The organism is uncultured Psychrobacter sp. (genome assembly GCF_947495825.1).
Taxonomy (GTDB): Bacteria; Pseudomonadota; Gammaproteobacteria; order Pseudomonadales; family Moraxellaceae; genus Psychrobacter.
The window spans coordinates 1-51951 of record NZ_CANMAH010000014.1; the positions used below are offsets into that span (position 1 = coordinate 1).

The window sequence follows — 51951 nt, forward strand, 5'->3', positions numbered from 1 at the left end:
TAACACCAAGCGAGAAAGAGAGACTTTATTTCAACAAAAACCTCTTAAGTACTGTCTAAAAATATTTGACCACTACATTTTGGTATAAAAGCTCGTAAACATGTACCTGTTGTTGGGCCTGGTTCGATAGGTAAAGATCCAGATAACTATGACAAAATATTCATCAAAGTGAAAGTAAAGAGTGGTTCTTTCAAAGATTTTAAATTAGTTGTAGTAGGAGAACAGCAACCCTTATCGTCTAAGTCTGGCACTTTTAATGAAGGTGATATTGTTATTTTAGAGTGGGATGGCTTTATTGGCGACATTTATGCTACTAGAGCTTTATTAGCTGGTGTAGATCTAAAAGTATATGCTACAGACTTAAACAGCGATGCTACAACTAGTGAGACTAAAAAGGTCGTATTTAAGTTTAAAAACAAAGATTGGATAGATATCAACATCGATAGAAAATCAAGAGAAATAGTTGTAAGTATAAGAGTGAGCGTTTCCGAATTAGATTGGAAGGTAATGGGTACTAAAGTAGTTGATAGTAAATCCTTACAAGAGGACGGACCTTTAATACGACAGAGTGATATTTCTAAGCACTTGACCAATAGTGAGGTCGAGAGCTTAGTTAAATAAAGTATGAGTCGCTATTGGAGCCGTCATCACAATACGATAAATAGTAAACCACTTGATATAGATATTAAAGGAAATAAGTATCAAGTATTTACTAAGTGTAAGATCACTGATAGCAATAGCATGCCAAAAGTAGACGTCACTTTTAATACCAATAGAGAGCCAGCACGGTCTAGAAACTGGGAGGCTTCAAGAATCGTTTATTATAATGTTGGACATCTACTATTTGAAGATGGGCAAGGTAATAAAAAATGGGGTTACAGAGACAAGAGTAGGGCTAATGAAGTTTTCAAAAGGGTATTTGCACATGAAGTAGGTCATGATTTATTACTGGGTAATGGGGGACATAGTTACTCTAAGACTCACAAAGGCTCATCTCATATTTGGCAGTCTCCCAATGGTAATCATAGTTTCACAGGAAGTGAATATGATTTAATGAAGTATGCTAATCAAAATCCACCTGATTTTTACGATAAAGTAGTAGCAAGCGAGGACGATGTGCGTGGTTTATTAGCGATAGCAAAGCTTACCCTATAAGAAGGTATATTGTTTATGAGCATATCTAGAAGACTCAATTGGTTAATTATTGGTACATTTTTTTCTTTAGGCCTCTTAAGTTGTTCATCGGAAGAACCTGTTACGTATGGTTATGCTTCCCCAGTTATTACTGGTCAAGTATTAGATAAGATAACGAATAAACCTATAAATAACGTATCTATTTCACAAATTAGTGAAGATGGCACAATGACTGATGATAATGGTTACTTTAGACTTCCTGCATATAAAGACTCTTACACTCCATCTGATAATGGTAGAGGACTAAACTTAATGAGTGAAGGCGCGTTCCGCTTATACAAAGAAGGTTATGTAAGAAAACGCTTTTGGAATTCTGGACTAAAGTTCTTAGAAGTTAAGTATACCGAGGAAGTTCCTTATCATATTCATTTGGGCAAGGTTTTTTTAGAGCCACTACCAGAGGGTGTTGGTATTAATGATGTTGAAGATGATGTCGTTGAGAAGATGACGTTTTGTAAAACTGATGAATCTCAAAAAGAAGTCAACTGTATGCCACTACCAGACGGGGTTGATTATGACACTCTATAGACAAATTATCGTTATTATCGGATTAACGATGTCTTTAAGCGCTTGCTTGACACCTGTGATTACAGATTACTACGTCACTCCAGCCTTGTCAGGTCAGCTACTAGATAGTGAAACCAAGCACCCTATCGTCAATATGAATGTCTATTTAACGGATGAATTTCAGACAAATTCTGACAGCGAAGGTAAGTTTAATTTGCCAGCTATGGTTGTATCAGACGATATGAATAAGAGGCGAAGTAAAGATAATCTTATGCAAATTTATCAGTATGCTGATGTTATGATTGAAGGCGACGGATATCAACGCCTATTGCTTAATATAGATGGTATAGCCTTGCCAACGCCAACATTTGATACAAACAATCCAGTATCTATAGATATGGGTAGAGTTTATCTCACACCGTTAGCAGAGGGTGAGCATGTCTATGATAGCGTTTATCAATATGTTGAAACGATAACATACTGCAAACCTAATGAGTCACAAAAGAAAGTCAATTGCATACCCGTACCAGAAGGCAAAACCTACGAGCAAGCGAGTCCAAATCAGCTGGCTCAATAAATAGTTTTTAATGAGAGTTTGTTGGTTTTTCATCCGCCATCTACAACCTTTCAATCGCCCGATAATAATACCTATCCAACCTAGGCAAATCATCGGTATGCACGGGTTGCTGCGCATTATAAAATCCAGCTTGAGCCAGCTTTTGGCTACCGGGACAGGCAAAATTACATAGCATGATATTTTGTAGATTGACACTGTCGTATTTGGTCAGCACGTAGGCGGTATCTCCAAATACTTCTTGCCAATTTTTGAGAATGGTTTGGGTATAGCCATGCTCCTTTCGTGGTATGCCGATGATGTTTGCCATGATATCGTTGCTGTTGGCTTTGAACTGTGTCAATGCTTCAAGCGTGTACAAATTACTCGCAACATGTTGACCTTGAAAGGCATCAATGAGCATAAAATCATAACGAGCTTGTTTATTTCGGGTCAAATAGCCTCGAGCATCATCACCTATAAACTCAATATTTGCCGCGATGGGTGCTTTTAAAAAGTGTTTTTCGATAATCTTTGGCAAGTCTTTGTCAATGTCGATAACGGTAAGCGCCATTTCAGGGTTGTAATGTGCCACTTCACTTGGTGTACCCATACCTGCACCGCCTAAAAACACCAAGGTGTCGGGCTTGGTTTGTCCAATGGCTTCTACGGCAATCTCACCATACCAATGGCAGTTTTTTTGAGTGGCGTATACCCAGCAGCTACTCGTCGACTGTCCTGGCTTGTCAGTGATAGTGACCGCCAAGTCTCGACCCGCCAGCGTATCTTTGATAAACCAAGCCCCTGTCGCGGTTTGATAGCCAGTATCCACTCTGTTCATCATAATAAACGCCACCGTCATGACGAGTGCCGAAGTAAACAGCAAATAGTTGGTGACATGAGCAGACGATTTGATAGGCTCGTCGCTCTCTATTTGGATGGCAAGCTTGGTACAGAGCCAGGCACTAAATGCCAATGATGCTATAAATAGCGCCAAGCTACTCATAAGCCCTATATAAGGCAACAAAAAAATCGGCGTCACGGTTGAGCCAAGCACGCTACCTACTGTGGTAATCGCTACCATCGTGCCAGCATTTTTGCCCGCATCAACACCGTCGTGATTTTTATATTTCAATGATAAAAACTGCGTAATAAGAGGAATGGCAGTCGAGCCAAACGCTAGCCCTACCCCGAACAGCAACCCAACACCGATGGCGGCGATGATAGGGCTGTCGGTACTGGATGTCATGGCTGCCAGTAGCGGCAACTGAATAATACAGGCGATGGCATGAGAGATGGCGGACAATGACAACACGTATCCGGCCTGCAATAGTGCTTGCCTTGGGGTTCGCGCCGCTTGCGATAAGCGCCCGCCATACCAATAGCCGACCGCGATGGCGATCAGTACCATCGCTAATATCACCCCAGTGATCGAGATGGAGGAGCCGATATAAGTCGCTGATATACGAATGGCATAAATCTCGATACCAAGACCAGCAAAGCCTTCAAGTAGTGCAATGACCAAGCATATCATTAGGACTTTTTTTTGCATAAATCTGACTCGTTATAGGTGTGAGCGTATATGCGAGGATTTTACACTATTCTTATTATTAGATGGGATGGTAGCTGTGGTTGATTATCTATGATGATTTATAAATAAAAAAAGCGAAATGTGAGGTTTAGCTTTTTGAAGTAAGGCATATGAGTTAAGAAAGATCAATTTAAATAGTCTTTATTATCATAACGACCAGATGAAGTGATACTTTAACAATGTCTAAAACGCATTCTATTTGTTGATAAATGGGCTAACGTAGTAAGTAAGATTCAGTATCTTGAAAAATAGCTAACTAACGAGCCTTTGTATTATTCAAAAAAAACCACCTAATGGCATGTGTTGTTAGGTGGTTTTTTAGTAATTACAGTATTATAAAGTGGATGTCAGTACCATATTCATTTGCTCTTCTGTCCAAGGACGCAGATCGACAATATCAAGTGGAATTCCTTTTTCATCAATAAACACAACCATGTGCTGCTGTTGACCCCATAGTGGCAACCAACCTGCTACGTTTGGATTCAAACTAACGTATTTATCAATCTCTGCTTTACTATTAGCAGCTTCTAATTCGATTAAATCGTAAGCTTTGGCTTCTATCTCAGCATAGGCTTGTTCGATTGGATAGTATAAAGCAGGCTGATGCGCTATCTTAGCACCTAATTTATTGCCAAATTTTAAGTCTTTAATTTGTTGAAACGTACCTGTAGGCTTGGCGGCGACCCATTTAGGTCCACTCCAAGAAAAACGAGTGTATTGTTCAGGAGCGTTCTCTAAATAACTTTTTTCTATATCATTGAGTTTGACGGTCTCAAACCTATTATTGTAAAACGTCAGCCACACAGGCCTTGCTTGCGATAGGCTGTAAATACCATAGGAAAGTGCTGCTATCTGAATAATCGCAATCGTAGCTAAGTCAAACACTAATGATTTTTTGTTTTTTTTATATACTATCAGGGTCAATAAAGGTCCAATGATTAAGTCTACAAAGAATACAATAGCAAATATGGCAAATACACCAGTCGCTTCGGCCAATGGTACAGGATACCAAAACTTAAACAATAAAATCGCTAAAGCACCCGCTATAAGGAAGCTCAAAGACAGGTGAATAGCAGCGGCTTTAAAGGAATCTGCCCAAATACGGATGGGTTGTGGTGACATCTAAATAGCTTCCTAATGGTATATAAACATGAGCAAAATATAGTTACTGGTAAGATGATAATATAAGCATTAGCATAGACCAGCAGCGATACACGTACCGCCTGCTTTCCAAGTCAACGTATCGTTATTTGCATTTGGCAATAGTGTATAGGTCGCACTATCTACGCTAGCTTCACCAGTGGCAGTCACTAGTGCTGTCACAGGAGTAATACTAATTGAGTTGACATTATTAGCATTGGTCACGCCTGACGCATTAATACTGACTTTAGCGATACTGTCGCAGTTGGTCAATGTGTGATTTCCTCTACCTTGATAACAGGCTTCAATATTACTTTTTACTGTAGCAGCAGCCAATATAACTTCGGTAAATTTAGCTTTTTTGGTATAGGCTTGATACGATGGCAAAGCAATAGCAGCCAAAATACCTATGATAGCGATAACAATCATTAGCTCTATCAAGGTAAATCCTTTCTGAGTATTCATAGATATTTCCTCATAGCTGTTTTGATAATCATCAATATATTTCAGACAAAAAACAGCCCTGCTATGTCTTAGCATGCAGGGCCATTTTTGATGTAGCTATAATCATACTAAACTGAAAATACAGTTTTTAGTCTAGCATAAGCCAGTAGCAACACAGGATCCAGTTTGTGCCCAAGTTAATGAACTATTGCTTTCACTAGGTGTAAGAATATAAGTTTCACCTTTAGTATCATTATCACCATCTAGAGTTGCTACACTAGTTGCAGTAACTGTAGCAGTATCGGTAGCTCCCGCAGTAATATCAACCTTAGCTACTTGTTCACCAGCAGAAGCCTGATCGGAGGTTCCACCAATTTCAGCATAGGTGTCACAATTTTCCAAGTCACCTTCACCGCGAGTCTGATAACAAACATCAATAGCACCTTTAACAGAAGATGCTGCTAAGACTACCTCTGAGAAGCGAGCTTTTTTAGTATAAGTTTGATAAGCGGGAATAGCGATCGCCGCCAAGATACCGATGATCGCGATAACAATCATTAGCTCGATTAGGGTAAAACCTTTTTGTGTAGTAGCGTTCATAAGAACTCCTTTAGATAATAGGTTGACAGCGTCGCCATATATTGGTTGGGCGTAGATACCTGCCGTCAGTGATATAAAATGCACGCTACCATATAGCGCATGCTGTCTTAATATGACTCTTAACAGGAATGTTGCAGGTACTGTGCCAACTTTTTGAAGGAGAGGGGTTGAGATTTAATTATTTTTCTCACATTTGGTGTGTCATTATCTGAGCTTAAGACAAGCGGTTTTATTTAACGATTAAACGGTAAAAACAACGTTAAATATTATTAGATTATAAAAACTACTTAAGATAGCTAACCGTTAAAAAACGAATGGTAAGCTAAATTGAAATAGGATTGATAGGTAAATTAGTATTAAGTAACGGTAACAATTTTTGTCACCGTTTTTATCTCTATAATAATGTTACTAAATTGTTGCAGTAAATTGTCACTCTCCAAAAAAGGTAAGTTGGTCTAAATTGGAGAGATGACATTTTGTGTCAGGAGGGTTTAATAGCGAGCGTATCAATTGTGGTATAAAGCCAGTGATAAGATTTAATTCCACTCATCACCCGTGCCGCAGGTCGTCGCTCGACATTTGGTGTTTTGATAATTAAGGCTTAATACACCGTCATTAGCCATCTGAGTACCAGCTTTTGGCGTGGCGGTAATACGCCATTTGGCGGTAAGCGGATTGGGCGTAATAGCGATGGTATAAAGGGCATCGCCTTGCTTAGGATAGTCGCCAGCCAAATCTGTATTGACACCACTACTGATGGCATTATAGCTGCCTTGTGCCAACTTGCGACTTTGAATCTCGGAGGCAATGTTTTGCATCTCGGTCATCATGTCTCCGCGTTTGGTCTTGGTGGTATAGCCTTGATAACTAGGCAAAGCGATGGCTGCAAGTATGCCGATGATAGCGACGACGATCATCAGCTCAATCAGGGTAAAGCCTTTATTACTATCTTTTGTTTGCATCACCAGCTCTCCGAATAGCTACCACAATCACTAGAGGCGAGAGTGATACTACTGTCATTATTTTTAGTTTTGCATTGTATGCCGTTGCTACTTAAGAGGATTTTTTTGGCAGACGCATAGTCGCTATTAGGCACCGCCATCATCTTCCAAGAGCGACCAACAGCATTGCTTACATTGCCGCCCGTCTGCGTAGCGACTAGGCTTTTGGTCGTATCAGTCCCATCGACCAGACTGATCTTGTAGCGATAATTGGTCGCATTGCTGTCCTTTGGCAGATAGATGGTCGTGTTGTCAGATTCATCAAACCCATAAGTCATCTCTCCGTTTGCATTGACGCTCTTTTTGGGAGTAAAGCCTTTATAAGTTAACGCCGAGGCTCGCCAGCGGTTCAGCTCTATTTCTAAGCGCTTCATTTGAGACTGTGTTTCAAGCTCGGCATTACGTATGACATATTGACGATAAGAAGGCACGGCAATCGCTGCTAAGACTCCGATAATCATGACCACAATCATAAGCTCAATCAGAGTAAAGCCTTGATTATGAGCGCCTCGAGGAGCGCTATTATTGGGTAGGATATACTTATGATGCATAATCGTTTTATCCTAGTCAGAGGACTTTCGATACCAGCGCTGGGTGTCAAGCACATAGCCGCTCGTATTACCGAATATACCTGCTGATCCCATACCATCTTTATCAGAGGGTCTGCCGCTGCCATTGACATTATGCGGTAAGACGTCGGGCGTGGTATCCAAAAAGTTTCGGTCACCGTAGCCACTACGATTTTGATCGACAGCTTGTTCGGAGAATGTTTGGTTGCCTATCAAGACTTGCACATTGGTAAAGTCTTTACTAAAAGCCCCTAATGATAGCTCTTGTATGCCTTTACCTGCACGTACAAACCCGCCTGTGCCATTTTTGGAAGTGTCATCTTCACAGACTCCCCACGGCAAGCAATATAATTGACGCTCAGAGCCGCCAACTACTTGAGCTGAGCAGGTATTGACGGTCGTGTCATACTGCATCTCAGGGCTATAGGCGGTCATATAGTAGATACTACCCATCGCTAAGCCATCTCCCATGCTTTTGACGTGTTTGATGTTTGAATAACCATCAAAATAGGTCAACGGATAGCTCCAGCCTTGCAAGACACCGTTTTTTAGAGCATTTATCACCCCAGACTTGGTTTTTGGTATTGGGGAAATAATGTCTAAAGGCGTCGTTATCTTATCGAAAGGTAATGATGCCAAGTCATTCAATGTCAGATCGTCTGCTTCTAAAGCGATATTATTACCATATAAGTTTTGATCGACGATATCTCTATCTATGATGCCAAATACTCGATTGGACTCTAATAGGCTATTACGATGACGTGATAGTGGATTGCTACGATCGCCCGATGCAATATTGACTACGGCGATGAGCTGTGTATTGGCACCATCAGGCTGAAAGAAGCTGACTGAAGGCTGAGCATAAAACCGGTATTGTAGTCCTTTATTGACCAATAATTTTGAGGTCAAATCACTGCTGCTATCACCACTGGTATTTAGCACTCGTACGACGCGGCGCACAAAGGTATTGAGACCTGTACTTGAGCTGATGCTTTGACCGTTCTGCAGATCGACGCGGTATAACTGACCGCCCAAATCTCCAAAGTATAAATGATCAATGAGTCCATCGTTGTCACGATCTAGCGTCGTAATTTCACTGACGATACTATGCTTCATAGAGGATACGCTGACGTTTTTGCCACCTGTTGTCGCGCCTGATATCGAAGCAATCAGCGCTCCTGTATCTGCATCGGCAATATATATCGCATTGCCTTTTGCTTGAGCAATACTGCTACAGCCTTCAATATTATTGGTAATAGAGTTTAGTTTAAAGGTAGGGTCTTCATAACATTTGTCATAGCCACCGCCGAAGATAATGACGTCTTTGATAGCGTTTTTACCAGCACCTATCTTGACTTTACCGACGACAGGCTTTGATATAATCATACCCATACGGCTATAGCCTGACGTTGTATCATTGATCGTAAACAGCTTGCTTGGCTTGGTCATCGTGCTTACGTCGAGCCCGTATAGGCCTACCCCACCTTTGCTCAAGCCGCCATATACTTTCATACTACTGGCAGAGACAGAACCACTACCATCAGCAGCGAAGCTATATTTGTACTCGCCCGTTGATATCCATGGCGCATCCACCCCAAATACTGGCGTTTTTGTCTTCGCATCGGTATTTACAGCCGCATCCTTTAAGGCTTTTAGTTGACTTTTTATGAGTACCTTTGGGACAAAAGCGAGGGCTTCTTCACCAGTTGCAGACTTTGCCAAATGCAGCGCGCCTTCCATAGAACCAAACATCACGTAGTCATTACGATCACTTGGGTCGGTGGAGATTTGACCTGCATCAGCATCGATGACGCCATTGCCATCGCTGTCTTTATCAGGTGAGTTGATATTGCCGCCATAGCTGACTACGGTTGGCTTGGAATGTAGTACCCCGCCCAAGACCTTAACGTCGCCGCTAGGAGAGGTAATCAGCTTTGCAAGCTCAGTTTCTTGATTGCCAGCTGCGTTTATCTTATTGATTAAAGCGGTATCAATATTGATGTCATAGCCCAAAAAGCTAAGTAGATATAGCTTCTCTGCTGCGCCATAGCTGCTATCTAATTCATCAAATCCTACTAACTTACCAGCAGTCACTGCTACTTTTTTAAGTCCAGTGCCACTCTCGACATAGACGGCGCGAGTAGTATTATTGGCGGCGGTTGGCGACTTTAGTTGTGCGTAAAACCCGCCTGCGGTGATGCGATCGTTGACATTGATCGTATTACCATTACTATCGACACTTTGATAGTTTTTGGTGCTCCATAGATCACGAGCATTCGGATTTAGATCTGCTGGGAACTTTTTCCCTGTTGTGTCGATATTACCGTCTTTATCGATGCTGACATATAGGCGCGTATCAGCAGTGGTGCCCTTTGCTGACTTGCCGTATAGCGTACCTTGATTGACTTCATACTTCTTTAGGTTGCCTGGCCATACCATAAGATTAGAGCCTACTTTGGGCTCAAGCATCGGCAGATAAGCATAAGGTTGGACGTTTTGTGCACTTAATGGATCTTGAGGAATGGTAATCGTGCCCGAGGGTATACTGGCTAACTCGTTATCGAGCTTGGTCACAAAGGACAACACACTATTAACGATGTCTTTTGAGTCTTTGGCATAATAAAAGCCACCCTCACCAAAGCCGCCAACACCAGCATAACCGTTAAAGCCTGTCTTGGTATCCTTAGATTCCATACCTAAATTACATGAATTCTGCGCATCTTTATTGGTTAATAGGTCACAGCGGTAGTACTTTTTTTCATAAGGCGTGCCATCATGCAGAGTTGCTTGTATTGACTGGTAATTATCAGAATTATTAAAAACATCAAAACTACTACCAAAACCTACCATAGCCGTTTTAATGCCTTTGTTGTTTAACGCTTTAGCATAGTCACCGATACAATCCCAGCGTGCGTTACTCCCAGCAGCAGCACCCGTATTGTTCATTAAACCGCTACATTGAAAACTTTGATTAGTCAGCGTTGCATTCATTATATATTGAGTATAGTTTGCTCCGTTGTTAGGCTCACCATCTGTCAACATGTATACACCAGTACCAGCACATTGTGAGCTTTCTGGCTTGATATAATTGTTGTTGTTACGAATAACACCATCGTTGGTCGTGTTCAAAAAACCGCTATAGGTACTTGTACCTGCAGCAGTAGAAGTACCCATTACATAAGCGCCTGCTTCTGCAAAGGCCCTAGCAATCGGTGTACCACCACTAGGAGATACATCTGCTACGTATTCTCTTATGTCCTCTTTTTGGTCATCATTTAAAGGCTTAGCAGCAACGCCTATCTTTCCATAGCGCGCATTATTGTAGCCATACGCGCCTGCACCCATACTGACACTACTGTCCATTCTCGGGTTACGAAGCAGTTTAAATACGGCGACCTTTAACGCACTCATTCTATCCAAGCGCCAGTTGGTTGGTACATCACGCGCAGCAATCTCAGTGACCGTGCGGGTATCTTCAGTACTGGTGTCTATACAATAATTGATGTTATAGCTCTCGCCATCATCGTTACGGGACTCACTAATAAAGTTTATCTCAACATTTGAGTTATTTGTTTCACGATAATAGCAAGGTTTATTGTTATCGCCTTTTAAATTAGGTGTTTGATAGTTGTAGGTTACATTGGTAGGCACAATAACAGTATAATCTCTGTAATACCCTCGAGTACATTTCCCTCGCCAGTTATATCTAGTACAAACAAACTCTGTTCTTGTTTGTTCTCTATTTTCTACTATTGTAAAAGGGTCGTATCGGTAATCTTTGCTACCATAGTCATCCCATAAGCTTCTACTGTCCATACTGCCTGACTTATCAAGCATCAGCATAACTGTGGGTTGAATCTCGCCCACAGGAGGTTGGTAGATCGACAGATCTCCCAAAGTGTTATAGCTTGCAACCCCTCTGGCGTCATAACTAACTGCCGCTTGAGACTTGGTAGCCATACCAATAGTAGATAGTGCCAACGTAAGCGCCGTGACTTTAAACAACGTCTGAGGAGTACAGGGTTGTACTGATAATGAATTGAGCTTTTTCATGTTGTACTCCTTGGAGTGTAAGTATTGTTACAAGACAGCATAGAGCTTCTTTGGCTTAGTTTTTTGAACCTGTTGCGCCAGCGGCTTTGGGCGTACCAGATGCAGTAACATTTAATAGCTTTTGACAAGCGTCGCTAAACGCATTGTTTGCAGTACCTTTGCCGTAGTCCAAGCATTTTTTAGAGGTCAGTATATTCTCAAGCTTGACATCCTCTACTAGGGTCGTCGCTGGGACCCCAATACGCGCTAAGCACTGCGTCAGTGTCTCATCGTAATACTTGGTGATGTCTTTATCGTCTTTGTCTTTAGCGCTATAGCCAAAGTCAGCAGCGTTTTGATTGGGTTTTTTTAGACATTCTAGGATGTCGCTCTCTTTTGCTTGCGTAAGTCCAGGTAAGAACGAGCTACTAAACAGACGAAAGTTCGGTGAGCTACTAGCAACGTTAGTCGTGGTTATGGTCTGCTCTAAGGGTACAAACTCAAAAGGCCCTGCCGCTACCATATCGCTACTAGGCCGAGTGACCGCTACTTGCGTCATCACGTTGTTGCGTGCGCTACTAAAATCTTCTGCTTTACTGACACGGCAAAACCCGCCCGTATTTGAAGCGCCTGTCGTCAGCTTACTACCACCGCTTGGATCAATTACGGTTGCTTCATTCATTCTAAAAAAGTAGTCGGCGCGCGGACGATAACAAAATACAATTTGATCCCCGCGATTCTCTTCTGCTCCAATGTTCATAAAGTAACCAAACATACCAGCTGAGCTAAGCGCTAGGTTTTTTTGAGTCACTGCGTCGGCATCAGTTGTGTCTACATTGATAAGCTGCTCGATACTTTTATTATTATTGTCTGCTGTGTTCAGTAGCAGTGCATCTGCTTGATCACTCGTTGCAAGCTTTAAGTCTGTCGTACTGCTTCTTACTGCTATAACGCCTGCTAGCGTAATAAGAACTAAAAATAATAAAACCACAATCAAGGCGACACCTTGCTGATGAGTAGGCATAGACAAATGCTTTTTCATAGTATTTCGCCTTATATTGAGGGTTTCTGTCTTGCGTTTCGCAGCGCAATTTCATTTTGAAAAATAAAGCGTAAGTATTTTTTTTCTACATCTGTTGCATCCGTTTTTAGAGCGACATCATTACCCAAAACGGTAAAATTATTAGATAGCTCTGAGGTTTGGACGACGTTGTTGGAGCGTATGATGCCGCCCACTTTTACTGATATAACATCTGGTTTGTCTGTCAGATCAGTGTATTGTTTGACCGTGTAATAGCGTATGTCATCAGCCTCTTTGGTGCCGAGCAAGATATCGAAGTAATCCATATTTTGGATAACGACGACGCCTTTATCGCCGAAGTCTTTTATCCGGTTTTTGGCGGTCAATACAGTAGCAGGCTTGTCTGCTCTACCTTGCTCTTTGTAGTCATCCATATCTTCGGTAATGTATTTGCCAGCGTCACAATATAAAGAGAGTTGATTGGGTTTGGAGGCATCTTGAGCATTTAAATAATAGCGCTCTATAATGATTTGGCCATCAATGACTTTTTTGACTTTATTAATATTAACTTCTCTTGGACCCAAAGCTGCCCTACCTTCACAGTCAAACATATTCTGCGGCGCTCTAAACTGTATCGTTAGCTGTCCGCTTGGTGTGTCTGTCGCAGTCATCGCTGACCATTGATTGCCTGAGCCTTTCGTTGTTACATCGCCAGTATTGGTTAGTAATGTCAGAGGTATCTCTTTATCACCATCCAACTTTATGTTTTTTAGGTTGCCAGCTTGGGTCAACACCACCCCTGCCCCAGCATTGGTATCATTGATAGTGTCTGCAAGCCCCAAGTTAGCCAGTCGTATATGCTCTTCTAGCACAGGGATGCCAAAGACGCTTGAATCAATAATGCTTGAGCCTGCTTCTTGTAGAGTGACCGATCTAACATTGGCAATATAGACTTGCATTACCGCTGCTGATATCAATAAACCCAATACTAAAGAGATCATCAGCTCCACCAAGGTAAAACCTTGCTGAGTTGGCGGTAGCGTATTGGTAGGCTGTTTGGATAAATAACGATGTATAGTAGACATCAATAAGCCTCCATAATAAAACATGAAGCGCTAGGCTTATAAGTGCCGTTGGCATCCGTACAAGAATACTTTTCGTCATTCATAGTCGGTTTAGTCTGACTCCACGCTGCAATGATACATTGGCGCTCATTCATGTCATTGGTATCTGTACAGACCTCCATATTCAGCGCGATTTCTTTTTCACAAGCAGCAATGAGAATGATGCCAACATTATGGTTGACCATCTCGTCGATACTACAGTTGTCCGTATTACAATCAGGAGCTGCAGTACTATAAGTTTTGACATCTTTACAGTAGGCGCTTATGTCGTAATCGCTATTCACTTTTTTACTGCTTTTATAAACACTATTTACCTGCTCTCTATAGATTGGGCCAGTATTTGGTAGTATGCGCATACTCTCTGACAAGGATTTCATAGTAGATATAGAGCGAGTACGCATCAGGCTCTCATCAGTCGCTTTTATAGCGCTCATTTGCATAGCACTAAAACCCAATACTGCTACCGTCAGTAGCAGCAGCGCTACCATAACCTCGATCAATCCCACGCCTGCCTGAGTCGTCTGTGTCTTCATTAGCAGCTCCCAACGGTCGTAATATTGATATTAGCGATACTGTTAAGACTGACCTGTGTAGGAGTTTCACTATTAGAAGCATCATCGCAAACGGTATAGATAACGCTGGCGCCACCAGCCATGACTTTATTAGGCTGAAAAGTAACCGCGGTGACCGTAGTAGGAGTAATTACTTGATTGATAGTGCTTTGAGAGGCGATGTTATAGGTAGATAAAACGGTATTGCTGTCGTCTTGTAAGGTGATGGTTTTAGGCGTGCTACTGTCGTATACCACTGTGATATTTTGCCGTCGTATAATGCTCTCAGCTTTTGCTTCTTTAAGCGCACTCTCTATGGTTGAGACAGTTGACTTTACTCGCTGATTGGCCAGCTGGTTGCTGATGTTAGGCGCGGCAATACTTACAATGATAGCCAGTACAGCTATCGTTATCATCAGCTCAATCAGAGTAAACCCTGCGTTGGATGCTGGTCGTTGGTAAGATAAGCTGTACAAAGATGCATTCACATCAATATCCTATTAATAACAATCACACATAATGACAACGGCCTATTTATCTACATCAAAAGACAGGTCATGAGTGCCCGATCTTTTGTTTATTTTTCAGAAAACTGTTGCAATATTCATTCCACCGTAACCCTATTTATAGACAGTGTCTTATAGCGCATAGCCTGATATTTAAGTAATGTAATCATTAAAATAGTAGTAAGAATCGACATACGAATAGACAATGTAACACAGATACATTTCTGTATCATTATCAATACAAAAAAATATTTTTCGTTAACATTGTCTAATTAGGCGTTGTGACTACCGTGAGCAAGTGCATAGGCAGATAGATGGTAAATATCAGAGACAGGCGTGTTTTTATCGTGAGATGTACTTTGATTGATAGGATATGTCTGATTGTGGGAGAAGGACTTGGCAGACAGTGTTCGAGCCAGTGCTTGTAGACTTGCTCCTGTGGTCGCCACATCATCAAATAGCAATATACGTTTGGCAGGAGGTAATGTCGTCATCGTAAAAGCATCGTTTAGGTTCGCTAAGCGCTCTGCACGCGTTAGACCTTGCTGGCTAACAGTATGATCAATGCGCTGGACACCTTGCCAGATAGGTATATTCCAATGCTTCGATAAATAGGCGGAAAGAATAGTCACGGGGTCAAAGCCGCGCTCAACTAGGCGACTGGCGGTGGTAGGCATGGGTAGGATGACGCTGTTTTGGCTGTGGCAGCCGATAGGTCTTGGTAGCTGACGCAATACATGTACCAATAAAGGCAGCTTGGTCATGTCCTCTGAATGTTTAAAAGCTCGAATGGCTTGGCGAATTGGATAATCGTAATAAGTAGCAGCTTGGATAGTAAGAGAAGCACCCGCTGCAATATCTACAGTAAACACCTTAGGAAGCCACGCGATATAATCATGACAGCGCGCGCACAAAAGACCTTTATGAAAATACTGCTGTATACGATTGTAAAGCGTCGGTGCAGTGCTGCTCGGTATGGAAGGTGTACTACGATAGACATGGCATAGCTGACAGCGTAAATTTATATACTCTGCCAGCCATAGGCCACTTTGATATGGTGCTAAGCGCTGCATAAGCCGTTATGACACTTATTGATAAGACTTAGCGAATTATAGTCCTTTCCAGTCATTAAGTACTATCCCAACCCCGACAGCGGTATTTTTATGGTTATAATCGATGATAGACTCACCATAACCATGGAACAGCTGAACATACCCATTGACGTTATTAGATAATGGATAGATATAATCGACTTGCGCTGCGCCTTTTTCTGTCTTTGGGTTATAACGCAAAGTACCGCTGACACTGTGTTTGTTTGGCAAGTCATATAAGAACTTCATATCGCCATAACCCAAGAAATCTTCGATATCTGGGTTATCATCCGTGTCGCCACTTTCGGTACTAACACGCGCCCACAGCCTTGGTACGATTGCAAATTTACCCCATTCGGCACCGCCCATCAGATATACCCGGTTCCATGAACGAGACAAGTTGTCAGACTGACCATTTGAATGGTGTGAGGCCCCTGCCCCTAGCATACGTAAGCGTCCGCCAAAGGGTAGGTTCGCTGTGACAGGCTGAGTTACAAACACCTCAGGCTCGTAGTCGGTTGCTCGAAACGGACGAGAATTGTCTTCGTTATAGACCTGCCAATGCGACTGCTGCGTATAGCCAAACCACATATCGGCATTGGTATCGAATAAGTCCTCTGCGACTTTAGTCTTAATAGATACCTGCAATTTCAGCTCAGGCACTCTTAGCTCATTGGGACTAAAAACCTCCTCATCTCGAGTCGGAGTATTTGGACTACGATTGGGCTTGGCATTTAAAAATAACGGCAATAAATACATAGGACGGTGTGGTCGCGCTGACCAAGTCCCGCGCTCACTGTTTTGGTCCAAATCATAGGCCAGACTCAAAGGCGTATATTTTTCGATATCGCTTTGAGTCACGCCTACATCATCTAATATCTCGGTTTGTGTCTTGTCTATCGCGGCCTTATTTGGTTCACTATTGGCAGATAACTGATTGGCAATGAGTACTGTATCAGCAGCTTCTACAGTATCGCCCTGCATTTTGGTCATATCTTCTGCAAGTACCACCTGCGGATCACCTGAAATGGTACTTTTAATAGTCCCTGCCAAATCCAATGGTTGCTTGGTCGTGGTATAGCTTGGCGTCTCGCCTTGCTCTGCAACCTTATCAAAACAAGCCAAACGTGCAGCGGCCGTTTTTACTTGTGTACATTCAAAAAACAATTGTGCTTGCTGTGCGACAAAAGCATCATTAGACAGTTTTTGGCGATCAACGTTTGGCGTCTTTAACTGCTCAACAGTAGCTTGCTGCACGTCTATAGCTAATTCATCATTTATCTGATTGTTATCTACAGCATGTACTTGCATGGTAAAACAGCTCAATACTGCACCAACTGCAATGCTTAAATGGGTTTTGGTTACTGTGCGCTTAGTAGCTTGAGAAACAGAAGCGAGGCCCATTATCTGACGCTGCAAAGTTGTATGAACAAACATAAGTGTCCCTTGTGTTAATTGACACTGCGGTCAATAATTTATCTACGATGACTAAAATCAAACTTGATAGGTAAATAGCGATTACGGGGTTTTATTAGTACAACTTAACTATTGTTGCTTTAGTGTAATAAATATACCCGCATTATACTAGAGTTATTCGTCTTTAGTACAATGTTAAATAGCGAGAGTTGGTGTTTAATAAGTTTTTGAGCGCACCCGTGACAAATAAAAAGATCCAGTAACTGTGTCATAACAGTATACTGGCTCTTTTATAATATCGACTTATAGTTGCGGCTTTATTTATTTAGCAATGTTAATGTCTCTTCAAACTCTGAGCGACCAATTTCACCAACTTGCTGATTTATCAATTGACCATCCTGATAATACAATAATGCTGGTGGACCAAATAGTTGATAGCGCGCCAAGATTGCCTTTGAGTCTGGTGTGGTTTCAGTGATATCAAGCCTGACCAACTGCCAATCTTGCATCTGCGCAGGACGGTTATGGAATAAGTTTTTATCCATAATGCGGCATTCAACACACCAATCAGCCGTTACATCCACGATTACTTTAGGCGTTTTGGCAGTGATTGCATCTAACTGTGCAAGCGTCGTGACATGCTCATCGTTTGCATTATCATTACCGACTGCTTGACCAGTCGCTGACTGTACCATCGTTGGCGCAGCACTTAGTGACGCCAATGGATGTAGACTGTCATCATTACCTAATGCCGCCCCAATGACCAAGCAGGCTGCCCAGATACCAGTCACCAAACCAAGCGCTTGAGTAAGCATCCGACCACGGCCCAGCCAGCTCCAAGCCCATGTCGCAACCACCATAAACCATAACGCCCATACTAGCAGCATTATAGGAGATACAAATACTCGCTCAATCAATAGTAGCGCCACTGCAAACAACAATAACGCAAAGCCTTGCTTGACCCAGTTCATCCACTCGCCAGCCTTCGGTATGATTTTGCCTTGAGTGGCACCAATCAAAATAAGCGGCGCTGATAAACCAAAACCAAGCATAAATAAGGCGATAAAACCAAGCAGCGGACTACCAATAGTCGAGACTGCAAGCAAGGCGCCAAATAGTGGCGCGGACACACAAGGCGATACGACTAGTGCGGATAAAAACCCAGCAACGAGGCTACCTCCTGTACTACCAAGCTTACTATCGCCCGCCTGACTCAAGCCTTGCAGCTTACTACTCACGGCTCGTGGCAAACGAATAGTAAATACACCCAGCATATACAGCGCTAATAGGACAAAAATAATAGCAAAGCTAATTAAGATAATCGGGTTTTGTAGCCAACCGATAATGCCCAATGACTCACCAAACACCGCGATGACTGCGCCTAAGATACCATAAGCAGTAGCAACCCCAATGGCATAACTGGTGGTCAGTATCACGCCTTTTTTGACGGTCGGGTTTTTCTCGCGTGCGACGATATTGGCAACGATAGGCAGCATCGGCAGCACACAGGGTGTCAGTGCCAAACCTAAGCCTGCCAAAAACAATAGACCTAAGGCCAACCATGGATGCGATGCCAGTCCAAACGGGTCGGTATCGACTAAACCATTGTCGTTGACAGTAGCGCTGCTGGCCCTACTGGTCATGTTAATGTTGCTATCGGTCATATTGCTATCGACCGTATCGCCACTGATGACATCGGTATCTGCACCAGAAATCATATTGGTAGCGACAAGCTCTTCTTCTAAAGCGTCCGCATCTAACAAGGCATAATCAATAACCTCATCATCTGCCTCTACTTGCTGTGCGGTAGGCGTAGCATTATCCGTATTAGTTGCATTCGCTGCGTCTGCTGTCGTTGCAGTACTCGCAGCAGCTTTGATGGTGGAGTCTGTCGTCTGATCTTGAGAAGACATACTACTGCCACTCGCTGCAGTCTGCGGGGTAGTCGCAGCGATATTGACAGTAGTATTTATTTTTTCAGGCGGGTAACACAGCCCTGCTTTGGCACAGCCTTGCCAGCCAATAACCACTGCTGCATCGTCCACGCTTTTGCCACTCGTACTACTTAGCGTCGTGGTCGCTACCATATTAGCTTGATCAAATACTGGCACACGACCAAAGGTGGGATCATCAATAAAAACAGCAGTCTGACTAAAAGTAAATGGCGCGGCAGTCACACCAGTAGGTAAAGTTAGCTTTATTTGATCTTTATAGACATAGTGTTCAGGAGTGATATCGAAGTTAATCGACAACTGCGTCCCTGTCGCGACAGGCTTACTGACACTACCCACCTGAAACGCTTGATCGACGGGTAAAAACTTTGGCTTCGCTGAGCTTTTATTATTACCAAACAAATCACCCAAGCTAACAGCTTGAGCTGTCATGGATGTGGCGGTCAGTCCAGTAGCGACCAATCCAGTAGGTAGCAGTCCTGTCAGCAATGAGCTACTGCTTAAAGCAAACGCCAACAGATAAGACTTTTTGGAAGAACGATTTTTATAGGAGGATGGAGGTTTTTCTGGTGTCTTAATGGACATAAAGGACTGCCTATTGATTACTAATGCTTACATCGACTCGGTCGATATTTACTTGCGTTGTGCTGCGATATCAACCGTGGTTTTGATTTTCTCTGGCGGATAGCATAGTCCAGCTTTGGCGCAGCCTTGCCAACCGATCACGAGCGGTGCATTCTTTGCCCCTTTACCATTGTTGGTCGTAAGCGTCGTGGTCGCTATCATATGCTTTTGGGTAAATACAGGAACCCTACCAAAAGTTGGATCATCAATTGAGACTGGAGACTGATTAAACGTAAACGGCGTTGCGCTTATCCCTTTAGGAAATTTTAAAGTAAGCTGGTTTTTGTAAACATAGTGTCCTGGGGTAATATCAAAGGTAATCGATAGACGCGTGCCTTTAGATGTTGCATTGGTAATGCTGTCAACTTGAAAGGCTTTATCTACTGGCAAAAACTTCGATTTTGTAGCGCTATTATTACCGAACAGCTCGCCTAAACTTGCCGCCTGAGCGCTCATAGAAACAGCACTCATAGAAACCATAGATAATCCCATTACCAACGAGGCATTTATGATAGCAAGTGCAAGTACATAAGGCTTTTTAGAATGGTATTTGTGTAACGCGATTGATTTTGTTGTTGGTTTTTTGATTGTCATGAATAACTACCTTTATTGCTTTTAATCACTGATGACATAGGTTTCACGTATTGATAAAAAATATCAACCAATAATGACTTATTGGTTGATATTAGTTACGAGCCAGTTATCCATTACTGGTCGTTAATACTGAGTACGCTGATACCTCTACTTATAGTTTTGCATAGATGTCAGCATCTTGACCTTCGCCGCCTTGTTGCCCATCTGCCCCCAACGAAAACAAATCGTAAGGACGACCTTCACTACCAGGAGAGACATACTGTAGCTCGTTTTCCCAACCATCGGTTGGATAGCCACCTTTAATATAGCCGCCTTCAGGATAGTTTTTTGCATTGGCAGGCGGTGTGATCAACGCTTCTAAACCTTGTGCTGTCGTCGGATAGCGTGAGTTATCTACCTTATACATATCGAGCGAATTTGACACGGTCGATAGCGCAGTCTCTGTCGTTTTGACGCGCGCTTTATCGCTTTGTCCCACGACTTTTGGCACGACCAATCCTGCCAAAATAGCTAGGATAACAATCACAACCATGATCTCAATAAGCGTAAAGCCTGATTGACTACGGCTCAATGCTGTCCGACTATTGACGATGTTTGTATCTTTTGTATGTGAAGGAGATTGTCTGCTTTTCATAAGATGCTGCTTTGTCGCGTTGGCTGAGGTTTTATCAATCATAATCATCGCTTTTATCATTACTGTTATACATAAATATCAAGACGACTGTCACTATAGACTATGATTGTACATTTATCTACTAGCGCACTTTGATTTTAAATTTCGATTGTAAATTTTGGATTATCGCTGTCGCTACTTACAGGTCCATAAACCTTTATATATTTATAAATCTCACCGCTTGTAAGTCACTATAGCTCAACGCTGCAATGAACGACAGTGTATTTGCCTTTCATTGATTAATATACAACAGTAAGCAAAATTTAAGAAACCTATTGTAAGGTTAAGGTGATACGGTCAGATAGTAAACTGCTCGAACTAACCCGCTAAGTCGTTCATATTCACAATCGGTAGCATGACTGCCATCACAATAATCATCACGACGACTCCCATCAGTACTAGCATTAGCGGCTCTAACAGCGACAGCAAGGTACTAATAAAGTTAGTCGCTTCCGTCTCTTGCATATTGGCTGCGCGACTAAGCATACTTTCAAGCTCGCCCGAGTTTTCACCGCTCTTAATCATCTGTACCATCATCGGTGGAAAATAAGACGCTTTTTCAAGCTGGCTTGACAAACTGGCGCCTTCTGTTACTCGATCTGCAGCAGTGATAATAGTCTGTTTAATGTGTAGGTTGGTTGTGACCGCAGCGCCGATATGCAAAGCTTCAATCAATGGCACACCCGAGCGCACCAATATCGACAGTGTGCTTGCAAAGCGAGCAGCATTGAGTCCTTTAGAGAGTCGCGCCAATATCGGTAACCGAAGAATGATGCTATCGATAGCAAGCTTGCCGGCCTGCGTTTGCGCAAACCGATAAAACAAAAAAGTGCCACTTATTAATATTAGTAGCATCAGCCACCACCACTGGGTAATGGCATTGGACAGCGTAAGTACTACTTGAGTTATCAGGGGCAGTGCTTGCTCAGACTGCTCAAATACTTTGACAATCTTGGGTACGACAAAGCTCATAAGTCCCATAATCACGCTGATCGCCATAACCATCAGCACAATAGGATACACCATCGCGCCTTGGATTTTCTTTTGTAAGGCAAAGCGGTTTTCGGTATAGTCAGCCAGCTGATTAAGAATCAGATCAAGATGACCTGACTTTTCACCAGCCGCGATAGTGGCAATATATAAAGGCGGAAAGCTCGCCGCTTGCTGTAACGCACGGGCAAAACTTAAGCCCTCTAAAACGTGCGAACGTACTGCCAGCATAAGAGATTTGATATGGGTTTTGGGAGATTGCTTGGCGACAGCTGCTAGGGTTTCTTCGAGTGGAATACCAGCTGCTAGCAGGACTGAGAGCTGACGGGTCAATAACGCTAACTCATAAGCAGACGGCTTTTTATAACGACTTCGCTGTCGGCCTTGTTTGTCATTGACGGCACTGACTTCTACCGGCGTCCACTGCTTGTCGCGAATTTGCTGACGTATTTGCCGCGCAGAGTCGCCTTCTAATAATCCTTTTTGAATACCGCCTTGTTCATCAAGCGCTTTATAATGATAAGCAGGCATAGCAGCGAATATCCTAAGGCAGTTGATAAAAAAAGAAGTGAGAAGTCATGTATCTAAAAAAGTGGCGTAGAGTCGTTACTCTCAGGCATCATGCCTTGTAATAGCAATACATCTAAATGCTGCTGCTGGAGCTTTTTATCAAAATCATTGACCTCAGCGATGAGCATTTTTTCGATTCGTTTATCAGACGCATAGACGCTGAGTCGTGCACAAATAACCGCCAATTGATAAATACGTTTTTTACAATAGCTGTCTAAGCCTTGCAATAAACGCACCATGTAGGGCGTCTCAAGGCTAGCATAGTCATAGCCTTCAACCACTTGTTCGCCAAGTGCTGTGACACCGTAGCTAATAGACAGATGCGCACAAAAATAACAGCTAAATAAATAACCAACCACATGACCGATATAATATCCACGGTCATAAGTAAAACTACTCACTCCAAAATGTCCAAGCACATAGCTATTTAGGCTGGCTTGATCCTCAATAGGCTTGGGGTGTTTTAGCTTACCGACAGTCGCAAGCCTTAGCGGATTGTGACCATCTTGCGCTGTCAGCTGCCATCCTACAGGCTGCTGAGCTGGCATATGACGTACAATATCAGCGATAATATCATCAACCACGTGCAACTGCTGCCACATGCGCTCAAGCGGACTGACATCAAGTAGGCCACGTTTATCAAGTTGCTGCGCAAGCTTATACTGCTGGTACTCTGCAAATTGACCCTTCAATGTCTGTACCAGATAAGTTGGACGTATATCTGCAGGCGCCAAGTACAGCAAGCGTGTTCGCTCATGCTGCGTGCGATAAAGTGCTAAGCGCAGCTCAGCCACACTAGACTCTGAGGTCTCAGTCGCGTGAATAGCAGATGTCTGAGAAGATGATGGTGTAAAAAGAGCAAGCAGCGCCGCTTTATCAGTCGCCATCGGTTCTTGTAACGATGACACAGCCTCATGGCTACTTTTACCATCAGGGATGGAGGCGCTACTATCGCTACTTATAGCAGTAGATTGTAGGATGTTGTTAAAAGTCGGTTGGGTCATAATGTACCATCACCAGCAAAAAATAAATGTGGTCTTCAGTATCATAATCATATATCTAAGCTATTTATTTAAATGTCATAACTAAAGGTAATAAATAGCCAAATATCGTAGTGACTGCGTTTGGACTACTGATTATTATATAGTACCTGAACGTACTTTGGTTGTCAGTGTTACGGCCGCTCTTTATCTGACTTTTTAAAGATGGGCGCTTATAAAATACTTACGCTGTCAGTTTACGTTGATACTGCTGACGATAAGCTTTTGGTGATACACCATAAACGCGCTTAAAAGCTTGGCTAAAGGTAGAGTCTGACGCATACCCTACTAGCTCACTAATACGGCTGATGCTGTTTTGCTGCAAACGTAGATAACGTGCTGCCAAGCGCAAACGGTAATCAATCAAATATGTCAGAGGCGGCATTCCAACTACATCTTTAAACCGCTGGGCAAAGCTTGAGCGCGACATTCCTGCGACCTCAGCAAGTTTATGAATCGTCCAGTTTCGATCTGGTGCATAATGCATCGCTACCAATGCTTTTGACAAAAATGGATCTTTTAGCGCTTTAAGCCAATTATCTGTCGCCTCAGGTAAACTCTCAATATAGGTACGCAGACACTCAATCATCATAATACTGGCCCAATGGTTGATGACTGCTGTCTTACCCATACGCTCATGCTCAGACTCCAAGGTCAACAGCTTAACCTCTACATCAATAACGCCGAATCGACCATCAGACATCTCAGTAAGCTCAGGCAATATCGTGGGTAGTACTGACAGTAGTGGTTGCGTCATCTCTTTTTCGTATCGACATTCGATCAAGATCAAACATGCATTGATCTCACCTTCTCCATTAAGATCTATAACATGGCTTTCAGAATCATTGAGCATCTCATCTAGAGGTTTGGTGTTATCACCATGATGATTGAGTGCATAGCTGACATGTTTATAGGCGTTTGAGATCATAATGGTATCGCCAGTCTTTGCCTCTCGTATCTCACTGCCGACATCGATACAAAAACTACCCGATAACACAAGATAAAATAAAATCGTATCTTTTCTATCAATAGAATATGACCAATTACCCCTACCATTTAAACGATAGTAATTTGTTTCAAACAAATGCACATTCTGTAATAACATACTAAGTGCGTCCATTAACAATTTCCTCAATAATGTATGGCAACTTACGGCAGCTAAGCCGGGCTCTGCAAAATAAACTACCTAAGAGACAATACATAAGAAAAATCGTTTACTGTGGACTGCTATTAAAGTTATACGCACGCTACACACATTTTATACTGATAGCAGCGAGACAATATTCTTTGTATAGACTATTAATATACATAGTATTAATCAGAAAGATACTGTTTCTTAAGTGTAGATTTAGGATACTGCTTAATAATGGGGGTTATTTCGCTAAAATTAACAATAAATGCGTAGAAGACAGTATGGGCATTTTTTTAGAAACCAGATAAAAGATAGGTACTAAGCCAAATAAAGTTATCAAGCTTACAAAAAATAGCTATAAAATGAATAAAAAGATAGGAAAGAAAAACGCAGACGAAAAAAAATGCCAACGAGGGCAATTTATGTATGTAAAAGCAGATATATCAAATAAAAATTGGGGCGACTGATGGGACTCGAACCCACGACAACCGAGATCACAACCCGGGGCTCTACCAACTGAGCTACAACCGCCATAACTATTGCCAAGGAAGGCAAGATTTGCAGGCTAAATGGCGCGCCTGGCAGGGCTCGAACCTGCGACCACCTACTTAGAAGGCAGGTGCTCTATCCAACTGAGCTACAGGCGCTCTTAAGGGCTTTTACGTATTAAGTATAATTCGTAATGCTACGAACAAAACTATTATACATAAAAAAAAGCCTGTAAGGCTCTTAAAATAGATGGTCGGAGTGATAGGATTCGAACCTACGACCCTCTGGTCCCAAACCAGATGCGCTACCAAACTGCGCCACACTCCGATATTCTCTATTATCTCGCTAGTTTTGTCACTTAACTCGTTATTGGCAGTACCGCTAACTTGTTAATGTTCCTCGCTATCGAGGTGCATATATTAAGACTTATAGTCGGTAGTGTCAACACCTATTTTTAATTATTTTCATCAATTTTGACTAAGTTCTTTATCAACGAATTGTTTGCACAGATATCTGCATAATATTTGCTTTTAATCGCCTAAATTTTTTAGGCGCTCAAAGTAGTTTTATTAAGCGTTCCAGTCGTAACATTAAAAGGCATGACCCATAGTGTCGCGTGGTTCGACTCTATAGAGTCAATAGACTGCTGAAGTGCGACTGGTTGAGTGGTGTCATCCATGACCGGATAGACCAGCCAAACTTGCTTAGCTTGGTAAGCTTGAGCATAACTGATCAGCTGATACGCATCAGTAGCGCTAATATCACGCGCATGAGTCAGTGCCTTCCATTTGATATCAATGACGTGACTACAGTGAGTGGTGTTAGCATTCGCCTTACTAGTGTGCTGCTTTTGGCTATTTGCTTCGGTAGCTGTATTATAAATCAATAAATCTGGCTGTATAGACAGACATGTCTGCCCTGTAGCATCTCGAAGCCATATATCTTTTTGCTGAGTAAATGTTTGGTAAATAGGCTGGTTGATACTGGTAGACTGCTCAAACAGCTGCGTAAGACGCAAGCTTGCCCACTGCTCAAAAGCTTGGTTCATATTAATCAGTAAACATAAGCGCATCTGTCTACCTTTGTGGCCAACACCATTACCTGTAGGCAAAGTTGAGTACTGCATTTGAAGTAGCCAATACGCCAAATCTAATAGCTTATCTACAGATTGCCGCTGCAACCGAGACAATGGCTGTAAGGTTAGCTGCTGCTTTGCCATCTGATAAAGAGAACTCAGTCTTTGCCGCTCGTAGTGGCTAAGCACAGTAATCTGTCGCCAGCACACCAGCTTAGACAGTAACGCGGCGGACAACGACATAGACTGTGGTTGATAGGCTTGAGACGCGCCTACCAGCTGCTCAAGAAAAACCAAAGCACTTTTTATCAGACGATTGACCAGCATATCGGTGCTTAGTTGGTTTACCTCACAGACAAACTTATGAGGCTGATAGCTATTACGCTTTAGCTGCTCTTTAACGAGTAGCTTACCTTGTAGCATTGACTGGTTTTGGCTTTGTGTTTGATACTGCTTGGTTGGCTGATAATCGGACAATAGCTGCAAAAACTGTCTGATGAGCCATTGTGACAGTGGCGGCGTTTGTGTCGATAGTGGCGTGAGATGCTGACTGAGCTGGCCTAAGGTTTTGGTGTGCGGCAGCTTGTGATGTCTATTAGGTATAGTCATCAAATCAGTCAGCATCATTTGTACCCATTGACGTGTCCGCATGAGTTCATCGCTTTGGGTAAGGGTGTTTTTTTGCGTGACTGCCGCTACTTTGGGCAGTATCTCAAGCGTAATGCCGCTTGGCAGCAAAATAATACCGATATAGTGACCCACTTTGAGCTGCCATTGTCCGCGTTGGCGCTTAATGGTAAATACCGTAAATTCTTGCGCAAGCAGCCAAGTAAAATCATCGACATCAATAAAGTCCTCTGCAACCAAGCGTTGATGTTCAAACACGCTCATAGTAGCGTGACCCGCTGTATTTGAGTCAGAAGATGCCTTTGAAGCTGAGCATCCAGCGCTATAATAATGACTGTTTATTGATATATGTTTCATTAAAATTAATACAGACGTTGATAGACATAAGGTTTGGCAAACTCGCCAGTCTGCGTCAGAAGCTCTGGATTGATAGTATAGCTAGCAGATGCCATCATTGAGCCTACAAACGCATTTTGTTCAGCAAACATAGGGTTTTGATGGTCTCTAGTTGACGATTGAGACAGACTGCGTTGACTGTCATGAATAAACTGCGATGTTACTGGCCGCTGCTCATCATTAAATAGATACTGTAATAAAGACACTTGCCCGCCAACAGCTTGTGCCAGTTGTGGAATAATCTGCTCTACCAATACTGTTCGTAGCTGCGCTAAACTCCTTACCGAGTATAAAAAGGCATGACCAAGTTGCGCCTCTTGTCCCAACGTTTGTGTGATACGCTGGTTCAACCCTCTTAATAGCTTGGCCAAATCCACCTCTGCTGATGACTCATGCTTATCTGAGCGTTGATGCGCATCTGTAGGATTTAAGACACGAATAACGGGCAGCAATTCAGGCTGCGGAGGACAGTCGATAAAGCGAAAGCGACGACGTAGTGCCATATCAAGCGGCGCTAACGAGTGATCCTGCGTATTCATCGTTGCATAAATATCAACATTGGCAGGCACGCTAAAGACTCGTCCAGAATAAGCCAAATTTACTTGCATCGCGTTTGGCTGCCCGCTGCGCTTATCAGGCTCGATCAGACTAAGCAGCTCGCCAAATACTCGGGAGACATTGGCACGGTTGATTTCGTCGATAAGCATGGCATAACGATGTTCAGGATCATTGGCAGCGCGCTTACAAAGCTTTAAAAAAGCTCCATCTTGGATATCATAGCGCATCTGATTGCTCGCCCCTTGTTCGCTTGTTTGGCGATTGATTTGAGCGCCTTGTCCTCTTGGTTCATCATTGCTCATCACTGGGCGAATGCCTTCGACAAACTCCTCGTAGCCATAGGCTTGATGAAAGCTGACCATACTATAACGCTGCTTTTGTACAGGCTGATTGTCTTGTTGCGCCTGCCGGAACTCACCCAGCTGCTGTGACAACTGAGTCAATAATGACATGCTCTCTGGCAGTAGATGCCATGCTCCGCTTTCATCTTTATCAAAGTAAGCTTGGCTTGCACGGTTTTTATAGGTCACTGTCTTTGAGCTGGCCGAACTGTGCATTTGTAGCACTGACCATGCTGTGTTGCTTAGGTTCTTCTCACGTGCGTTTTGAGCCGCCTTAGCGATAAAAAACTCATGATTGACGACTTCAGGTACTTTTACCAAGTCTTTTTGCTGTGCTTTAAAGTCCAAAAATATTAGACACACCACATCGCGCCAGCTAAGCTCATAGAGCAACTGTGACAGTAGCTCGTTGCCATCCGTAATAGGCAAATAATGCGTATACTGTTTGGCAATTTGTAACAAGCGATAAGTCTTGCCTGTACCAGCGACACCCGTATAGATAATATTGGTAGGCTCACTAGTGGGTCTGTCATTCATAACTTAACTCGATATTAAAAACGATTGATAAAAATAGTAAATAAAAACAATAGATTTGTGGTCTGCAACTCTCCACCGGTTACGTTACTACTATTTTGTGTCCGTGGTTATTTATGGTACTAATATTAATGAGATGCAAGTATTAGGCAATTGCAAGGTAACAGTATGACAACTTATGACGCGGTTTTACTTGTATTGCTTTATCCATTATCTAAAAATGCCCAAACAGATTAATTTGAGGAACTTTGTATGTCAGGATTGTTAAATAAGCTACCCAATAAATTATCGACGAAGATACCAGCTAAGTTACCCGAAAAAATATCTGACGCGCTAACCCCTCAAGCAAACACAACATCGAATCCTAGTTCGCTTAAGCCAGTAAACAATCAATTTACTAAGCTGTTATCCATTACCAAGTATTTACCTGCTGGTGCACGCTCGACTATTTTATCCAAAGCCTTTGGTAAAGTCGTGCCTTATGTAGGTACCACAGGGGTCTACTACGAAACTGTAGAGCCCAATCAAGTGGTGGTCAGCTTAAACAACAATAAACCTGTACAAAACCATATTGGCTCTATCCATGCGGTCGCTGTTACGCTACTTGCTGAGACCGCCACAGGCTTTATCTTAGGGTTGAACCTACCCTCTGATCGTGTGCTGTTGATCAAATCTTACTCTGTCAATTTTTATCGACCGCTTAAAAAAGGTCAAGTAGCAGCGGTCGCTACCTTAAGTGATGAACAGCGCTCAGATATTTTAGATACCCCCAAAGGCGAGATGGTCATCCCATGCGTCATCAATGATCGCGAGTCTGATAGCGTGCGTGATCCTATTACGGTTGAGATGACATGGGCATGGATACCTAAGGCTGAATTAGAAGCGCGTCGCCAAGGCAAATCTTCAGAAACTGACGCTAACAACGACAACAAAACTGAAACTGAAACTGAAACTGAAACTGAAACTGAAACTGAAACTGAAACTGAAACTGAACAAGAAAACCTATCTTCTACTGATAGTAAATGACCAGTAAACGATAACGTAAATAATTAAGAACAAGGAGTCAACAATGTCCAAACTTACCAATCGATTTGTCAGCCGCCTATCCAAGGCATTTTTTGTGGGTGCTTGCTCATTTGGACTGGCCATAGGTGCAAATGCTGCTCCAGCAGCAACTACTAATGCAGCTACTATGACCAAGTCTAAACCTGTCTTTTTAGGTGATGGCGGTGACTATCCGTTTTCTAGTGCTGTTCGAGTTGGTGACACTTTATATATGTCAGGACAAATTGGTTTTAAAGACGGCAAGCTGGTAGAAGGCGGTATCAAAGCAGAAGCCGCGCAAACTTTAGACAATATCAACGACGTATTGCTACAATATGGCTATCAAAAGACTGACCTTATCAAATGTATGGCGATGCTGACTGATATGAACGACTTTAACGCGTTCAATGAAGTCTATAAAGCCAAACTCGCCAAGCCTTATCCAGTACGCTCAGCATTTGGTGTCAAAGACTTGGCCGCAGGTGCTAGCGTCGAAGTTGAATGTATGGCAGCAAAATAATAGCCCTAGTTAAACAATGATAGCGTCCTCAGTTAGGGCGCTTTCTTTGGTTACACGTAGTACTTCTTCTAATGTCGTCTGTCCTGCTATCACTTTATGCAAACCGTCAGCACGAATCGATGGGGTCTTTTGACGAGCATAAGACTCAAGCTCATACTCGGCAGTATTACTATGAATCATACGCCGTAAGGTATCATCAATTGGTACGACTTCATATATCGCTGTACGCCCTTTAAACCCAGACTGATTGCACTTGTCACAGCCAACGGGCTTTGGCAGCGTGATGGCTGTCGTCACTGAGTCTTTAGAGTCGGTTTCAATACCAATCTCAGAGAACAACTTTACTTGCTCACTATCTGCAGTTTGCCACGTATGACAATGTGAACAAAGAGTCCGCACCAAACGCTGCGCGACTACGCCAATGAGCGAGGACGATAATAAGAACGGCTCTACCCCCATATCTTGCAAGCGAGTCACCGCACCGATAGCGGTATTGGTATGCAGTGTTGATAAGACCAAATGCCCTGTCAATGACGCTTGTACTGCAATCTCAGCAGTTTCGATATCTCGAATTTCACCAACCATGACCACATCTGGATCTTGACGCAACATCGCCCGCAGACTTGTGGCAAAGGTCATATCTACTTTATTGTTAACTTGAGTCTGCCCAATACCATCAAGCTGAAATTCGATAGGATCTTCCGCCGTTAAGATATTACGTGTCTGATCGTTTAAGTCGGTCAATGCAGCATATAGGGTCGTCGTCTTACCTGAACCCGTAGGACCTGTCACCAAAATAATGCCATGCGGACGATGAATTAAGCGTTTAAGCTCAGTATAGTCATTGTCTGCAAGCCCAAGATAAGTCATATTGAGGCGGCCTGCTTGCTTATCTAACAAGCGCATTACCACACGTTCACCAAAGCTTGAAGGCAACGTCGATACCCGCACATCGACCTCACGCCCTGCTAGCCGTAGACTGATACGCCCATCTTGTGGCACGCGTTTTTCGGCGATGTCGAGTTTGGCCATGACTTTGATCCGTGAGACTAAAAGCGGTGCCAATTGACGTTTGGGCGTAATGATTTCTTTGAGCTCCCCATCCACCCGAAAACGTACGACCAGACGCTTCTCAAAAGTCTCGATATGAATATCTGAAGCATTAAGACGAATCGCTTCTGATAATAGCGCGTTGATGAGTCGTATAATAGGCGCGTCATCTTGCTGGTCCATCAAATCTTCGGTCTCAGGCACACTATCTGCTAAGCTGTCCAAATCTGGATGATCTTCAAGACCGGCGGCGATATGCTGGGATTCACCCGTATTGCCTGCATAAGCTGCATTTAGGCGCTTTTCAAACTCATCCGAGCTGATGCTGTCATAAACAGGCACACCGCGTACGCCTTGCTGCTGCAAAAATCGTACAGCTTCATTGATGGCAGAAAGCGGTGTGGCTTTGGTTAATACCAACGTCGGTGGTAGCTCAGCATCTATCGCTAAAACGATTAAGAGCTGGTGGCGTTTTGCAAAACTGTACGGCAGTTGCATCATAAAAACGACCTGATAAAAATAGAATGGGTAATAAACAAATTATAAGTGCTCAGCCTCTTTAATAAAGGCGCTAAGGTCTTTGACAAGTAGGCAGTGTCTAACATAAATGTCTTATACTTAAATGATTAAACTAAGTAAAGTTTATCGGTAAGCGCTTATGAGTTTGTTATAATAACATTTTGTTTTATATCATTAACAAAGCTTTTACGCCGTTTTATGTCTCGATAAGCGTTTATTATTAACATCTCTCGATGCTAACTTTATACTACTTGTATTAGTGTCGCTTACGCCTTTTGTCTTTTATAGTCCGCCCGTTATTAGGATTGCAGATATGTCTCAAGCCACGACTCAAACTACTACTGAAAATACTCCCCTTGTTCAAGATACCTTTACTGTTGGTAGTCGCACATTTTCATCACGCCTACTGGTCGGCACTGGTAAATATAAAGATATGGCTGAGACCGGAACCGCTATTGCAGCCTCAGCGGCCGAAATCGTCACTGTCGCTATTCGTCGTACCAATATTGGTCAAAATAGTGACGAGCCGAACTTGTTAGATGTGATTTCGCCCGACAGATATACTATTTTACCCAATACTGCTGGTTGCTTTGATGCTGAGACAGCAGTTCGAACTTGCAAACTTGCACGTGAGCTATTGGGTGGGCATAATTTGGTCAAACTTGAAGTATTGGGCGATGAAAACAGTTTATATCCCAATATTATGGAGACTCTAAAGGCGGCAAAAGTGCTAATCGATGATGGTTTTGAGGTGATGGTATACACATCAGACGACCCCATTGTCGCGCAAGAATTAGAAAGTATGGGCTGTGTGGCGATTATGCCGCTTGGCAGCCTTATTGGTTCTGGTCTTGGACTCCTCAACCGTCATACGCTCAGCCTTATCATAGAAAACGCTAAGGTACCGGTATTGGTTGATGCTGGCGTTGGTACTGCCTCTGATGCAGCTATTGCCATGGAGCTTGGTTGTGACGGTGTACTCATGAATTCAGCAATTGCCAATGCTCAAAACCCAGTGATGATGGCTCATGCTATGAAACACGCTATTTGGGCTGGTCGTGAGGCGTTTTTGGCAGGACGGATGCCCATGCGTAAGATGGCACAAGCCAGCTCGCCGCAAACTGGTTACTTTTTCCAATAAAATGGTTTTGATACCCAGTCGATTATATAATTAACTTAACCGCTGTTCATATCGATGTGCCGACAGGCTACTTATAATACGCAGCTCATTGACCTTACTCGTTGAACCTAAAGGACACCTCATGCGCTTACTGACGGCAGTTGATCAGTTATTTTTACTTCTTGAGTCACGTAAACAGCCTATGCATGTGGGTGGCTTGTTTTTGTTTGAACTGCCAGTCGATGCGCAAAATGCAGACGGTGATTTTGTTTATCAGCTGGTCAGACAAATGCAAACATCTCAAGTACCTCCAAGCTTTCCGTTCAATCAGGTACTTGAGCGGTTGTTATTTTGGAAGCAAGATGAGGATTTTGATGTTGAGCATCACTTTCGTCATGTTGCCTTGCCAAGACCTTCCCGTGTCCGTGAGCTACTGATGTACGTCTCAAAAGAGCATGGGCGTTTACTTGATCGTGCCATGCCATTATGGGAATGCCACGTCATCGAGGGCATCCAACCAGAGACTGAAGATAGTCCTGAGCGCTTTGCTCTATACTTTAAGATTCATCATTCATTGGTCGATGGTATCGCTGCCATGCGTCTGATCCAAAAATCACTCTCGCAGTCACCAAACGAGCCCATGACGTTGCCAGTGTGGTCACTTATGGCACGCCATCGTAACCAAGTAGATGCTCTGATACCTGCTGGGCGCTCTGTTACTCGCATTATAAAAGAGCAGCTGTCTACCATTAAGCCCGTATTTACCGAACTACTAGACAACTTTAAACATCATGGCAAAGACGATTATGTTGGCACCTTTGATGCTCCTATGAGCATATTAAACCAGCGCATTTCCGCCTCACGGCGTATCGCAGCGCAATCTTATGATATGCAGCGCTTTGACGATATCGCTGACAAACTCGATGTCAGTATGAATGATGTGATACTTGCCGTCTGTTCTGGTGCCATACGGCGTTATTTACTAAAGCTTGATGCATTACCTAACAAACCCTTGATTGCTTTTGTACCGATGTCACTACGTAGCGATAGTAGCGCCACTGGCAATCAGATCTCATTTGTTTTGGCAAATTTGGGCACGCATTTAGATGACCCTATACGTCGACTACAGCTGATTAATGGCAGTATGAATAGCGGGAAACGTCGATTTCGGCGTATGAATCAAGCGCAAGTAATCAACTATAGTGCTATCGCTTATGCCTGGGAAGGTATCAATCTATTAACAGGTATATTTCCCAAAAAACAAGCTTTTAACCTTATCATTTCCAACGTACCTGGTGCCAAAAAACCCTTGTATTGGAACGGAGCGCCTCTCAAAGCCTTGTACCCAGCCTCTATTATATTGGATGGTCAAGCTATGAATATCACTCTTGCTAGCTATTTAGACAAAGTAGAGTTCTGTATTACCGCTTGTAGCAAGCTGTTGCCGCATGTACAAGATATGCTGGGCTTGATTGAAGAAGAGCTCGCTGTACTAGAAAACGTGAGCAAAGAAAGGCAATTGGGTCTACGTGAATAACAAATTAACATTGATGATTTCATCTTAAAATCGCAATAAAAAAAGCTGACTCCATCACAGAGTCAGCTTTTTAAACATAACTTTTTAAGTACAATCTTATTAGTACCAAATCTCTACACAGCGTCACGCCATGTTGGTACAACTATCTGCATTAATGGCTTTAGTAGCTTGACGTTACAGGCAAAGATAGAGCCTGACTTCATAGAGTTATGCGCACCTGTATGATCGACCACAACGCCACGTGCCTCTGATACAATCAGCTCACCTGCTGCGATATCCCATGGCTTAATAGACATCTCAAAATAACCATCAAAACGCCCTGCTGCCACATAGCACAAATCAAGTGCCGCCGAACCTAAACGACGCATTTGTCCACCTGCCTCAGATACTTTTTGTAAGCTTTCAAAATGCTCTTTGGCATAAGAGATGACTTCACCATTACGACTGCGCTCAAGCGGATGACCAGTCGTAAACAGCCCACCATCGATAGTTTTGCGCTCGCTTACATTGATACGGCGCTGGTTTAGGCGCGCGCCCTTACCGCGGCTGGCAGAGAACATCTCATCACGGACAGGATCATAGACCACACCGTGCTGGGTAACGCCTTTGTGCTGCACAGCGATTGATACACAAAACTGCGGTATCCCGTGAACGAAGTTTTTGGTGCCATCTAAGGGATCAATAATCCAGCACCAATCTGCATCTTCACCGCGGCCTTCTTGCATGCCAAACTCTTCACCCAAAAACGAATGGTTTGGGTAATTGCTTTTGAGGGTCTCGATAGTGAGTTCTTCACTATAGCGATCAATGCGTGTCACTAAGCCATCGATACCTTTTGACTCAGTATCAAACTCAATTTTGTGACGATTTTGATGCGCATGTAAAATCTCTGCACCGACTTTTTCAGCAGTACGCGCTGCGATGACGACCATGGGTTCCATAAATAACCTATCTACTTGTTGAATAAATAAAATGAATGAAGACTACAGATATTACTTGCATAGGATGGCATATCAATTGTCTGCCATCCTATGCCTCTCTTATACGGTCTTAAACAGACTGACCGCAACATACTAAAAAATCAAAAACAAAAATGAAAAATACAAGGCTTACCATGGCTAATGGCCGCCATCACTACTTACACAAGCTGTAAAAAAATTAGCACCTACGGCAAGCAGGTGTTACGACAAACTGACACACTGCCACTTAAGACAATAAACGCTCTAGCTGTGAGACCACACCTCGAGCATCCAAACCACAATCCGCCAATTGTTCTGCTTGTGAGCCATGGGCAATAAAGCGATCAGGAATACCGATATTACAAATGGCTGGACGACTAATAGCAAATGCAGCAGACGCATTGAGCAAATACTCGTTGACCGCGCTACCTGCACCGCCCATGACCATATGCTCTTCTAATGTCGTAATATGCGTCACACCTTGCTCAATCAACGTCTCAAGCAAATTGGTATCTAGTGGCTTTACCCAGCGCATATTGACGACTTGCACTTGGCAATTACTTGACGCACCATCAGCTGTCAATATCTTAGCCGCTTGCTTGGCAGTCGCAACCATCGTACCAAAGGCCAATAACACAAGCTTATTAGTAGCGCTGGTATTTCCTAATACGGTCTCTACAATAGCCTGACCTATTTTATAGTTCTGTGCCGGACGACTTATCATCGCGCCAGTTCCGGTTCCACGGGGATAACGGACTGCTGTACTACCTTGATACTCATAGCATGTATTAAGTAGGTGATAGCACTCGTTTTCATCTTTTGGCGCTGCAATAAGCATATTGGGCACGCAGCGCAGAAAAGCCAAATCAAATACACCGGCATGGGTTGCGCCATCTTCCCCCACAAGACCAGCTCGATCAATTGCAAACGTTACATCGAGATTTTGCAGTGCAATATCGTGAATAAGCTGATCATAACCACGCTGCAAAAAGGTGGAATATATCGCAACAATGGGCTTGACGCCTTGCGTTGCCATGCCTCCTGCAAGTGTCACCGCATGCTGCTCAGCAATCGCCACATCAAAAAACCGCTCTGGGAACTGACGAGCAAAGTCAATCATCCCAGAACCCTCTTCCATCGCTGGCGTGATTGCTAATAACTTATTGTCTTGTGCCGCCTTATCACACAAAAACTGCCCAAATACTTGCGAGTACTTTAGTTTAGAAGGCTTATCTTCAGCAGCACTACTTTCGACAGTCGCTTTATCTTTGACAAAACCACAGGCGACAATGTCTTCAGCAGGTAATTTGCTAATGGCGTGATAACCGACAGGATCGGCCTCAGCAGGTGCAAAACCTTTGCCTTTAGTCGTGTAAATATGAACCAATACTGGCCCTTTTACCTGTTTGGCAAGTGATAATACTCGCAACAGCTCAGGAATATTGTGACCATCAAAAGGGCCAAAATACGTAAAACCAATGGCTTTAAATAAATTGTCTTCTAACTGCGGTACATCACGTTGTTCACTATGCCGTTTACGCCGATCAAACGCTTGCATGTTTGGGCGATGACGCAGCACTGGCGCACCTGTATCTGAGATATCAACTTGATAACCTGACTCCCAGAGCATCGCTAAGTGACGCGAAAACCCGCCAATGGAGCAAGATATCGACATGTCATTGTCATTTAAAATGACCAACAGGTCAGCATCTTGCTGTACAGCATCATTCATGGCCTCAAAAGCCATACCGCCAGTCATTGCCCCATCACCAATCACACAGGCAACCGTCTGCGGTCGCCCTTGGTAACGTAGTGCTAAGCTCATACCCAAGCCTGCGGAGATAGACGTCGATGAATGTCCCACACCAAAAGTATCGTAGATGGATTCGGCCCGTTCAGGGAACGCAGTCAGACCATCTTTGGCACGTATACTACTGATCTTATCGCGTCGGCCAGTAAGGACTTTATGCGCATACGCTTGATGACCTACATCCCAGACAATCTGATCTTGAGGCGTATCAAGCAAATAATGTAGAGCAATAGTCAGCTCAACCACACCCAGATTTGCACCAAAATGTCCGCCACTTTGACCCGCAGAATACAATAAAAACAAGCGCAGCTCATCGACCAACACGATTAACTGCTCAGTGTTGAGGGCTTTGATGTCTGTTGGTGCATCTATCGTATCAAGCAGCGGCGTACAAGGACGCGTGCGCGGTATCTGCATAAAAGTCTGTTGCAAGCCTGATGGGTGTGCAGCAGAATCGGTAGCCAATGGCGTAGATAGCGACGTATGAGGTGACGCAGATGCTGACTGAGACTGTAAAAAATAAGGTGACTGCTGCATAAATCGTACGATACCTACCAAGCTGCTGACAAGGCGCCATCTTACTATATCGTCATACACCGCTATCATATTGATACGGTGTTATGAAACCATCTACAATAGCTAGTAATATATACTGCTATTACTTATAGATTGCGATATGCTTAGCGCATCGTCACTGTTTATTAGTATTTGCATGAAATCATTTACATGCTTTGCTTAAATGTACCATTATCATAGTGATAAAATAATAGTAACTATGACAATAGTAAGCCAATAACCGTATATTGCATACTATGCACAAATGACGATACAGTAATGTAAGGGCAAAGACTTGTCACTGTATCCGTTAAAATAGTATGGCATAATAGCATTTTTTTTAAACTGTCGCTTTAATCATCGTGCGTCGTCTGTGAACTTTGTGTGTTTTTCTCACAAACACGTTAAAGATATTGTCATCATGAACATTATACAATGATAACCAGATAGTTATAGTTATCATAAGCATGGGTTTTGCAAACATACAGCTTGCTTATCCTGCTGTTCGACACATAGTCGTTACGTTACGACTATGACCATCTTATTATCTACCGCCACGATGATCGGCCTATGCAGGACATCAATGTCATATCAATTTATTACCAGCGCAAAATTACCCACTCGTCACGGTGAATTTGATCTTCATGTGTTTGAAAATGAAGACGGTCAAGAGCATGTGATGCTTAGCGTCGGTCTACCAGTGGTAAATCCATTGTTAGAAAAAAACGCGACGCAGACACACTCTATAGAACCTCATGCAAAGCCAGCAGACCACCCAACGCCCCTCGTTCGCATCCATTCTGAATGTTTGACAGGCGACGCTTTTGGCTCGTTAAAATGCGATTGTGGTCCACAGCTTAATGCTGCTATGGAAGCAATACAAGCAACTGGCTACGGCGCTATTTTATACTTGCGTCAAGAAGGTCGCGGTATTGGATTGACTAATAAAATCCGTGCCTATGCCCTGCAAGATCAAGGCCATGATACCCTAGATGCCAATCTTATGTTAGGACTACCTGCTGACGCACGCATCTACGATATGTGTCGTCCTATGCTCGCTCACGTAGGCGTTGATGAAGTTCGCCTCATTACCAACAACCCTGATAAGGTGTCTTACTTGACAGACAACGGTATCAATGTCGTCGAGCGGGTGCCATTATTGGTAGGCGTCAATGAAAGCAACGCTGATTATTTGGCCACCAAACGTGACCGTATGGGTCATCTACTAGATAAAGAGTTTTATACCAAGGCTCATCTTAATAAATAAACTTGTCATCAAAAATCTTTACCAACGGCTATAGTGATAGAAATTTTTATGAGCATTCCTAATCTAAACAGTACTCCCAAACAGACTACTGACGCTAAAGGCGACCAAACCACGCCAACCTCCGATGACATCGCGCGTGTACGTGAATTCTTGGTTGATTTGCAAGCGCGTATTTGTCAAGCACTAGAAGCGCAAGAGCGCGATGGTAGCGGCGATGCAACCTTTGTTCCTGATGATTGGGAGCGCTCAGAAGGCGGCGGCGGACGTTCGTGCGTTTTAGCAGATGGCAAAGTCATCGAAAAAGCCGGTGTCATGTTTAGTCATATTCACGTTCATAACTTGCCAGCTTCAGCAACTGCCCGTCACCCCGATATTGCTGGTCGCAAAGCACAAGCGATGGGCGTATCCCTAGTCGTACATCCCAAAAATCCAAACGTGCCTACCAGCCATGCTAACGTGCGTTTGTTCGTTGCCGAAGCAGAAGGCGAAGACCCTATTTGGTGGTTTGGCGGCGGTTTTGATTTGACACCTTTTTATCCGGTATTGGCCGACTGTGTCCATTGGCATCAAGTCTGTCATGATCTGTGCGCGCCCTTTGGTGACAGCGTCTATCCTGACTTTAAGCAATGGTGCGATGAGTACTTTCATTTGCGTCATCGAGATGAGCAGCGCGGTATTGGTGGTTTATTTTATGATGATGTCAATACTGAGAGCCGTGGCTGGGATTTTGAGACCTGCTTTGACTTTATGAAAGCAGTAGGTAATGGCTATCTTGAGGGTATCATGCCTATTTTTGAGCGCCGTAAAGATGCCCCTTATACTGATGAGCAGCGTGAGTTCCAACTGTATCGTCGTGGGCGCTATGTCGAGTACAATCTTGTCTATGATCGCGGTACTTTGTTTGGTTTACAAAGTAATGGACGTATCGAGTCTATCTTGGTGAGCATGCCGCCTCTTGCCAGCTGGCATTATCGTTTTGAACCTATCGAGGGTACTCCAGAGTTCGAGCTAACCAATTTTTATCTAAAACCGCGAGATTGGCTCGCATTGTCGGACTCGTAACCTTACTTATAGTCTATAATATCAACGACGGCTGTAACGACGCTCTTTTTTAATTAGTCGGTTAGGTAGTTCAAAGGTTACGTAAAGTTACAAAATTGTACGTAAGTGACCTACCTCATTCATAGCTATCACGGTTACATTTAAGACTGTAGTTATCCTTTAATAATAATTACTCAAAACGAATAATAAAAGTTAGACAGCATATTCTGTCAATAAAACCCAAAAGCCAGTATACGATTGCCGGCTTATTTATAGCTATACGTAGAGGAGTTATACATATGCTAAGAGCTCAAACGAATAAATCATTAAAATCAGTCTTTGGTATCACATTGATGGCAGCAGCCTTAGGCCTAGGCGCCTGTAGCAATTCTGTGGATCCTGATGTCAAAGCCCGTCAAGACAGCATGAAAAGCTGGGGCGATGCAATGGGCGTGATGGGCGATATGGTCAAATCTCCTGATACCTTTGATGCAGAGATATTTAAAGAGCAAGCGGCATTCTTGGCAGAAGATGCGGTAAACCCTTGGGATCATTTTGAAAACCAAGAAGCCATGGGTAACGCCACTGAAGCTGTCTGGAGTAACGTCGATGGTTTTCGTGCGGAAGCCGACAACTTTCAACAAGCGACTGCTGAGTTAAGTGCCGCTGCACAAACTGCCACTAGCGTCGATGACGTTATGCCTGCTTTTGGACAAGTTGGGGACAGCTGTAAATCATGTCATACAGACTTTAGAGTCAAAAAAGACAACTAAAACAGTCTAAATCAAAGATTATGGTTAATCATGTGTTATTGATAACCATAATCCATCAGGTATAAAGGGTCAGCAGTGCGACCAGCTTTTAGGTTTCATCAGCGGCAAACAATACGTTGCGTACCACAGAGCGAGAATCTGCCGACCCACCAAGCGAGCCTGATAATACTCCCACTGCCGCCAAAAAAGCAGCCAGTCGCATATGGGCAGCAAAGGTAGCGCCGTCTTTATCAGAAGTCCACGTGCTCATTAGCGTATCCGGAAATACAAAGACCACCACACCGTACATCAACACGCCAAACATAAAAAACAGACAAATCAAGGTCAGCACCAGTGCCAAATAGGTGGCTGCCGCTGTGACCACTGAACTCTCTGACGTTTGTCCCCGCCTTGTTGCAATCAGCCGAAAAGAAAAAGCTCGGTAGAGCACAAAGCTGGCTGCCAAAAAACTTGTAATTACAAAGACTGTCAGCTGTCCATAGGAAACTGAGGCTGCAAAATCCCACGTCTCCCCGCCAAATATAAGGACAATAATCACTGAGAGCGCTGTTGCGATCATGGTTGGCAGCTTGGTGGTGATGCGTAACGGTTTGGCTCTGATAGCGCCGCGAAAAATTCGAGGAAGGTTGCCTAAGATGTGACGTATGATAAAGGTGAGTTTACTGCCCCTAGAGTAACGATCATTGGCTTCTTGCGGCAAATTTTTGACCATCTGCTGCTGCTGAGTCACTGTGAAATGCCGCATGGCGTCAAGATCGCCTGACATCTCCACGTGCGCCAGATAGTTGGTTGGCTCTTTTGTATAGCTTAGATTGAGCAGTCGCCCAAAGCAATGCAGCATTAGCGTGGTAAGTCGCTCGGTACGAAGCCCTTTTTGTAAAAGCTTTTCCTCTCCATGATCGACCAAGCGGCGCGTGGAGATCACAGCCACGTTCGTGAGCTGGGATGGCAGCGCAAGAAGGTAGGACATCGACGCGGCAGCAATCTCCACATCCGTAATGATGAGCAAAAATGCCAGTTTGCGTTCAGTCTTTTCGTTGATACCGATTTGTACAAAGTCGAGGGCTTGATAGCCTTGTTTGCTAGGGGTAAGGCTGTGCCCTGTAAAGGAAAACAACGACACCTCAATATCCAGCGTCTTTTGGACAACTTGATTAAACTCAACCATAGCTGCTTCAGTTAAGGCATCTAAAGCACTGTGATCTTCTTTTTGAGCCACACTAAGTTTCATGACTCCAAGGGCGATGGTTCTTTTAGTCATAAGCAAAGATTACTAATCATAGACAAACATTGTGACCAAAGCAGAAGCCTTGCTGTCATCAAGCTATTTTTCTGCTTTATCGGTATCAACAGCTTGATGTTCATTTAATCTATTGACGATGGCTTTTACTGAAGGATCGCTTAGATCTATCGTCCTTATTGGGAAAGGAATATTGATATCTGCTGCATCCAGCGCTTTTTTTATCTCGACGATAACTTGATGAATCGAGGCGACTTTATTGGCTTGAGTACCATCTTCGATAAACCAACGTACCGTCAGATCTATAGACGAGCCGCCAAATCCAGTCGCGATCACGCTCGGCTGAGCTTTCGTCGATACGCTATCGGCCTTATCTAACGCGCGTAAAGTCTCCGCTTTTGCCGTCTCGATATCGTCTTCATAGCCGATACCGACTGCCACTTGCAGGCGGCGCTGCTTATACGCTGTATTGACAGTCAATGCTGACGTATACAGATCTGAGTTTGGAATGACCACTTGCCTACCATCGTAAGTCCTGATGGTCGTTGCACGAATTTTAATATCCTCAACCGTCCCTTCATATTCGCCTGAAACGATTTGATCACCGATACGAAATGGTTCTGAGAGCAGCAGCAAAATACCAGATAGTAAGTTTTGAAAAATATCTTTAAACGCAAAACCAATAGCGACCGAGCCGATACCGAGTGCACCAATCAGCTTGGCAGGCGTAAAACCTGGCACTGCAATGACCATGGCTATCATAAAGCCGATAAAAATAATCAGTGCCCCGCCTACCCGCTGAAACACCTTGACCAAATTTTGATGACGACTCCGACTACCCAATAGTTTATGAACGATTTTTTTGAAAATTATCGATAAAAACCAAAAAATTAGGACAACGATAACTGACGCCACAAAATGCGGTATACGCTCAAAAAAACCGACCAGTATCTCATTTGCTGAATTAATAATACTGTGATACGTCAGCTCATCAGGCGTTGTAGATGGATCAACAGCGATAGTGTCTGCCTCAGTGCTAGGCATGTAGGGGGCACTCCTTAAGTTATTTACCTTTTTTGCTCAGTCATTGTATTTTAATCACTATATTTTTGACGCTGTAATCTAACGCATCAAATCAGCTTGTACGATCTCAATCCAGTAACCATCGACATCTTTGATAAAAGCAATATTTTTCATGCTGCCATCTTCAGGGCGCTTTTTAAATTCCACGTCGTTTTTATCAAACCAAGCTATCGCTTCATCTAAATCGGGTACGCTAAAGCAAATATGACCAAAGCCTTGCGGCTCGCTATTGCCATCATGATAGCTAAAGTCGGCCTGACTCTCCGTGCCATAGTTGTGGGTTAGCTCCAAGATACCGCGCTGACGGAACGCGAAAATCTCCAAGTCACTACCCGCTGGCAAGTTTTCACGCTCGCTTTCTGTCAGCTTGGCTAAAAAGTATAAATCAAATTCCATATCAGGGAATTTTTTGACTGCCAATAACGTCATGCCAAGCACGCCGGTATAAAACTCAAGTGACTTGGCAGGATCTTTTACTCGTAGCATGGTGTGATTAAACGTAAAGCCTGAGGTTTGAGCTGCGATGGATTGAACTCCATTTGCATTTACGCTACTCGTAGGTTGAGCTATTGTTGCTTTGTTGTCGTCGGTTGTCGAGTTAGAAGCTAAATTAGACATAATTATCCTATATTTGACAGAAAATGATTGGGCAGCTAGCACACCTCTGTAGTAGCGAGCTGCTGGATCACTTCATCATAATAAAAATTTATAAAACCATTGATAGGGTTTTGTAAGAGCGTGTCCTTAATATGCTTAGCTTACAATACTAATTAATCCTCTAAAAACCGTACTTTACCTGTCTTTAAGTCATACTCTGCACCAACGATAAGCAGTTGACCACTATTGGTTAAATCCTCTAACGCACGCGAGCCATGTTTTAGCTGACTGACCGACATACGCACGTTGGCACTGATAGAACGCTCAAGCAACTCGTCTGCATCGACGTCTTGACCGTTGGCCGTCGCAAGCTCATGCAAGTTATAGACGCTTGGACGAATGCGATCGACGATAGATTGTAGGTTTGGCGTATAGTTTTGCTCAGGGTTGATAAGCGCTTCAACACAAGCGGTCACCGCTCCGCAATTTGAGTGGCCAAGCACCACCACCAGCTTGGTACCGAACTTTTCGGCAGCAAACTCGATTGAACCGATCTGCGATGGCGCTACCACATTACCTGCCACTCGAATCACAAACAAATCACCTAAGCCTTGATCAAAGACAATCTCAACCGGCACGCGCGCATCTGAGCAGCCCAAAATAATCGCTAAGGGGTCTTGATCACTGATAAGCTCTGGACGTCTTTGCGTACAGGGATCGGTATTCGTCAAGCTATCGACGTAGCGTGCATTGCCTTGTTTTAAAAGCTCGAGTGCTTCTTGACCTGTTTTTGGGCGTATATCGTTAGGCATAAAGTCTCCTTAATTATTGATAACTATTAGAAAGTTAAATGGCTTTAGATCTAGTTTTTAGATATCAATTAGCTTAATTGTTTGTTAGTAATTATTAAGCTATTTGGCTCATTATGTTTGTCAGCCATAAAGTAATTGTATAGGAATAGAGGCTAAAAAATGACAAAAAATTTGTGTTAAAGTCATTTTATTCAAGTAAGAACTATTGACAGTGTCGAATATTTTAGCGGTAAGCAAACTATCAAACACTTAAGTTAAATGTAGAGATCATAATGAAATATTTGAACAAATACAGAGACCTCTACCACCGCAACCTACGCAACAGATAACGAACTTACCTTAATTTATGTTATGGGTTTGTTATAATACGCAGCAACTAGACCATGCTTACGCTCATGCCAGTCCATGTTATTTACAGTCTCTTATTTAAAATAGCATCTTATATTAAAAGAGGTACTGACATGTTGGACACTTAGGAACGAACATTATGACCAACTCATCTACGAACATGACTCAACACCCTGCGTCACCTGACACTGTCCTGCTAAAATTGTCTGGTCTAAAAAAAACCTATGATCAAACTGAGGTCTTAAAAGACATCAACCTTGATATCCAGCATGGTGAGTTTTTGACCTTGCTTGGCCCGTCAGGCTGCGGCAAGACCACGCTGCTACGTTTAATCGCGGGGTTTGAGCAGCCGACGGCAGGGGCGATTTATCTAGACGGCGTGCAGATGGCAGGGCTATCCGCGGATAAACGTCCGGTCAATACCGTGTTTCAGCAGTATGCGTTGTTTCCGCATATGAGCGTCGCGCAAAACGTCGCCTATGGCCTCAAGCTCAAAAAAGTACCCAAAGACGAGATTCGGTCGCGGGTACGTGAGATGCTGGCGATGGTGCAGCTAGAGCACCTAGCCAATCGTCGCCCGCAAGATCTGTCAGGCGGTCAGCAGCAACGCGTGGCCATTGCGCGCGCGGTCATCAATCGCCCTAAACTACTGTTACTCGATGAGCCATTATCAGCGCTCGATCACAAGCTGCGTCTGCAAATGCAGTCTGAGCTCAAACGCTTGCAGCGCGAGCTTGGCATCACCTTTGTTTTTGTCACTCATGACCAAGACGAAGCACTATCAATGTCTGACCGTATTGCGGTGATGAAGGACGGTAGGTTTCAGCAAATTGGTACACCAATCGAGATTTATGAAACTCCTGCCAATCTATTTACGGCCAAATTTATCGGTGAGACCAATCTGTTTAAGGCAGAGGTCAAAGGTGTGTACCCGGATCAGCCAGATCGTGATGGCCGCGTGACCAACGGCCGCATCGAGGTCGAGGTCTGTGAAGCGCAGGTGCAAGAAGGTAAAGCGACACTACGCAACTTGCGCCGTCCTGCTTTTGCCAACGATGTACAAGTAGGCGACATCGTCAACCTACTGCTACGTCCTGAAGACTTACGCATTTATGATCCCAAAGACGACAGTCATGCAGGCTTGCTGGGCCGTGTCATCGAAAGTAACTATAAAGGCAGTACCTTAGACTCGATTATCGAGCTGGCCAATGGTCATATCATCAAAGCCTCTGAGTTTTTTGATGAAGACGATCCTAGCTTTGATTATAAGCTCAATGAAGCGGTCAAGGTGGCGTGGGTCGATGGCTGGGAGTGGGTATTACCCGAAGACCATTTAACAGAACCACAAGCGCCTGAGCAAAGCGCGGCTATACAAAAAACAGCTACACAAAAGGATGTCAGCTAATGGCGCGTACTAGCCGTTTTAACTTGGGTAATAAAAGCCCGTTTCGTACTGCAACGCTATGGCTCATCTGGGGTTGGCTGCTGATATTTGCTTTATTGCCAAATATCTTGGTCATCGCGGTCAGTTTTTTGACCCGTGATAGCAGCGCCTTTATCAGTTTGCCCATCAATATCGACAGCTATCTACGTATGGTGGATCCGCTATATTTTGAGGTGTTTGTCCACTCCCTCTGGATGGCTGGTATCACCACGGTGATTTGTTTATTACTCGGCTACCCATTTGCTTGGCTGGTCTCCAAAGCCCAGACGCGCTGGCAGCCGCTGCTGATGATGCTTTTAATTTTGCCGTTTTGGACCAACTCTTTGGTGCGGACTTATGCGCTCAAATTATTGTTTGCCAATAATGGTTTGATCAATAAATCCCTACTGACGCTGGGTATCATCGACGCGCCTATTGATATTTTGTACACGCAAGGCGCGGTGATAGCAGGCCTGACTTATTTACTGTTTCCGTTTATGGTGCTGCCGCTGTATGCGGTCTTTACCGATTTGCGTAATGATATGCTGCTGGCCTCGCAAGATTTGGGTGCGTCGAAAACCCAGACCTTTTGGCACGTGGTGCTACCATTGACCACGCCTGGGATTATCTCAGGGGTGCTCTTGGTGCTGCTGCCTGCGATGGGGATGTTTTATGTGGCGGACGTGCTGGGCGGCTCGCGTAACCTGTTGGTGGGTAACATCATCAAAAACCAGTTTTTGGACGCGCGTGATTGGCCCTTTGGTGCAGCGGCCAGTGTATTATTGACGCTGGCAATGGCCGTGCTATTGCTGGCTTATCGTGCCAGTAGCCGCCGCATTGGTAAGACTGATTTTAATGAGGTGGCCTAATGCCTGACAACCAACGCCACATCAAACCACCGAGCCTCGGCAGTATCGCGGCCAAAGGCTATCTTGGTCTGATTTATGCCCTGCTATATCTGCCCATCATTGTCTTGGTGGTGATGTCATTTAATAAATCAAAAATAGGCTACAACTGGGGCGGCTTTAGCCTCAAATGGTACGAGTCGCTATTTAACAACCAAGCGATGCTCGATGCATTTTGGCATTCTATCGTCTTGGGTTTGGTCGCTGCCACCGTCTCAACCTTAATCGGCACGCTCACCGCCCTTGCCCTCCATCGTTACGACTTTCGCGGCAAAGGCTTGTTAAACGGGCTGTTATTTGTGCTGATGATGTCACCTGAAATTGTCCTTGCGATTTCACTGTTGGCCTTATTTTTGTTAATTGGTCTACAGTTAGGCTTCATCTCGCTGCTGCTTGCTCATATCACCTTTTGCTTGCCCTTTGTGGTCATTACCGTCTTTGCGCGCCTAAGCAGCTTGGATGAGCGCTTGATGGAAGCGGCGCGCGACTTGGGCGCTAGTGAATCGACCATGGTACGCACCGTCCTGATTCCTGTCATCTTGCCGGCGGTGATGGCAGGTTGGTTACTGGCTTTTACTTTATCACTCGATGATGTGGTGGTGTCGACCTTTGTCACAGGGCCTAGCTATGAGATTTTGCCGCTGCGAATTTATTCGATGGTACGCGTCGGCCTCAAGCCTGAGGTCAACGCCGTCGGTACGTTGCTACTGGTAGCCTCTTTGGTACTGGTCGTCATCTCACAGCTATTATTACGTCGTCGCTAGAGCAGTTATTAGCTATGAGTGAACTTCAGCACTTTATCGCTTATAATGAATGCACTTCATCCTCACTACCGAGCTATTTATGCTAGAGCTTCGTCATCTCAATACCTTAACTGCGCTTAGAGCCCATGGCTCGCTGGCTGCGGCCGCCGATGAGCTGCATGTCACCGCCTCTGCCGTCTCGCATCAGCTAAAAGAGCTGGAAAACTATTATGATATTAGCCTCGTTAATCGCCGCACGCGCCCGCTCACTTTCACGCCAGCAGGTAAAGCTGTGCTAGCCTTAGCGGATAATATCATGCCGCAAGTCACGCGTACCAAAAACGATCTAAAGCGCTTAGCGCATGGGCAAGCCGGTCGCCTGCGTCTGGCCTCTGAGTGCCATAGCTGCTTTGATTGGTTGATGCCGATACTCAATCACTATCGCCGCGAGTGGTCGGATGTCGAGCTGGATTTTGCCACTGGCTTTGAGCCTGAGCCGCATCATTTACTGATGGAAGGTGATATTGATTTATTAATTACTACCAGTAACTTACCGCTTGAGGGTATCAGCTATCAGCCGCTATTTGAGTATGAGAGCCGCTTGGTACTATCACCCACGCATGACTTGGCGGCGCAAGACTTTATCGCGCCTCATGACTTAATCGATGAAACCTTGATCGCTTATCCGGTGGAAGCCAAACGCCTCGATATTATTGCTAATTTTATGACGCCAAGCGATGTGAGCTTTGCCGATATTCGCACCACAGAGCTGACCGCAATGCTCATCCAGCTGGTCGCCAGCGAGCGCGGCGTGGCAGCCCTGCCCGATTGGGTCATCGCGGAATATGAAAAAAAAGGTTGGGTGGTCTCCCGTCCGTTGGGCGATGGCGTGTATTGTCAGCTGTATGCGGCAACGCGGACGGCTAGTTTAGATATGGCTTATATGCAGGAGTTTGCGAGTTTACTTGATGGGATTGTTAAGCCGGTTTAGAGCTTTATTTGTCATAACACTCGTTATAATAAATAGATTTGCTAATTCAAGGAAAAAATATGAGCTTACTTGATAGTAATGATTTAAAAAAGGAACAGAAGTTAGATAAGAAACTGACCCGGCAAAAAATACTACTGGGTGCTTTTCTTGTAGATGCTTTAGAGAATGACTCAGTAGCTGGTTTAAAGGAATATACAGCTGACAATTTGTTGGATTTTTTGACTAGCAGGGGGATAAGGATTTGATGATAGACTTAGTAAAGGGACTTGAAGGTAGAGTTGATACTAAAACAGATTATGAATCATTTCAAAAAGGGGATAAAAATTAGTAACAACTTGGTTCCTTATCCAATCAAACTGACTTATACCGTCAAACAGCATTTCATGAATATAATTGGCTCGATATTTATATTTATGCTAGGTTGCTTTGTTGCTCCGATCGCTAAGCAAGAAGGAGATTGGATTATAGTTAGTATTGGATGGTTGCTCATAGGAGGTGGTAGCTTTGGTCTTTTACTTTTATCTTATATTTGGTTAGGTAAAAAGCCAATAGTAACGATTGAACAAGCTGGGGTTTCTTTTTTTCATGTGTTTAAGTCAAATCAGCAACACTTAATATTATGGCGGGATATCGAAAGGTTAGATTTACACCCTTTAACTCGCGGTCATACTAATCACTGGATATTGACTATCTATCTAAAAGCAGGTAGCTCTATAAGACAACCATTAAAACCTATGCTCTACAATGGATTAATTTTAGACGAGAAGGAAGTTTTTAATCTAATCGAACTAATATTCGATCGACATGCAGTATGAAATTTGAATTTTTTATAGAGTGAGGTGGTAAGGCAAAAAATCCGGTACACTCAAAATGTATGCTTAGCTCAACCTAAGAATATGGTTCCCTAGTAAGGACTTGAATCTTTGGCTGTGAGCTAATGGTATTAAGGTTTCAACTTGCTGAGATAGCCACAGTGTACTTCATGATGTACTTACCATAGATATTCTATCTATGATCGGTGCGCTAGTGAGGACTTGAAGAGACCATCCCAGATTCTGTGTAACTGACGTTTAGATTAAATACTTACACAAAATTTAGGAAGGTCTCTGAAAATTAACCACCTGACACAACTCGTCACCTACTAACAGATCTTGGCGGTCATAAAAGTTGCCCCAACGCTTATAATTATTATCCGTTCTCGACTCAGGGTTATAAGTAATGGCGATGTAGGTTTGAATTTTATTAGTGTCCTAAATTAGTTGACCACCACCAGATTCTTATCAAAGACTTCATCATCTATTATTCGCCAAACGGCAACTTGCTGATGGTCTTTGGTGGTGACTAGATTTAAAGTTTGTTCAATCATTGCTTGAGGTCTCATATCCTTATGATGTTTATTTGCTTCAAACCCAGTTACTTTACACTTAGCGGTTTAATTAAGCTACTTACTTGAGCTATTTGCTTCAGTTATTAGGCTTGGCTACTTACTCAACTTCAATATTCTAAAGGCGCCCTGAATAACTAAAGCAAATACGATGCTACCAATAATCAAATCAGGCGTACTAGAGTGTAACCAATTAACCAAAATCCCTGCAACAATTACCCCTAAATTGATAATCACATCGTTTGAAGTGAAAATCATACTGGCTTGCATATGGGCTTCTTCTTCTTTGCTTTTCGATTTTTGTAGTAAATAGAGGCAAATCAAGTTTGCAATTAGCGCAAGAATCGATATGACTATCATGGTAGAAAAGTCAGGTAACTGCTCATTGCCAAAGAAACGTCTTAGTACTTCTAAAAAACCAAGAATCGCTAGCGTAATTTGAAAATATCCGGCAATTCTAGCAATCCGTTTTTTCTTAATGACCGTTCCACCGACCGCAAATAAGCTAATTCCGTACACGAAGCTATCTGCTAACATATCTAAGCTGTCGGCGACCAACCCCATCGAACGAGAAATCAGTCCCGTGCTCATTTCAATAATAAAGAAAGCAAAGTTAATGACCAGCACTATCCATAGTAGCTTTCTTTGCTCAGCATCTTTTTTGTGACTAGAATCAGCATCAATTTTAAAATTATTGTTGGGATCAGAGGGGTCAATGGTTTCGGTCGAGAGTAGGGTGTCTCCTAATTTTAGGTCATGAATAGCAGTCTCTATCCCTTCTATATTGTCATGATGAAACACAGTTAATTGACGGTTAGGAATGTCGAACTCAAGATGTTCAATATTCGAGTGGCCCTCTAATTTCATTCGGATTAGGTTTTCCTCCGAAGGGCAGTCCATCTTCGATATTTTAAAAGTTGTTTTATTCATAGCTACATTTATATCCGGGTGGTGGTTCAAAAAGTAGGCTGGAAAAAAACAGGCTGAGAAATTGATAAATAGTGAAATGCAAATGACACTATACATCAAATGCCCAGCCTGTCTAAGTGACAATATAAAGAAAAATGGTTTCAAAAGCTATACCCCAGCGGAACCAGCTATTTCACCCCAAAAACCTATTAACAGACTACTTAAAACAGACTGGTATAATGGAACCACTTAAACCAAACCATTAAACGAGTAATATCTAGCAAAGCTTACAAGACCAGCTTAAAAAAATAAGGGGCTGTAGTAGATAAGCACTATGCTAGACTACTTTTATGAAGATAACCCGTTGTAAACTAAGTAAAAAAGTA

General features: G+C 43.4%; 46 protein-coding genes, 3 tRNA genes and 1 pseudogene. 18 read left to right on the forward strand and 32 right to left on the reverse strand.

What is annotated here, in order from left to right:
- Positions 1-168: 168 nt before the first annotated feature.
- The 4 genes from Q0895_RS12660 to Q0895_RS12675 all read left to right on the forward strand — a co-directional run bounded on the left by Q0895_RS12660 (position 169) and on the right by Q0895_RS12675 (position 2278).
- Positions 169-621 carry a hypothetical protein gene (locus Q0895_RS12660; RefSeq protein ID WP_299189528.1) on the forward strand — a complete coding sequence of 151 codons (453 nt, stop codon included), beginning with the start codon at positions 169-171 and terminating at the stop codon, positions 619-621.
- Positions 622-624: 3 nt separating this feature from the next.
- Positions 625-1155 carry a hypothetical protein gene (locus tag Q0895_RS12665; RefSeq protein ID WP_299189533.1) on the forward strand — a complete coding sequence of 177 codons (531 nt, stop codon included), beginning with the start codon at positions 625-627 and terminating at the stop codon, positions 1153-1155.
- Positions 1156-1362: 207 nt separating this feature from the next.
- Complete coding sequence (locus tag Q0895_RS12670) at positions 1363-1722, forward strand: hypothetical protein (protein ID WP_299189534.1); 360 nt, start codon at positions 1363-1365, stop codon at positions 1720-1722.
- Entirely contained in the window at positions 1709-2278 is a 570-nt protein-coding gene (locus Q0895_RS12675; RefSeq protein WP_299189535.1) for a hypothetical protein, read from the forward strand. The genes Q0895_RS12670 and Q0895_RS12675 overlap by 14 nt, the downstream gene beginning before the upstream one ends.
- Before the next feature lie 40 nt (positions 2279-2318).
- Here Q0895_RS12675 and Q0895_RS12680 read toward each other — a convergent pair whose 3' ends face one another.
- From Q0895_RS12680 to Q0895_RS12795, 24 genes are all read right to left on the reverse strand, one after another.
- Positions 2319-3806, reverse strand: coding sequence for a fused MFS/spermidine synthase (locus Q0895_RS12680; protein ID WP_299189537.1), 1488 nt, complete (start codon positions 3804-3806; stop codon positions 2319-2321).
- Positions 3807-4178: 372 nt separating this feature from the next.
- On the reverse strand, positions 4179-4967 hold the full coding sequence (tfpZ, locus tag Q0895_RS12685) for a TfpX/TfpZ family type IV pilin accessory protein (protein WP_299189540.1): 789 nt from the start codon (positions 4965-4967) through the stop codon (positions 4179-4181).
- 69 nt (positions 4968-5036) lie between these two features.
- Entirely contained in the window at positions 5037-5450 is a 414-nt protein-coding gene (locus Q0895_RS12690) for a prepilin-type N-terminal cleavage/methylation domain-containing protein (protein WP_299189542.1), read from the reverse strand.
- Between the two features lie 132 nt (positions 5451-5582).
- Positions 5583-6029, reverse strand: a complete 447-nt coding sequence (locus tag Q0895_RS12695) for a prepilin-type N-terminal cleavage/methylation domain-containing protein (protein WP_299189544.1) — start codon at positions 6027-6029, stop codon at positions 5583-5585.
- Positions 6030-6565: 536 nt separating this feature from the next.
- On the reverse strand, positions 6566-6991 hold the full coding sequence (locus Q0895_RS12700) for a prepilin-type N-terminal cleavage/methylation domain-containing protein (protein WP_299189547.1): 426 nt from the start codon (positions 6989-6991) through the stop codon (positions 6566-6568).
- Entirely contained in the window at positions 6991-7581 is a 591-nt protein-coding gene (locus Q0895_RS12705; protein ID WP_299189549.1) for a type IV pilin protein, read from the reverse strand. The genes Q0895_RS12700 and Q0895_RS12705 overlap by 1 nt, the downstream gene beginning before the upstream one ends.
- A 12-nt stretch (positions 7582-7593) precedes the next feature.
- A complete protein-coding gene (locus Q0895_RS12710; protein WP_299189551.1) occupies positions 7594-11652 on the reverse strand; it encodes a PilC/PilY family type IV pilus protein in 4059 nt (1352 codons plus the stop codon).
- Between the two features lie 55 nt (positions 11653-11707).
- Entirely contained in the window at positions 11708-12673 is a 966-nt protein-coding gene (locus Q0895_RS12715; RefSeq protein ID WP_299189553.1) for a PilX N-terminal domain-containing pilus assembly protein, read from the reverse strand.
- Between the two features lie 11 nt (positions 12674-12684).
- Positions 12685-13737: a prepilin-type N-terminal cleavage/methylation domain-containing protein gene (locus Q0895_RS12720; RefSeq protein WP_299189555.1), complete on the reverse strand. Its 1053-nt coding sequence runs from the start codon at positions 13735-13737 to the stop codon at positions 12685-12687.
- Positions 13737-14309 carry a type IV pilus modification protein PilV gene (gene pilV / locus Q0895_RS12725; RefSeq protein ID WP_299189557.1) on the reverse strand — a complete coding sequence of 191 codons (573 nt, stop codon included), beginning with the start codon at positions 14307-14309 and terminating at the stop codon, positions 13737-13739. The genes Q0895_RS12720 and pilV overlap by 1 nt, the downstream gene beginning before the upstream one ends.
- The gene (locus Q0895_RS12730; RefSeq protein ID WP_058368008.1) at positions 14309-14815 is read right to left on the reverse strand and encodes a GspH/FimT family pseudopilin; all 507 of its coding nucleotides are present in this window, start codon (positions 14813-14815) and stop codon (positions 14309-14311) included. The genes pilV and Q0895_RS12730 overlap by 1 nt, the downstream gene beginning before the upstream one ends.
- A gap of 290 nt (positions 14816-15105) precedes the next feature.
- Positions 15106-15906, reverse strand: a complete 801-nt coding sequence (locus Q0895_RS12735) for a ComF family protein (protein WP_058368007.1) — start codon at positions 15904-15906, stop codon at positions 15106-15108.
- A gap of 36 nt (positions 15907-15942) precedes the next feature.
- The gene (locus Q0895_RS12740; RefSeq protein ID WP_299189562.1) at positions 15943-17361 is read right to left on the reverse strand and encodes a phospholipase A; all 1419 of its coding nucleotides are present in this window, start codon (positions 17359-17361) and stop codon (positions 15943-15945) included.
- 296 nt (positions 17362-17657) lie between these two features.
- On the reverse strand, positions 17658-19877 hold the full coding sequence (locus tag Q0895_RS12745; protein WP_299189564.1) for a protein-disulfide reductase DsbD domain-containing protein: 2220 nt from the start codon (positions 19875-19877) through the stop codon (positions 17658-17660).
- A gap of 48 nt (positions 19878-19925) precedes the next feature.
- The gene (locus Q0895_RS12750) at positions 19926-20510 is read right to left on the reverse strand and encodes a protein-disulfide reductase DsbD domain-containing protein (RefSeq protein WP_299189565.1); all 585 of its coding nucleotides are present in this window, start codon (positions 20508-20510) and stop codon (positions 19926-19928) included.
- 151 nt (positions 20511-20661) lie between these two features.
- Positions 20662-21186, reverse strand: a complete 525-nt coding sequence (gene gspG, locus Q0895_RS12755) for a type II secretion system major pseudopilin GspG (protein WP_299189567.1) — start codon at positions 21184-21186, stop codon at positions 20662-20664.
- 315 nt (positions 21187-21501) lie between these two features.
- Positions 21502-22704: a type II secretion system inner membrane protein GspF gene (gene gspF / locus Q0895_RS12760; RefSeq protein ID WP_299189569.1), complete on the reverse strand. Its 1203-nt coding sequence runs from the start codon at positions 22702-22704 to the stop codon at positions 21502-21504.
- 53 nt (positions 22705-22757) lie between these two features.
- Positions 22758-23747 carry a hypothetical protein gene (locus Q0895_RS12765; RefSeq protein WP_299189572.1) on the reverse strand — a complete coding sequence of 330 codons (990 nt, stop codon included), beginning with the start codon at positions 23745-23747 and terminating at the stop codon, positions 22758-22760.
- Between the two features lie 220 nt (positions 23748-23967).
- The gene (locus Q0895_RS12770) at positions 23968-24888 is read right to left on the reverse strand and encodes an AraC family transcriptional regulator (protein ID WP_227511681.1); all 921 of its coding nucleotides are present in this window, start codon (positions 24886-24888) and stop codon (positions 23968-23970) included.
- Between the two features lie 482 nt (positions 24889-25370).
- Positions 25371-25446: transfer RNA gene (locus Q0895_RS12775), tRNA-His, on the reverse strand.
- Positions 25447-25485: 39 nt separating this feature from the next.
- Positions 25486-25562, reverse strand: a tRNA-Arg gene (locus Q0895_RS12780).
- 92 nt (positions 25563-25654) lie between these two features.
- Positions 25655-25731: transfer RNA gene (locus Q0895_RS12785), tRNA-Pro, on the reverse strand.
- A gap of 220 nt (positions 25732-25951) precedes the next feature.
- Positions 25952-27370, reverse strand: coding sequence for a hypothetical protein (locus Q0895_RS12790; RefSeq protein WP_299189575.1), 1419 nt, complete (start codon positions 27368-27370; stop codon positions 25952-25954).
- A 98-nt stretch (positions 27371-27468) separates the two neighbouring features.
- On the reverse strand, positions 27469-28938 hold the full coding sequence (locus tag Q0895_RS12795) for an AAA family ATPase (RefSeq protein ID WP_299189576.1): 1470 nt from the start codon (positions 28936-28938) through the stop codon (positions 27469-27471).
- Between the two features lie 249 nt (positions 28939-29187).
- On the opposite strand from Q0895_RS12795, the gene Q0895_RS12800 reads away from it, so the two are divergent.
- Both Q0895_RS12800 and Q0895_RS12805 read left to right on the forward strand, forming a co-directional pair.
- Positions 29188-29961 (forward strand): DUF4442 domain-containing protein, encoded by a 774-nt coding sequence (locus Q0895_RS12800; protein WP_299189578.1) that lies wholly within the window; start codon positions 29188-29190, stop codon positions 29959-29961.
- Between the two features lie 43 nt (positions 29962-30004).
- Complete coding sequence (locus tag Q0895_RS12805; protein WP_299189580.1) at positions 30005-30499, forward strand: RidA family protein; 495 nt, start codon at positions 30005-30007, stop codon at positions 30497-30499.
- 9 nt (positions 30500-30508) lie between these two features.
- Here Q0895_RS12805 and gspE read toward each other — a convergent pair whose 3' ends face one another.
- Positions 30509-32050: a type II secretion system ATPase GspE gene (gspE, locus tag Q0895_RS12810; protein ID WP_299189582.1), complete on the reverse strand. Its 1542-nt coding sequence runs from the start codon at positions 32048-32050 to the stop codon at positions 30509-30511.
- 331 nt (positions 32051-32381) lie between these two features.
- Here gspE and Q0895_RS12815 point away from each other — a divergent pair, with 331 nt between their 5' ends.
- Together Q0895_RS12815 and Q0895_RS12820 are read left to right on the forward strand one after the other, a co-directional pair.
- Positions 32382-33209, forward strand: a complete 828-nt coding sequence (locus tag Q0895_RS12815) for a thiazole synthase (protein ID WP_299189584.1) — start codon at positions 32382-32384, stop codon at positions 33207-33209.
- Positions 33210-33330: 121 nt separating this feature from the next.
- A complete protein-coding gene (locus Q0895_RS12820) occupies positions 33331-34725 on the forward strand; it encodes a wax ester/triacylglycerol synthase family O-acyltransferase (RefSeq protein WP_299189586.1) in 1395 nt (464 codons plus the stop codon).
- A gap of 113 nt (positions 34726-34838) precedes the next feature.
- On the opposite strand, the gene Q0895_RS12825 is transcribed toward Q0895_RS12820, so the two are convergent.
- On the reverse strand, positions 34839-35666 hold the full coding sequence (locus Q0895_RS12825; RefSeq protein ID WP_299189587.1) for an inositol monophosphatase family protein: 828 nt from the start codon (positions 35664-35666) through the stop codon (positions 34839-34841).
- A gap of 265 nt (positions 35667-35931) precedes the next feature.
- Positions 35932-38031 carry a 1-deoxy-D-xylulose-5-phosphate synthase gene (gene dxs, locus Q0895_RS12830; RefSeq protein WP_299189613.1) on the reverse strand — a complete coding sequence of 700 codons (2100 nt, stop codon included), beginning with the start codon at positions 38029-38031 and terminating at the stop codon, positions 35932-35934.
- A gap of 601 nt (positions 38032-38632) precedes the next feature.
- On the opposite strand from dxs, the gene ribA reads away from it, so the two are divergent.
- The 3 genes from ribA to Q0895_RS12845 all read left to right on the forward strand — a co-directional run bounded on the left by ribA (position 38633) and on the right by Q0895_RS12845 (position 41130).
- Entirely contained in the window at positions 38633-39316 is a 684-nt protein-coding gene (gene ribA / locus Q0895_RS12835; RefSeq protein ID WP_299189589.1) for a GTP cyclohydrolase II, read from the forward strand.
- A 48-nt stretch (positions 39317-39364) separates the two neighbouring features.
- Entirely contained in the window at positions 39365-40378 is a 1014-nt protein-coding gene (hemF, locus tag Q0895_RS12840) for an oxygen-dependent coproporphyrinogen oxidase (RefSeq protein WP_299189590.1), read from the forward strand.
- Between the two features lie 278 nt (positions 40379-40656).
- Positions 40657-41130 carry a cytochrome c gene (locus Q0895_RS12845; RefSeq protein ID WP_299189591.1) on the forward strand — a complete coding sequence of 158 codons (474 nt, stop codon included), beginning with the start codon at positions 40657-40659 and terminating at the stop codon, positions 41128-41130.
- A gap of 88 nt (positions 41131-41218) precedes the next feature.
- On the opposite strand, the gene Q0895_RS12850 is transcribed toward Q0895_RS12845, so the two are convergent.
- From Q0895_RS12850 to Q0895_RS12865, 4 genes are all read right to left on the reverse strand, one after another.
- The gene (locus Q0895_RS12850) at positions 41219-42391 is read right to left on the reverse strand and encodes a hypothetical protein (protein WP_299189593.1); all 1173 of its coding nucleotides are present in this window, start codon (positions 42389-42391) and stop codon (positions 41219-41221) included.
- 63 nt (positions 42392-42454) lie between these two features.
- Positions 42455-43414 carry a mechanosensitive ion channel domain-containing protein gene (locus Q0895_RS12855; protein WP_299189595.1) on the reverse strand — a complete coding sequence of 320 codons (960 nt, stop codon included), beginning with the start codon at positions 43412-43414 and terminating at the stop codon, positions 42455-42457.
- A 78-nt stretch (positions 43415-43492) separates the two neighbouring features.
- The gene (gene gloA / locus Q0895_RS12860; RefSeq protein WP_299189598.1) at positions 43493-44071 is read right to left on the reverse strand and encodes a lactoylglutathione lyase; all 579 of its coding nucleotides are present in this window, start codon (positions 44069-44071) and stop codon (positions 43493-43495) included.
- Between the two features lie 152 nt (positions 44072-44223).
- Complete coding sequence (locus Q0895_RS12865; protein ID WP_299189601.1) at positions 44224-44862, reverse strand: carbonic anhydrase; 639 nt, start codon at positions 44860-44862, stop codon at positions 44224-44226.
- 487 nt (positions 44863-45349) lie between these two features.
- Between Q0895_RS12865 and potA the strand changes: the two genes are divergently transcribed.
- From potA to Q0895_RS12895, 6 genes are all read left to right on the forward strand, one after another.
- Positions 45350-46615 carry a spermidine/putrescine ABC transporter ATP-binding protein PotA gene (gene potA / locus Q0895_RS12870; protein ID WP_299189604.1) on the forward strand — a complete coding sequence of 422 codons (1266 nt, stop codon included), beginning with the start codon at positions 45350-45352 and terminating at the stop codon, positions 46613-46615.
- Complete coding sequence (gene potB, locus Q0895_RS12875) at positions 46615-47502, forward strand: spermidine/putrescine ABC transporter permease PotB (RefSeq protein ID WP_299189606.1); 888 nt, start codon at positions 46615-46617, stop codon at positions 47500-47502. Before potA ends, potB begins: the two co-directional genes overlap by 1 nt.
- A complete protein-coding gene (potC, locus tag Q0895_RS12880; protein ID WP_299189608.1) occupies positions 47502-48302 on the forward strand; it encodes a spermidine/putrescine ABC transporter permease PotC in 801 nt (266 codons plus the stop codon). The genes potB and potC overlap by 1 nt, the downstream gene beginning before the upstream one ends.
- Positions 48303-48381: 79 nt before the next feature.
- Positions 48382-49272, forward strand: a complete 891-nt coding sequence (locus Q0895_RS12885) for a LysR family transcriptional regulator (protein ID WP_299189610.1) — start codon at positions 48382-48384, stop codon at positions 49270-49272.
- A gap of 59 nt (positions 49273-49331) precedes the next feature.
- A complete protein-coding gene (locus tag Q0895_RS12890) occupies positions 49332-49517 on the forward strand; it encodes a hypothetical protein (RefSeq protein ID WP_299189611.1) in 186 nt (61 codons plus the stop codon).
- A 51-nt stretch (positions 49518-49568) separates the two neighbouring features.
- Positions 49569-50087 (forward strand): hypothetical protein, encoded by a 519-nt coding sequence (locus Q0895_RS12895; protein ID WP_114700081.1) that lies wholly within the window; start codon positions 49569-49571, stop codon positions 50085-50087.
- A 665-nt stretch (positions 50088-50752) separates the two neighbouring features.
- Here Q0895_RS12895 and Q0895_RS12900 read toward each other — a convergent pair.
- Positions 50753-51586 carry a cation transporter gene (locus Q0895_RS12900; protein WP_058023794.1) on the reverse strand — a complete coding sequence of 278 codons (834 nt, stop codon included), beginning with the start codon at positions 51584-51586 and terminating at the stop codon, positions 50753-50755.
- A gap of 76 nt (positions 51587-51662) precedes the next feature.
- Between Q0895_RS12900 and Q0895_RS12905 the strand changes: the two are divergent.
- Positions 51663-51737, forward strand: a pseudogene (locus tag Q0895_RS12905) (IS1 family transposase); the annotation flags it as partial.
- Between the last annotated feature and the right edge of the window lie 214 nt (positions 51738-51951).

Bases quoted from the DNA above. Each gene is read 5' to 3' on its own strand.
- Q0895_RS12665 (WP_299189533.1), top strand. From the start codon at position 625: ATGAGTCGCTATTGGAGCCGTCATCACAATACGATAAATAGTAAACCA.
- Q0895_RS12670 (WP_299189534.1), top strand. From the start codon at position 1,363: ATGACTGATGATAATGGTTACTTTAGACTTCCTGCATATAAAGACTCT.
- Q0895_RS12675 (WP_299189535.1), top strand. From the start codon at position 1,709: ATGACACTCTATAGACAAATTATCGTTATTATCGGATTAACGATGTCT.
- Q0895_RS12680 (WP_299189537.1), bottom strand. From the start codon at position 3,806: ATGCAAAAAAAAGTCCTAATGATATGCTTGGTCATTGCACTACTTGAA.
- tfpZ (WP_299189540.1), bottom strand. From the start codon at position 4,967: ATGTCACCACAACCCATCCGTATTTGGGCAGATTCCTTTAAAGCCGCT.
- Q0895_RS12690 (WP_299189542.1), bottom strand. From the start codon at position 5,450: ATGAATACTCAGAAAGGATTTACCTTGATAGAGCTAATGATTGTTATC.
- Q0895_RS12695 (WP_299189544.1), bottom strand. From the start codon at position 6,029: ATGAACGCTACTACACAAAAAGGTTTTACCCTAATCGAGCTAATGATT.
- Q0895_RS12700 (WP_299189547.1), bottom strand. From the start codon at position 6,991: ATGCAAACAAAAGATAGTAATAAAGGCTTTACCCTGATTGAGCTGATG.
- Q0895_RS12705 (WP_299189549.1), bottom strand. From the start codon at position 7,581: ATGCATCATAAGTATATCCTACCCAATAATAGCGCTCCTCGAGGCGCT.
- Q0895_RS12710 (WP_299189551.1), bottom strand. From the start codon at position 11,652: ATGAAAAAGCTCAATTCATTATCAGTACAACCCTGTACTCCTCAGACG.
- Q0895_RS12715 (WP_299189553.1), bottom strand. From the start codon at position 12,673: ATGAAAAAGCATTTGTCTATGCCTACTCATCAGCAAGGTGTCGCCTTG.
- Q0895_RS12720 (WP_299189555.1), bottom strand. From the start codon at position 13,737: ATGTCTACTATACATCGTTATTTATCCAAACAGCCTACCAATACGCTA.
- pilV (WP_299189557.1), bottom strand. From the start codon at position 14,309: ATGAAGACACAGACGACTCAGGCAGGCGTGGGATTGATCGAGGTTATG.
- Q0895_RS12735 (WP_058368007.1), bottom strand. From the start codon at position 15,906: ATGCAGCGCTTAGCACCATATCAAAGTGGCCTATGGCTGGCAGAGTAT.
- Q0895_RS12740 (WP_299189562.1), bottom strand. From the start codon at position 17,361: ATGTTTGTTCATACAACTTTGCAGCGTCAGATAATGGGCCTCGCTTCT.
- Q0895_RS12745 (WP_299189564.1), bottom strand. From the start codon at position 19,877: ATGTCCATTAAGACACCAGAAAAACCTCCATCCTCCTATAAAAATCGT.
- Q0895_RS12750 (WP_299189565.1), bottom strand. From the start codon at position 20,510: ATGACAATCAAAAAACCAACAACAAAATCAATCGCGTTACACAAATAC.
- gspG (WP_299189567.1), bottom strand. From the start codon at position 21,186: ATGATTGATAAAACCTCAGCCAACGCGACAAAGCAGCATCTTATGAAA.
- gspF (WP_299189569.1), bottom strand. From the start codon at position 22,704: ATGCCTGCTTATCATTATAAAGCGCTTGATGAACAAGGCGGTATTCAA.
- Q0895_RS12765 (WP_299189572.1), bottom strand. From the start codon at position 23,747: ATGACCCAACCGACTTTTAACAACATCCTACAATCTACTGCTATAAGT.
- Q0895_RS12770 (WP_227511681.1), bottom strand. From the start codon at position 24,888: ATGTTATTACAGAATGTGCATTTGTTTGAAACAAATTACTATCGTTTA.
- Q0895_RS12790 (WP_299189575.1), bottom strand. From the start codon at position 27,370: ATGAGCGTGTTTGAACATCAACGCTTGGTTGCAGAGGACTTTATTGAT.
- Q0895_RS12795 (WP_299189576.1), bottom strand. From the start codon at position 28,938: ATGAATGACAGACCCACTAGTGAGCCTACCAATATTATCTATACGGGT.
- Q0895_RS12800 (WP_299189578.1), top strand. From the start codon at position 29,188: ATGTCAGGATTGTTAAATAAGCTACCCAATAAATTATCGACGAAGATA.
- Q0895_RS12805 (WP_299189580.1), top strand. From the start codon at position 30,005: ATGTCCAAACTTACCAATCGATTTGTCAGCCGCCTATCCAAGGCATTT.
- gspE (WP_299189582.1), bottom strand. From the start codon at position 32,050: ATGATGCAACTGCCGTACAGTTTTGCAAAACGCCACCAGCTCTTAATC.
- Q0895_RS12815 (WP_299189584.1), top strand. From the start codon at position 32,382: ATGTCTCAAGCCACGACTCAAACTACTACTGAAAATACTCCCCTTGTT.
- Q0895_RS12820 (WP_299189586.1), top strand. From the start codon at position 33,331: ATGCGCTTACTGACGGCAGTTGATCAGTTATTTTTACTTCTTGAGTCA.
- Q0895_RS12825 (WP_299189587.1), bottom strand. From the start codon at position 35,666: ATGGAACCCATGGTCGTCATCGCAGCGCGTACTGCTGAAAAAGTCGGT.
- dxs (WP_299189613.1), bottom strand. From the start codon at position 38,031: ATGCAGCAGTCACCTTATTTTTTACAGTCTCAGTCAGCATCTGCGTCA.
- ribA (WP_299189589.1), top strand. From the start codon at position 38,633: ATGTCATATCAATTTATTACCAGCGCAAAATTACCCACTCGTCACGGT.
- hemF (WP_299189590.1), top strand. From the start codon at position 39,365: ATGAGCATTCCTAATCTAAACAGTACTCCCAAACAGACTACTGACGCT.
- Q0895_RS12845 (WP_299189591.1), top strand. From the start codon at position 40,657: ATGCTAAGAGCTCAAACGAATAAATCATTAAAATCAGTCTTTGGTATC.
- Q0895_RS12850 (WP_299189593.1), bottom strand. From the start codon at position 42,391: ATGACTAAAAGAACCATCGCCCTTGGAGTCATGAAACTTAGTGTGGCT.
- Q0895_RS12855 (WP_299189595.1), bottom strand. From the start codon at position 43,414: ATGCCTAGCACTGAGGCAGACACTATCGCTGTTGATCCATCTACAACG.
- gloA (WP_299189598.1), bottom strand. From the start codon at position 44,071: ATGTCTAATTTAGCTTCTAACTCGACAACCGACGACAACAAAGCAACA.
- Q0895_RS12865 (WP_299189601.1), bottom strand. From the start codon at position 44,862: ATGCCTAACGATATACGCCCAAAAACAGGTCAAGAAGCACTCGAGCTT.
- potA (WP_299189604.1), top strand. From the start codon at position 45,350: ATGACCAACTCATCTACGAACATGACTCAACACCCTGCGTCACCTGAC.
- potB (WP_299189606.1), top strand. From the start codon at position 46,615: ATGGCGCGTACTAGCCGTTTTAACTTGGGTAATAAAAGCCCGTTTCGT.
- potC (WP_299189608.1), top strand. From the start codon at position 47,502: ATGCCTGACAACCAACGCCACATCAAACCACCGAGCCTCGGCAGTATC.
- Q0895_RS12885 (WP_299189610.1), top strand. From the start codon at position 48,382: ATGCTAGAGCTTCGTCATCTCAATACCTTAACTGCGCTTAGAGCCCAT.
- Q0895_RS12890 (WP_299189611.1), top strand. From the start codon at position 49,332: ATGAGCTTACTTGATAGTAATGATTTAAAAAAGGAACAGAAGTTAGAT.
- Q0895_RS12895 (WP_114700081.1), top strand. From the start codon at position 49,569: ATGAATCATTTCAAAAAGGGGATAAAAATTAGTAACAACTTGGTTCCT.
- Q0895_RS12900 (WP_058023794.1), bottom strand. From the start codon at position 51,586: ATGAATAAAACAACTTTTAAAATATCGAAGATGGACTGCCCTTCGGAG.